Origin of the sequence: uncultured Phascolarctobacterium sp., from assembly GCF_934190775.1 — a bacterium.
Taxonomy (GTDB): Bacteria; Bacillota; Negativicutes; order Acidaminococcales; family Acidaminococcaceae; genus Phascolarctobacterium_A.
Genome location: NZ_CAKPTG010000008.1, coordinates 56,316 through 111,616, shown reverse-complemented (window position 1 = coordinate 111,616; position 55,301 = coordinate 56,316). Strand labels below are relative to the sequence as shown.

At 46.5% G+C, this 55,301-nt stretch carries 39 protein-coding genes and 1 CRISPR repeat array; of the genes, 38 read left to right on the top strand and 1 reads right to left on the bottom strand.

Translation table 11 applies throughout. The features are described 5' to 3' along the window. Positions 1-702: 702 nt before the first annotated feature. The 11 genes from trkA to trpA all read left to right on the top strand — a co-directional run bounded on the left by trkA (position 703) and on the right by trpA (position 16,174). Complete coding sequence (gene trkA / locus Q0G26_RS06200) at positions 703-2,049, top strand: Trk system potassium transporter TrkA (protein WP_293829199.1); 1,347 nt, start codon at positions 703-705, stop codon at positions 2,047-2,049. A gap of 2 nt (positions 2,050-2,051) precedes the next feature. Further along, entirely contained in the window at positions 2,052-3,509 is a 1,458-nt protein-coding gene (locus Q0G26_RS06195; RefSeq protein WP_293829198.1) for a TrkH family potassium uptake protein, read from the top strand. Positions 3,510-3,527: 18 nt separating this feature from the next. Next, positions 3,528-4,988 (top strand): TrkH family potassium uptake protein, encoded by a 1,461-nt coding sequence (locus Q0G26_RS06190; RefSeq protein WP_293829197.1) that lies wholly within the window; start codon positions 3,528-3,530, stop codon positions 4,986-4,988. A 219-nt stretch (positions 4,989-5,207) separates the two neighbouring features. Then, positions 5,208-7,268: an elongation factor G gene (fusA, locus tag Q0G26_RS06185; RefSeq protein ID WP_293829196.1), complete on the top strand. Its 2,061-nt coding sequence runs from the start codon at positions 5,208-5,210 to the stop codon at positions 7,266-7,268. Between the two features lie 346 nt (positions 7,269-7,614). After that, the gene (locus Q0G26_RS06180; RefSeq protein WP_293829195.1) at positions 7,615-8,946 is read left to right on the top strand and encodes an RNA-binding domain-containing protein; all 1,332 of its coding nucleotides are present in this window, start codon (positions 7,615-7,617) and stop codon (positions 8,944-8,946) included. Positions 8,947-9,211: 265 nt separating this feature from the next. After that, positions 9,212-11,227, top strand: coding sequence for a DUF4357 domain-containing protein (locus tag Q0G26_RS06175; protein WP_293829194.1), 2,016 nt, complete (start codon positions 9,212-9,214; stop codon positions 11,225-11,227). A 543-nt stretch (positions 11,228-11,770) separates the two neighbouring features. Next, the gene (trpD, locus tag Q0G26_RS06170; RefSeq protein ID WP_293829193.1) at positions 11,771-12,787 is read left to right on the top strand and encodes an anthranilate phosphoribosyltransferase; all 1,017 of its coding nucleotides are present in this window, start codon (positions 11,771-11,773) and stop codon (positions 12,785-12,787) included. A gap of 21 nt (positions 12,788-12,808) precedes the next feature. Continuing rightward, on the top strand, positions 12,809-13,588 hold the full coding sequence (trpC, locus tag Q0G26_RS06165; RefSeq protein ID WP_293829192.1) for an indole-3-glycerol phosphate synthase TrpC: 780 nt from the start codon (positions 12,809-12,811) through the stop codon (positions 13,586-13,588). Further along, positions 13,581-14,219, top strand: a complete 639-nt coding sequence (locus Q0G26_RS06160; RefSeq protein ID WP_293829191.1) for a phosphoribosylanthranilate isomerase — start codon at positions 13,581-13,583, stop codon at positions 14,217-14,219. The genes trpC and Q0G26_RS06160 overlap by 8 nt, the downstream gene beginning before the upstream one ends. Beyond that, positions 14,206-15,390: a tryptophan synthase subunit beta gene (gene trpB, locus Q0G26_RS06155; RefSeq protein ID WP_293829190.1), complete on the top strand. Its 1,185-nt coding sequence runs from the start codon at positions 14,206-14,208 to the stop codon at positions 15,388-15,390. Before Q0G26_RS06160 ends, trpB begins: the two co-directional genes overlap by 14 nt. Then, a complete protein-coding gene (gene trpA, locus Q0G26_RS06150; RefSeq protein ID WP_293829189.1) occupies positions 15,383-16,174 on the top strand; it encodes a tryptophan synthase subunit alpha in 792 nt (263 codons plus the stop codon). The genes trpB and trpA overlap by 8 nt, the downstream gene beginning before the upstream one ends. Before the next feature lie 75 nt (positions 16,175-16,249). Here trpA and Q0G26_RS06145 read toward each other — a convergent pair whose 3' ends face one another. Then, positions 16,250-16,624: a hypothetical protein gene (locus Q0G26_RS06145; protein WP_277259348.1), complete on the bottom strand. Its 375-nt coding sequence runs from the start codon at positions 16,622-16,624 to the stop codon at positions 16,250-16,252. 347 nt (positions 16,625-16,971) lie between these two features. Here Q0G26_RS06145 and Q0G26_RS06140 point away from each other — a divergent pair, with 347 nt between their 5' ends. The 27 genes from Q0G26_RS06140 to Q0G26_RS06010 all read left to right on the top strand — a co-directional run bounded on the left by Q0G26_RS06140 (position 16,972) and on the right by Q0G26_RS06010 (position 55,228). Next, positions 16,972-17,943, top strand: coding sequence for a TAXI family TRAP transporter solute-binding subunit (locus Q0G26_RS06140; RefSeq protein WP_293829188.1), 972 nt, complete (start codon positions 16,972-16,974; stop codon positions 17,941-17,943). Positions 17,944-17,952: 9 nt separating this feature from the next. Then, on the top strand, positions 17,953-18,492 hold the full coding sequence (locus Q0G26_RS06135) for a DUF1850 domain-containing protein (RefSeq protein ID WP_293829187.1): 540 nt from the start codon (positions 17,953-17,955) through the stop codon (positions 18,490-18,492). Positions 18,493-18,526: 34 nt separating this feature from the next. Further along, positions 18,527-20,482: a TRAP transporter permease gene (locus Q0G26_RS06130; protein WP_293392552.1), complete on the top strand. Its 1,956-nt coding sequence runs from the start codon at positions 18,527-18,529 to the stop codon at positions 20,480-20,482. Positions 20,483-21,237: 755 nt separating this feature from the next. Beyond that, positions 21,238-25,377 carry a type II CRISPR RNA-guided endonuclease Cas9 gene (cas9, locus tag Q0G26_RS06125; RefSeq protein WP_293829186.1) on the top strand — a complete coding sequence of 1,380 codons (4,140 nt, stop codon included), beginning with the start codon at positions 21,238-21,240 and terminating at the stop codon, positions 25,375-25,377. Next, on the top strand, positions 25,374-26,255 hold the full coding sequence (cas1, locus tag Q0G26_RS06120) for a type II CRISPR-associated endonuclease Cas1 (RefSeq protein ID WP_293829185.1): 882 nt from the start codon (positions 25,374-25,376) through the stop codon (positions 26,253-26,255). Before cas9 ends, cas1 begins: the two co-directional genes overlap by 4 nt. Before the next feature lie 21 nt (positions 26,256-26,276). After that, the gene (gene cas2 / locus Q0G26_RS06115; RefSeq protein ID WP_293829184.1) at positions 26,277-26,582 is read left to right on the top strand and encodes a CRISPR-associated endonuclease Cas2; all 306 of its coding nucleotides are present in this window, start codon (positions 26,277-26,279) and stop codon (positions 26,580-26,582) included. Continuing rightward, positions 26,579-27,250, top strand: a complete 672-nt coding sequence (gene csn2 / locus Q0G26_RS06110) for a type II-A CRISPR-associated protein Csn2 (RefSeq protein ID WP_293829183.1) — start codon at positions 26,579-26,581, stop codon at positions 27,248-27,250. Before cas2 ends, csn2 begins: the two co-directional genes overlap by 4 nt. Before the next feature lie 104 nt (positions 27,251-27,354). Continuing rightward, positions 27,355-28,906: a CRISPR direct-repeat array (repeat unit 36 nt; unit sequence GTTTGAGAGTGATGTAATTTCTGATGGTACTCAAAC). Positions 28,907-29,246: 340 nt separating this feature from the next. After that, entirely contained in the window at positions 29,247-29,612 is a 366-nt protein-coding gene (locus Q0G26_RS06105) for a helix-turn-helix transcriptional regulator (RefSeq protein ID WP_293829182.1), read from the top strand. Positions 29,613-29,639: 27 nt separating this feature from the next. Beyond that, positions 29,640-30,629 (top strand): virulence RhuM family protein, encoded by a 990-nt coding sequence (locus tag Q0G26_RS06100; protein ID WP_293829181.1) that lies wholly within the window; start codon positions 29,640-29,642, stop codon positions 30,627-30,629. A 60-nt stretch (positions 30,630-30,689) separates the two neighbouring features. Continuing rightward, positions 30,690-30,920 (top strand): hypothetical protein, encoded by a 231-nt coding sequence (locus tag Q0G26_RS06095; protein WP_293829180.1) that lies wholly within the window; start codon positions 30,690-30,692, stop codon positions 30,918-30,920. Positions 30,921-31,590: 670 nt separating this feature from the next. Continuing rightward, positions 31,591-33,255: a ribonuclease J gene (locus tag Q0G26_RS06090; RefSeq protein WP_293829179.1), complete on the top strand. Its 1,665-nt coding sequence runs from the start codon at positions 31,591-31,593 to the stop codon at positions 33,253-33,255. A gap of 114 nt (positions 33,256-33,369) precedes the next feature. Next, entirely contained in the window at positions 33,370-35,994 is a 2,625-nt protein-coding gene (locus Q0G26_RS06085; RefSeq protein WP_293829178.1) for a DNA translocase FtsK, read from the top strand. Positions 35,995-36,011: 17 nt separating this feature from the next. Then, positions 36,012-36,998 (top strand): helix-turn-helix domain-containing protein, encoded by a 987-nt coding sequence (locus tag Q0G26_RS06080; RefSeq protein WP_293829177.1) that lies wholly within the window; start codon positions 36,012-36,014, stop codon positions 36,996-36,998. Between the two features lie 21 nt (positions 36,999-37,019). Continuing rightward, positions 37,020-38,969 carry a YgiQ family radical SAM protein gene (locus Q0G26_RS06075; RefSeq protein ID WP_293829176.1) on the top strand — a complete coding sequence of 650 codons (1,950 nt, stop codon included), beginning with the start codon at positions 37,020-37,022 and terminating at the stop codon, positions 38,967-38,969. 15 nt (positions 38,970-38,984) lie between these two features. After that, complete coding sequence (locus tag Q0G26_RS06070; protein WP_293829175.1) at positions 38,985-39,971, top strand: extracellular solute-binding protein; 987 nt, start codon at positions 38,985-38,987, stop codon at positions 39,969-39,971. A gap of 100 nt (positions 39,972-40,071) precedes the next feature. Next, the gene (gene rimO, locus Q0G26_RS06065) at positions 40,072-41,397 is read left to right on the top strand and encodes a 30S ribosomal protein S12 methylthiotransferase RimO (protein ID WP_293829174.1); all 1,326 of its coding nucleotides are present in this window, start codon (positions 40,072-40,074) and stop codon (positions 41,395-41,397) included. A 47-nt stretch (positions 41,398-41,444) separates the two neighbouring features. Continuing rightward, positions 41,445-42,707, top strand: coding sequence for a competence/damage-inducible protein A (locus Q0G26_RS06060; RefSeq protein WP_293829173.1), 1,263 nt, complete (start codon positions 41,445-41,447; stop codon positions 42,705-42,707). Next, positions 42,707-44,296 carry a DEAD/DEAH box helicase gene (locus Q0G26_RS06055; protein WP_009144874.1) on the top strand — a complete coding sequence of 530 codons (1,590 nt, stop codon included), beginning with the start codon at positions 42,707-42,709 and terminating at the stop codon, positions 44,294-44,296. The genes Q0G26_RS06060 and Q0G26_RS06055 overlap by 1 nt, the downstream gene beginning before the upstream one ends. Before the next feature lie 263 nt (positions 44,297-44,559). After that, positions 44,560-46,392: a GTPase HflX gene (hflX, locus tag Q0G26_RS06050; protein ID WP_293829172.1), complete on the top strand. Its 1,833-nt coding sequence runs from the start codon at positions 44,560-44,562 to the stop codon at positions 46,390-46,392. Between the two features lie 48 nt (positions 46,393-46,440). Continuing rightward, positions 46,441-47,682: a methionine gamma-lyase family protein gene (locus Q0G26_RS06045; protein ID WP_366517748.1), complete on the top strand. Its 1,242-nt coding sequence runs from the start codon at positions 46,441-46,443 to the stop codon at positions 47,680-47,682. 364 nt (positions 47,683-48,046) lie between these two features. Then, positions 48,047-48,517: a tripartite tricarboxylate transporter TctB family protein gene (locus tag Q0G26_RS06040; protein ID WP_293829170.1), complete on the top strand. Its 471-nt coding sequence runs from the start codon at positions 48,047-48,049 to the stop codon at positions 48,515-48,517. A gap of 12 nt (positions 48,518-48,529) precedes the next feature. Then, on the top strand, positions 48,530-50,011 hold the full coding sequence (locus Q0G26_RS06035; RefSeq protein WP_293829169.1) for a tripartite tricarboxylate transporter permease: 1,482 nt from the start codon (positions 48,530-48,532) through the stop codon (positions 50,009-50,011). Positions 50,012-50,217: 206 nt separating this feature from the next. Further along, the gene (locus Q0G26_RS06030; protein ID WP_246869361.1) at positions 50,218-51,144 is read left to right on the top strand and encodes a calcium/sodium antiporter; all 927 of its coding nucleotides are present in this window, start codon (positions 50,218-50,220) and stop codon (positions 51,142-51,144) included. Positions 51,145-51,343: 199 nt separating this feature from the next. Then, the gene (gene rpsB / locus Q0G26_RS06025) at positions 51,344-52,081 is read left to right on the top strand and encodes a 30S ribosomal protein S2 (RefSeq protein WP_021721143.1); all 738 of its coding nucleotides are present in this window, start codon (positions 51,344-51,346) and stop codon (positions 52,079-52,081) included. Between the two features lie 40 nt (positions 52,082-52,121). Then, positions 52,122-53,000, top strand: a complete 879-nt coding sequence (tsf, locus tag Q0G26_RS06020) for a translation elongation factor Ts (protein WP_009145084.1) — start codon at positions 52,122-52,124, stop codon at positions 52,998-53,000. Positions 53,001-53,192: 192 nt separating this feature from the next. Further along, the gene (locus tag Q0G26_RS06015) at positions 53,193-54,026 is read left to right on the top strand and encodes a MetQ/NlpA family ABC transporter substrate-binding protein (protein ID WP_293690232.1); all 834 of its coding nucleotides are present in this window, start codon (positions 53,193-53,195) and stop codon (positions 54,024-54,026) included. 80 nt (positions 54,027-54,106) lie between these two features. Next, a complete protein-coding gene (locus Q0G26_RS06010; protein ID WP_293829168.1) occupies positions 54,107-55,228 on the top strand; it encodes an amidohydrolase in 1,122 nt (373 codons plus the stop codon). The last annotated feature ends 73 nt before the right edge of the window (positions 55,229-55,301 follow it).

Sequence of the window (55,301 nt, the reverse complement as noted above, 5' to 3'; positions counted from 1 at the left end):
ATACCAAAAGGTATGGTTCTTTTTTTCTGCCTGCAGCCATCTTATGAGCAGCAGCGGGCCTGGCTGCCCAGCCACCGCAGTTGAAGGAGCAAAGCGACGCGCAAATGCGTTTGTGGCGAGGCGTGTCGAAATGCAGGTTTACCTGCATTTTGACAGAGGATAGATAGTTGCAGACTATATGTAGGCTTACTCCCATACTTTCTCTGTTCGCGAGAGGTATATCGTTCCAGTCAGTAGCAATTTCTTAACGCAAATTTCGCATGGAACCAGGACGAAGTGCCGCAAAACTCGCGCTATGCTGAGAGATTTTTCTAGAGTAGCTTGCTTAGCGCTCAGACAGTTGCGACACTTAGCGGTTCGTGTCAAACCAATCAGCTTCGCTCTTCGAGCTTGCCTCTTGGGACACTATCGCATGGCGCGCATGAGCCAATCAGCATCGTCCTGTGGACTCGCTTCTTGGATGCGCCCGCATATGGTACCAGATGCTCACTTGCTAAAATTGCTATTCCTTGCACGATATATCCCTCGCTCAATTTACCATGATAAAAGCTATCTACCCCTCCCTTTTTTACATATTATTAACACTTCGCCAACATCGTCAAAAATGCATCTGTCGACGTTTAAGGCTATTTGTGTTATAATATAGAGCAGTATTTAAGCAATAGAAATTAACGGATTTTCCATATTAAAGGAGTAATTAGAATGCGTATAGTGATAGCTGGTGCAGGTAAGCTTGGCTTTAGTATTGCACAGCTTTTAGCAGAAGATCAGTTTGATGTAGTAGTTGTAGAGCTTGACCCCAAGCGCAAGGACGTTATCCAAAACACATTGGACGTATTGGCAATTGAAGGCAACTCCTGCAGCCCTACAACCTTTGCTGATCCTGATATCAGTGCTTCCGATGTGTTAATCGCCTGCACAGATAGTGATGAAGTAAATATGGTAACCTGCCTGATGGCTAAGAATCACGGCATTAAGCATACTGTTGCCCGTATCCGCAACGTAGATTATGCTATCCATTCGCCGGAAATGCTCAAAAATGATATGAAAATTGACCTCGTAATCAATCCTGAGCGCATTACAGCAGGTGAAATTGATCATATCCTGATGACACCATCTGCCTTGAACGTAGATGACTTTGCTGATGGCAAGGTGCGCATGTTCGAAGCCAAAGTGAAGGAGGATTCTCCAATCGTTAATATTCCGCTGAAGGATCTGAACATCCCTAAGGATATCCTGATGGCCATGGTTTTCCGTCGTCATCAGATGATAATTCCTCATGGTAATGATTATGTAATTCCGGGCGATAATGTTTACTTCGTAGGCAAGCACGAAGCAATCCGTGAGTTTGAAAATTCCTTCTCCAATACATATGAAAAGCTGGAGAAGGTTCTCATCATCGGTGCAGGCCGCACAGGCCGTTTTCTGGCGCCCATGCTGGAAAAGCAGGGGATACAAGTTAAAGTTATCGAAAAGGATAAGGACCGCTGCCAGCTTTTGGCTGCTAAGCTGAAGCGAGGCCTTGTTTTGTGCGGCGACGGCACTGATATCGACCTTCTGATTGAAGAGGGCGTTTCGGAAGCAGACGTTGTCATCTGCCTGACCGAAGATGATAAGTTGAACCTGTTGCTAGCACAGCTTGCCAAGCATCTTGGTGCGCGCAAGACGATTGTGCGTGTTGCACGTAACGAATATATCGAGCTGATGGAAAAGGTTGGCGTAGACATCGTACTGTCTTCGCGTCTTTTGAGTGCAGGCGAGGTGTTGCGTTTCGTCCGCAAGGGCGGTATTGTATCCGTATCCCTGCTGGAGGGTGCACAGGCCGAAGCTCTGGAGATTATTGTCGGTGAAAACAGCGATGTAGATGGTGTGGCAGTGCGCGATATGAACCTGCCGCCGGAATGCTTGCTGTGCGCCATTGTGCGTGGCAATGAAGCCTATATTCCTAATGGTAATACCGTTTTGCATGCCAACGACCGCGTTATTCTCTTCATCAAAAGTGAATTCTCCAAAACTACAGTACCGTTATTTGAAGGTCGGGGCGCTTAATTATGGATTCAAGGCTTGTTAACCGTTTATTAGCCAAGCTGACAATAGCATTTTCCTTTGTTTTGCTGGTGCCGCTGATTGCTGCATTACTTGCAGATAGGGATCATGTATGGATTTTTATATTTACGTTGATTACAACGAGTACTATTGCTTCGCTTTTTAACCTCTTTGGCAGCAGAAGGCCGCGTCAACGTCTGCGCGTGCGTGAAGCCATTGCTGTCGTAGGCTGCGGCTGGTTGCTTGTCTGCCTGATGGGAGCGTTGCCGTATTTGTTTCTAAATCCCTCGGACCCGATTGCAGCGGTTTTTGAAAGTGTTTCCGGCTTTTCTACTACCGGTGTTACTACCGCACTTTCTTTCAACGATTTTCCGCCCAGCATTCGTGTCTGGCGCTGTCTGACGCACTGGACCGGTGGCATTGGCGTAATTATGCTGTTTATTATCATCATGCCGCAGATGAACAGTGGTACAAGCTACCTGTTCAATGCAGAGCTTCCGGGTGGTACGGCTGAACGTACTCTGCCGAAAATCAAAGAATCTGCCATGATGATTCTCTTAATATATGTTATTTTAACGGCTGTAGAGGTTATTTTGCTTCTGCTTGCAGGCTTGCCAATTTTCCAGGCGTTGAACCTAGCCTTGGCGACTATGGCGACAGGCGGCTTTTCGTATTATCACGATAGCCTGATTTCCTTCAGGTCTGTTTATGTTGAGATTATTGCTATTGTCTTCATGCTGATTGCCAGCATGAACTTTTCACTTTACTATAAAATCTGGCGTGGCGACTGGGATTCCGTGCGTCAGGACAGCGAGCACAGATATTATCTGCTGATACTTATAACGGCTGCTGCGCTTATGTGTGCTAATCTGTATTTTTCCGGTTATATGGATTTTACAAGTTGCTTGCGTCACAGTGTCTTCCAGGCTGTATCCATCGGCAGTACGACAGGCTATGCGTCAGACGACTATAACAACTGGCCCAGCTTCAGTCGCAGCGTTCTGCTGATGCTGATGTTCATCGGCGGCTGCAGCGGTTCAACCGCAGGTGGCATTAAGATTACGCGTCTGGTCATTCTGCTGAAGGCAGGCTGGGCAGAGCTGCTACGTACCCTGCACCCACGCATCGTTTATTCCATCAGAATGGGGGAACGTGAGATTAACCCGATTATCGTCGGCAATATCACGCGTTTCTTTTTCCTATATATCCTCGTATTTATTGTGCTGACTATCCTGATTTCCTTGTCGGGAGTGCCGATAATGGAATCAATGGGTATGATTGCTGCCTGCATGAGCAGTGTTGGCCCGGCCTTCGGCATCGTAGGACCGACATCGACCTATAACTGCCTGTCAGATTGGGCACGCTTCGTCAGCATTTGGGCGATGATTTTGGGACGTCTGGAAATTTTTACGCTGCTGGTTATCATGCGCCCTGATTTTTGGCGCGACAAGCAGAACTGGTAACGGCAGGAGGTATAAAAGATGAATGCAAAGGTTATAATATATCTCCTTGGAAGAATTTCCACCGGTTTGGCAATTGCTCAGCTGTTACCGCTGCTGATGTCAGTTGTCTATGGCGAATATGCTACGTCCAGAACCTTTATCTTTTCCATTGCTGTGGCTATTATTTTGGCCGGTATTTTTGATTACTATGGCGACGGAAAGGGAGCACGTAATCTATCTGTGCGCGAGGGCATCGGCACAGTATTCTTTTCGTGGCTTCTGGCTGCAGCCTTAGGCGCACTGCCTTACTGTTTTGATGGCATTTTGAATCCCGCTGCTGCCTACTTTGAAAGCATGTCCGGTTTGACAACTACCGGCGCAACGGCGATTGCCAATCTTGATATAGTATCGCGCAGCCTGCTTTTGTGGCGCACACTGACGCATTGGATAGGCGGTATCGGCATCATCGTGCTGTTCGTAGCGCTCTTGCCGCAGATTGCCGGTGGTGCAGTATATCTTTTCAATGCGGAGGTCAGCGGCTTTTCCAACAGCCGTATTCTGCCGCGTATCCGCACAACTGCCGTAGCTTTGTTTTATATCTATCTGTTGTTTACGATTATTCTCACCGGTATGCTAGCGATTTTGGGCATGAGCACCTATGATGCTGTTAACCATGCCTGCTCTGCAATTGCTACCGGCGGTTTTTCACCCTATAACGACAGTATCGCGCATTTCCACAGTGCTGGTATTGAAATCGTCACCGGTCTGTTTATGATTTTGGCGGCAGGTAACTTTGCCTTGTACTATCAGGTTACGCAAATCGGCCTGAAGGTTTTGTGGCATGACCTGGAGTTTAAAAGCTATATCGTAATGCTGAGTATTTTCACTGCTTTAATCAGCATCAACATCATTACGGTCAATGGCTACAGCGTTGCTGATGGCGTGCGCGAGGCCTTCTTCCAGGTGGCTTCCTTCGGCAGTACCACGGGTTATGTTTCGGCGGATTATGACCAATGGCCGTCTTTTTCTAAGCTGATTTTGGCTGTAACCTTTCTGACAGGTGGCTGCGCAGGCTCTACCGCAGGTGGTATCAAGGTCTGTCGTTTTATCGTGCTGCTCAAAACCGTTATGGCGGAGCTGCGACGCACTATGCATCCGCAGATGCTGCTTAATGTTTATTACGCTAAAAGACGTCTGCCGACAGAAACAATTATCAACGTCAGCCGTTTCTTCTTTGTTTATGTTCTGGTTATCGCAGTTTTGACGATGCTGCTCTGCTTGAGCGGTGTGGATGTAGATGAAGCTGTTTTCGGTGTGGCGTCCTGTATCTCCAGTGTCGGTCCTGCATTTGGCAGCATCGGCGCAACTGGCAACTATGCTGGTATTACCGGTATGGGACAGCTGACGCTGGCCTTGGCAATGCTCCTGGGACGTTTGGAGCTGTTTACTGTGCTGGCCTTGCTGCGCAGTGAATATTGGCGCAGCAGCAGAAGATGGTAAAGTTAATATTGTGGGATAAATAAAATAATCCGACGTGCTGTGGGAATGGTGCGTCGGATTTTTTCGCCTAACCCCGCCTTCCTCCTGAAAACTGTAATATGCTTTACAATTTTAAGTGAATTTAAAAAATTATGAGAAATTTTTCACAAAAAGCAGGAAAAATTGGTAATATCAGCGAAATACTAGTCATAACAAATGCCTGATAAAGGGGGATTTATCATGAAAGAGTACACAGGAGATAAGATTAGAAATGTGGCCATTGTGGGTCACGGTGGAGCAGGAACCACGTCTGTTACCGAAGCCCTGCTGTATCGCAGCGGAGCAATCAGCAGAATGTGCAAGGTTGAAGACGGTGCTACCACCACTGACTATGAACCCGAGGAAATCAAACGTAAGGTCTCCGTTAACGCCACTTTGGCACCTGTTGAATGGCGTGATACCAAGATTAATTTCATTGACACTCCCGGCTTCGCTGACTTCGTTGCTGAGGTTAAAGGAGCCTTTAGAGCAGTAGACAGTGCGTTAATCGTGGTTTGCGCAACCAGCGGTGTACAGGTTGGTACCGAACAATGCTGGAAGCTGGCTGAAGAAGCTGGTTTGCCACGTATCATTTTTGTCAACAAGATGGATCGTGAGAACGCTGATTTTGATAGCATTTTGGATAACCTGCGTGGTAAGTTCGGTAAGCATGTACTGCCGTTACAGTTGCCATTGGGCAAGGAGGACAACTTCCAGGGTATTATAGACCTTTACAAAATGAAGGCCTATCGTGCCAACGGTAATGGCTCCGATGAAATAGAGATTCCGGATGAGTATAAAGAGGCTGCTGCTGCTGCCCACGAAAAGATGGTAGAGGCTGCAGTTGAAGCAGATGACGATTGCATGATGCGTTATTTGGAAGGAGAAGAGATTAGCGACGAGGAAATTATGAAATGTCTGATTAAAGGCATTCGTCAGGCTATCATCTATCCTATGCTTTGCGGCAGCGCCTACAAGAACATTGGTCTTGGTCGATTGATGAACGCTATCATCGACTTTACCTATCCGGCAATTTTGAATGACTATATCGTTATGGATAAAGAAACCGGCGAAGAAGAAGTGCGTGACGCCAATGCTCCGATGGCAGCATTGGTATTTAAGACAACTTCCGACCCCTTTGTTGGCCGTCTAAGTTATTTCCGTGTATTCTCAGGCTCAATTAAAGCAGATAGCGTAGTTTATAACTCCCGTCGTGAAGAAGAAGAGCGTATTGCTAACATCTTCACAATGCGTGGCAAGACTCAGATTCCTATGAAGCAGGTTCCTGCCGGTGATATTGGTGTAGTTGCCAAGCTGCAATATACCTCTACCGGTGACACCCTCTGCGATAAGAATTCTGAGGTTGAATTCCCGCCCATTAACTTCCCGCTGCCGATGTACACCAGAGCAATTTACCCGAAGAAAAAGGGTGATGAGGACAAGATTATGTCTGCTCTGAATCGTCTGATGGATGAAGACCCGACGATTATCGTTACCAAGAACCCTGTTACCAAGGAAACCTTAATCAGCGGTATGGGCGACCAGCACATTGATATAATCATGGAGCGTATGCAGCGTAAATTTGGTGTTGAGGCTATTCTTAAAGCACCGATTATCGAATATCGCGAAACTATTCGTGGCTCTGCCGAGGTAGAAGGCAAGCACAAGAAACAGTCCGGCGGTCATGGCCAGTATGGTCACGTAGTCATTAAGATGGAACCCCTGCCGCCAGGAGGTGGATTTGAGTTTGTAGATAAGATTTTCGGTGGCGCAGTACCTCGCCAATATATCCCTGCTGTTGAAAAGGGCATGCGTGAAGCTATGGAAAAGGGTATCCTTGCAGGCTATCCGGTTGTAGATATGCGTATCACCCTGCTTGATGGTTCGTATCATACTGTCGATTCCTCTGAAATGGCATTTAAAACTGCTTCCAATATCGCCTTCAAGAAGGCCATGGAACAATGCAAGCCAGTGTTGCTTGAGCCTATTTACAGCTTAAATGTAACCTGTGCCGATTCTATGATGGGCGATGTTATCGGCGATTTGAACTCCAAACGCGGTCGCATTCTCGGTATGCAGAGCGTAGAAGATGGCTTGAGCGTAGTTACGGCTCAGGTACCCTATGCAGAGATTTCGGAATATGCCGTAGACCTCCGCGCAATTACCCAAGGCCAGGGAACCTTCGAGATGAAGTTTGACCATTACGAAGATGTTCCGCCTAAGATGGCAGAAAAAATTATCGCTGAACATAAGGAAGCATAATTAAAACTGCGACAACTGAATAAAGCGCTAACGGGCCTGCCGCCTGACGTGAGTCAGCCGGCAGGTTTGTTGTTTGTTAGAGTTAGTATTTGGAGTGGGAAGTGAAGTTTTTTCTTGATGTGCTGATATAAACAAAGTATATAAGAAGGCAGGTTTAAATCTCTGCATCTTAATGATTTTAGTAGGCATGGTAACTGCTTAAGGATGAGGTTAATGTAAGTATCGGACAAGAGGATTGTAGGTTATTTATCTGTATATCAGCTAGTGCTTTTATGATAGACATTTTTGGTTGCTTTCTTTCTTTAAGTAATGTATAATTAAAAGAGAACGAAAGGAACGAAAGATAATGACAAAAGAAACACTTGCGTATGAGAATATCGACAGAGAGTTTAAAGAGCTGTACGTCAGTGACATCAAAAAAACAGTAGTTGCTTTTGCCAATACAGAGGGCGGAATTTTATATATCGGCATAAATGATGCAGGAGAGGTTGTCGGTCTGCCGAACGTAGACGATGTAATGCAGCAGACAGCCAACACACTTAAGGACAGCATTGCACCGGATGTTATGCCGTTTGTCAAAATACGTGCAGTTACAAGGGAAGGTAAACAGATTATTGAGGTTGCGGTGCAAAACGGCACGAGCAGACCGTATTATATTCGTGAAAAAGGCTTAAAGCCCAGCGGTGTTTATATCAGGCAGGGCAGCAGCAACCAGCAGCTGAGCGATGAAGGCATTCGCCGTATGCTGATAGAGGTTAACGGTAAAAGCTATGAAAGCATGCGCAGTATGCAGCAGGAGCTGACCTTTACTGCTCTGCGCAAGCATTTTCGGCAGCGTGAGCTGAAATTGGATGAGGCGCAGCTGCGCACGCTTAAGCTCATCGGTGACGATTGCCTGTACACTAATCTGGCGCTGTTGCTTTCCGAGCAGTGCGAGCATTCGCTGAAAGTTGCGGTTTTTCAGGGCAGCACGAGAGCGGTTTTTCGCGACAGACGTGAGTTTACCGGCTCCTTGCTGCAGCAGCTTTACGATGCCTACGCATTTATAGATAATTATAATAAAACCAAGGCAACCTTTCACGGCTTGGAGCGTGTAGATACGAAGGATTATCCGCCTGAGGCTGTGCGCGAGGTGCTGCTGAATTGCCTGGTACACCGTGATTACAGCTTTAGCGGCAGCACGTTGGTTAATATTTATGATGACCGCATTGAGTTTATTTCTTTGGGAGGACTCGTTACGGGCTTAAAAATGGAAACAATTTTTATTGGTGTATCGCAGACGCGCAATCCTGCGCTGGCTGCCGTGTTCTACCGCTTGCGTTTAATAGAGAGCTTTGGTACTGGGATTGAAAAAATTCAGCAAAGCTATCTGTATACTGCGGCAAGGCCGGAATTTATTGCGGTTTACGGTGGCTTTAAGGTTGTTTTGCCCAATGTTAATGAGGTGCAGGCCAAGGAGCTGGGCATCAGCGAAACGCAGGAATGCTACGGCTTTATGGATGAAAAGGACAAAGTAATGCAGCTGGCTGCTATGCAGGGCTATGTTACCCGCAAGGAGGTTGAGGATGCCTTGCAGGTGAAAACAACTAAGGCCTATATGCTTTTGCAGGAGCTGTGTGATGCAGGCAGGCTTGCGCCTATCGGCGTAGGGCGAAGCAGAAAATATATTAGCAGGTAAGTTTAACGCTCTGCGTATTACTGACGGTAGTACGCAGAGCGTTTTTGTTACGAATAATTTGATGTGAATTTCTAATTTATTTTTTGAGGAACAGATTGTGATATGAAGTATAGAGGATAAATATAACTATACAAGCATTTATAAAAATAAATTCTGTTAATGTGCTTTTTTACTGTTATTTCATGGTATAATAAAATTAATAATCCTGCAAAGAATCATTGTGATAGCTTATTCTTTGTGCAAGTGAGAAGAGGCGAAACGTAATATGAGCAATAAAATCAAAGGTAACGAATACACTTTATCAAAAATATTTAGCTCAGATTTTGAATACCATATTCCTGGATACCAGCGACCATATGCTTGGACAGCTGTTGAAACAGGAATCCTTTTTGATGATTTATATGATTTCTTTCAAAAAGAGTCTGTTGATGATTATTTTCTTGGAAGTATAGTGCTGATAAAGGACGAAGATAAACCTTATGCTGAGGTTATTGATGGACAACAGCGCTTGACTACTTTATCAATTTTATTTTCTGCTATGGGCAATGCTTTTGTTACAGAAAAATATAAAAATCTCTGTAAAAAGTATTTGCAAGAGGAAGGTAATGAATTAGAAGAAATACCTGCTCAGCCACGTATTTTCTTGAGAGAATGGGATCAGGATTTTTTCAATAAGTATATTCAAAATGTCCAGCTAAAAGACTTGATGAGCAAAGATCCCATGACATTGAAAACAGAATCTCAACGTCATATACTTATTAATTGTAAGGTGTTAAGTGATAAAATTGCTGATGCTTTTTCAGAGGATGAAGAACTCTTAAAGTTTTGCAAATTCTTATTAAATCGTTGTTTTTTAGTGGCTGTTTCAACATCAAATCAAGAATCCGCATTTAGAGTTTTTTCTGTAATGAATAGTAGAGGCCTAGATCTTTTGCCGACTGATATTATTAAATCTAAAACTATTGGTAGGCTTCCTATAGATAAGCAAGAGGCGTACACTGATAAATGGGAAAAAATGGAAAACAGTATCGGTAGGGATGGATTTAATGAAGTATTTACCCATACTCGTACAATATTTTCTAAAGAGAGACCTAGAACTAATTTACTTAAAGAGTTTGAAGAATATGTAATGAGTACAACAGAACCAAGAGTTTTAATTGACTCATATTTAATTCCATATACAACAGCCTATGAGCAATTAAAGAATTGTACATTTTCGTCTACAAAGAATGCTGATGAAATTAATGATTTCTTGTATTGGTTAAACAAAACTAATAACTATGATTGGATGCCGCCTGCAATAAAGTTTTTAGCAGACCATATTGATGATTCTGATTACATCCTCTGGTTTATTCGTAAATTGGAACGTCTTGCGTCGTACTTACTGGTAACATCGCAAGATGTTAATCATCGTATGGATAGGTATAAATGGATTTTAGTTGAAATGGACAGTAATCCTCATAGCTCGCTTGCTAATCCGTTAAAAAGTATTGAACTTACCAAATGGGAAAAGCAGAAATTTGCTGATGCTTTAGCTGGAGAAATTTATCCAATGACTGCTCAGCGTCGCAATTATATAATTCAGCGTCTTGATTCTTTTGTTAGTGATGGTGCAGCATCTTACAATTCTAAAGTATTTACTATAGAACATGTACTTCCGCAACATCCTGCTAAAGATAGTGAATGGATGAAATTATGGCCTGATGAGCAAGAGCAGAAATACTGGCTTAATCGTATAGCAAATTTGGTGCCACTAACTAGAAGACATAATTCGGAAGCTCAAAATTTTGATTTTCCTACGAAGAAGATTAAATATTTTAAGTCAAAGAGTGGTACTAGTTCTTATACACTTACAACACAGGTTATTGGGATAGATTCTTGGACACCTGAAATTGTTAAGGAACGACAGAAAAACATAGAAAAGGTATTTGCAGATAAATGGGAACTTCATTTGGATGATTATTCGGCTGCAGAAAATGATACATATGAGTTAGCAGGAAGAGGAGCAAGTGCTACAGGGTATTTCAGTGAATCCGATGCATTTATTGTTTTAAAAGGGAGTAAAATATCCAAAAATGAAACAGAAGGTATTCCATTGAATATATCCGAAAAAAGAAAAGAGCTAATTACTAGTGGAGTTATTAGTGATTTTGGCTTTGTAAAAGATTATGAGTTTACCAGCGTGTCAACAGCAGCTGCAGTTATTCTAGGTCGATCTTCTAATGGAAGAAAAGAATGGACCAAGATTGATGGTCGTACCGTGGCACAAACTGGGCATTAATAGTATAAAATATTTGTAGAAATAATAGTAAACCAGTTCACTGACGGTAGTACGCAGAGCGTTTTTTGTTACAAATCTGTAAACACCTTTACATAAATGCAGTAAAATAAAAAAATCTGCAAGTTTTTGTACAAAGGTGTTGACGAAAGATATCCGTGGTGGTAAACTAGGCATAACTTCAAAAAAACCACAAACCGTTGAGACGGAGATCAAGTCAGCAGATGCGCTTACAGAGAGTTCGGGCAGGTGGAAGCCGGATAGAGATGCAGGCTGATAAATGGACCGTTGAGGGTGCTGTCAAATCGCTTCGGCGAGAGTATTCGGCAACGCAACACCGGCGTTAAAGGTGAGGAGTGTGATGGCACTCTGCGAGAGCGCGTCGCAGCAGCGACGAAACAAGGTGGTACCGCAGGTATAAGTATTTACAGCCTGTCCTTGAAATTGCTTAGAAAAGCTAAGCAGCTTCAGGACAGGCTTTTTTGTATAACAATCTGTGATAGGCCTTCTCGTAGAATGTTAGCGTAAACTATGGGAGGAATTAAAATGATTAAAGAAGCAATTGTAAAAATCGTCGGCAAAGAGGACTTAACCTATAACGAAGCATATGACGTAATCAACGAGATTATGAGCGGTGAAACAAGTGCAACGCAGAATGCGGCCTTTCTGGCAGCGCTTTCTACCAAGAGTACTACGGCGGAAACTACCGATGAAATCGCCGGCTGCGCCGCTGCAATGCGTGACCACGCACTGAAATGCGAAACGGGCATGGACATCTTTGAAATCGTTGGTACCGGCGGCGACGGCTCCAACAGCTTCAACATTTCCACAACCTCCGCTCTGGTTGCTGCGGCAGGCGGCATGAAGGTTGCTAAGCACGGCAACCGCGCTGCTTCCTCCAAATGCGGCACTGCGGATTGCCTGGAGGCGCTGGGCGTGAACATTCAGCAGGACCCGGAAAAATGCGTGGAGTTGTTAAAGGAAGTAGGCATGTGCTTCTTCTTCGCACAGAAATACCACACCTCGATGAAATATGTAGGACCTATACGCAAGGAGCTGGGCATCCGCACTGTATTCAACATCCTCGGACCTCTGACGAACCCCGGCAGCCCGAAGATGCAGCTCTTGGGTGTGTATGACGAGTATCTGGTTCAGCCGTTGGCGCAGGTACTGATGAATCTGGGAGTTAAGCGTGGCATGGTGGTTTACGGTCAGGACAGACTTGATGAGATTTCGCTGAGCGCACCGACTACCGTTTGCGAGTTTAAGGACGGCTGGATGAAAAATTACGTGATTAAGCCTGAGGACTTCGGCATGGAGCGCTGCACTAAGGCTGATCTGGTGGGCGGTCTGCCGGAGGAAAACGCTCAGATTACGCGCGACATTCTGGCGGGAGCGCAGGGACCGAAACGCAATGCGGTTTTGCTGAATGCCGGTGCCAGCCTGTACATCGGCGGCAAGGCTGAGAGCTTTGCGGATGGCGTCAAGCTGGCGGCAGAGCTGATTGACAGCGGCAAGGCACTGCAGACATTGGAAAAGCTGATTGAGCTGAGCAATAAATAAGCTGATTAAAGAGGTTAGATTATGATTTTAGATGAGATTGCGGAATATACCAAAGAGCGTGTGCGGGCGCTCAAAGCGCACAAAAGCCTTTACGCGGTGCGTGATGAGGCAGAGGGCAGACCGCAGGGCAAGGATTTCAGGGCAGCGCTTGCTGCCCCCGGCCTGAGTGTCATTGCCGAGCTGAAGAAGGCATCCCCCTCGAAGGGCATCATTGCTTCCGATTTTACGGACATCTACCTGCGCAAGGCTGCAGAGTACGAGGCAGGCGGCGCAGCAGCCATCTCCTGCCTGACGGAGCCGCAGTTCTTTCAGGGCAGTGATGTTTACCTGCAGGCAGTACGCCAAAGAGTGGAGCTGCCTATTCTGCGGAAGGATTTCACGCTGGATGAGTACCAGATTTACGAAGCTAAATGCATCGGAGCCGACGCGGTTCTGCTTATCTGCAGCCTGCTGAGTGCAGCGCAGCTGGGTGAATACCTGGCGCAGGCGCAGGAGCTGGGGCTGAGCGCATTGGTGGAGGCGCACACTGCCGGCGAGGTGCAGCAGGCACTGGCGGCGGGAGCGGAAATCATCGGCGTGAACAACCGCAATCTCAAGGATTTCAGTGTAAACCCGGTAAACAGCCTGCGCCTGAGGGATGCGATTCCCGCAAGCAAAATTTTTGTAGCGGAAAGCGGCATTCAATGCGCGGCCGATACGCAGGCGCTGAAGCAGGCAGGCGTACAGGCGGTTCTGGTGGGCGAATCCCTGATGCGCAGCGCGGATGCGGCGGCGATGCTGAAGGAGATGCGTGATGCGTAAGGTAAAGGTTAAAATCTGCGGCTTGAAGCGTGCGCAGGATATAGAGTGCGTCAACAAGCTGCTGCCCGATTATATAGGCTTCGTTTTTGCCAAGACCAAACGCGAGGTGACGGAGCAGCAGGCGGCACAGCTGAAGGCAATGCTTAACCAGCAGATTAAGGCAGTCGGCGTTTTCGTCAACGCCGAGATAGATTTGATAGCACGCCTGGCCAAAAGCAGGACGATAGACATTATCCAGCTGCATGGTGATGAGGATGCAGCCTACTGCGAAAGGCTGCGGCTGCAGACGGAACTGCCGATTATCAAAGCAGTCCGCGTGAAGGACGCAGGCTCCTTTGAAAATCTGCAAGCCTATCCCTGCGATTACCTGCTCTTTGATACCTATACCAAGGGGCAGTACGGCGGCACCGGTAAGCGTTTTGATTTATCGCTGGTGGCAGATGAAAAAATCAATAAGCCGTATTTTATCGCAGGCGGTCTTGAGGCAGCGAATGTTGCAGATGTATTGAAAAATAGTAACGCCTTTGCCGTAGATGTAAGCGGTGGCGTAGAAACAGAAGGGTTGAAGGACCCGGAAAAAATTGCCGCATTTATAGCGGAGGTAAGGGGAGATAACGATGACAAAAGGTAGATATGGTATTCACGGCGGTCAATACATGCCGGAAACTTTGATGAACGCAGTGCTGGAATTAGAGGCTGCATATGAAAAATTTAAAAACGATCCCGAATTCAAGGCTGAGCTGGCGCGTTTGTATCGCGAATATGCCAATAGACCGTCCCTCCTGTATTACGCAGAGAAGATGACCAAGGATTTGGGAGGCTGCAAGATTTACCTGAAGCGTGAGGATCTGAACCACACTGGCGCCCACAAAATCAACAACGTTCTGGGACAGATTCTGCTGGCGCAGAAGATGGGCAAAAAGCGTGTTATTGCTGAAACCGGCGCAGGCCAGCACGGTGTTGCGACTGCTACCGCAGCGGCGCTGATGAACATGGAATGCGTTGTTTACATGGGCAAGGAGGATTGCGAGCGTCAGGCGCTCAACGTGTTCCGCATGGAGCTTTTAGGTGCGAAGGTTGTGCCTGTAAGCAGCGGCACCGGTACCCTGAAGGATGCAGTAAACGAAGCGCTGCGCGTATGGACCGAACGCGTTGAGGATACTTACTATGTTTTGGGCAGCGTTATGGGCCCGCATCCGTATCCGGAAATTGTGCGTGACTTCCAGAAGATTATCGGCGAGGAAATCAAAGCGCAGATGCTGGAAAAGGAAGGACGCCTGCCTGACGTGCTGGTGGCTTGCGTCGGCGGCGGCTCCAATGCTATGGGTATGTTCTATGACTTTATCGAGGACAAGGACGTGCGCTTAATCGGCGTAGAGGCTGCAGGCCTGGGCGTAGACAATCCCAAGAACGCCGCAACTATGGCAAACGGCAAGCTGGGCATCTTCCACGGCATGAAGAGCTACTTCCTGCAGGATGAATACGGACAGATTGCTCCGGTTTATTCCATCTCCGCCGGTCTTGATTACCCCGGCATCGGCCCCGAGCATGCTTATCTGCACGACATCGGCCGTGCGGAATACGTTCCTGCTACCGATAAGGAGGCAGTTGACGCCTTCAACTATCTTTCCAAAACAGAAGGCATTATCCCCGCAATCGAAAGTGCCCATGCCGTAGCCTACGCTATAAAGCTGGCACCCACTCTGCCGAAGGATAAGATTATGGTTATAAATATTTCCGGCCGCGGTGATAAGGACGTTGCCGCAATCGCACGTTATATGGGAGTTGATTTACATGAATAGAATACAAAAGGCATTTGACGAAAAGAAAAAGGTATTTATCGGCTTTGTGACCGCAGGCGATCCCAATCTTGATACAACCAAGGAGCTGGTGAGAGCCATGATTAAGGGCGGTGCAGGCTTAATTGAGTTCGGCATTCCCTTCTCTGACCCCGTGGCTGAGGGCGAGGTTATCCAAAAAGCGGATATGCGTGCGTTGGCTGCAGGCACTACTACCGATAAAATCTTTGACCTCGTAGCGGAGCTTCGCGAGGAAACACAGGTACCGCTGGTATTTTTGACCTACGCTAATCCGATTTATGCCTACGGTGCGGAAAAATTCTTCACCCGCTGCGAAGAAACAGGTGTAGACGGCGTTATTATACCGGATATACCGTACGAGGAGCGCGAGGAGATGCGTCCGTTCAGCGAACCGCATCACGTTGCCCTGGTGCCGCTGATTGCGCCTACCTCCAAGGACCGCATCCAGAAAATCGCCGCTATTGCCCAAGGCTATGTATATGTAGTTTCTTCCTTAGGTGTTACCGGCGTGCGCAGCAATATCACTACCGATATCGACGGCATTGTGGCAGAGGTGCGCAAGGCTACCGATATTCCGGTGGCTGTCGGCTTCGGCATCGCTGTTCCCGAGCAGGCGTATAAGATGGCTAAGGCCAGCGACGGCGCTATCGTTGGCAGTGCGATTGAAAAAATCGTGGCACAATATGGCGCAAATTCTCCCGAGCATGTTTATGAATACGTCAAGAGTATGTCCGAAGCAGTTGCGCAAGCAGCTGCGGAGGCTTAATTACAAAAGTTTGGGCACAAAAAAACTCCGTTCCTTACTGCACAGGCAGCAGGGAGCGGAGTTTTTCGGTTTAAATTATTGCAGCGGCATGGGCTCAGCGCCACCGTTTACTGCGTCCGGCTGTTCAAAAATGAAGGCAGGGGACGGATAGTAGAATTTGCAGTGCTGGAAGTTGATAACTTCGGTGGAGAAGCGTTTCAGCAGAGCATAGGAAGCGCGCTCTTCGAAATCAATCAGGTTGTCTTTGTTGATATCAGCGTCTTTAACGATTACCAGCAGATAAGCCGGTACTTCCGGTGCATCTTCAGGAACCTGGCTGCGGTCGAGAGGAATGTTCGGAATGATTTCCAAATCGCCGATAGGCTGTTGGTTTTCATTGTACAGCATAGCATGATAAACATTTTCGTACAGGGTACGTGCAAGTCTTAAAGAATAAGCTCCAGAACTCATATTATTCACTCCTTAAAAAAGTTGTTTTTGATGACTCTCGCTTTATCAGAAAAAGCAATAAACATAACATTAATATTGTAACATAGATTACGAAAATAAGCAAAATGATTCTATAATGAAATGATTCTACAGGATTTTATGCAGAAAGATTGTATTAAAAATCACAAAAAAGCAGGAATTTTTCTCTAAATCTGTATTTTTATTCTTAAGTATTCTGTATACATGACGTTTTTATGAATTTTTTAGCAGGAATTTACATAATGTTGACGAATAACAAGAATAACAATATGTTGCTGCGTGAAATTTGTTATCTTAGCACATATGTATATTAAAGGAGGGGAACTCTTATGAAAAAACTCTTGGCTTTTTTACTTGGTATCATGGTGATGGCTACTATGATTGCCGGCTGCGGTGGTGGAGACAAAAAAGATGATAAAAAACCTGCTGCACAAAAATTCATTAACATTGCTACCGGTGGTACCTCCGGTACTTACTTCCCGTTAGGCGGTGCTCTTGCTGATATCCTGAATAAAAATATTCCGGGTACCAATGCTTCCGCACAATCTACCGGCGCTTCCGTAGCTAACGTAAACCTGCTCAGCCAAGGCAAGGTTGAAATCGCATTCATTCAAAATGATATTGCTTACTATGCTGCCAATGGCACTGAAATGTTCAAAGGCAAACAGGTTGCCGGCCTGCAAGGTCTTGCAACTCTGTATCCGGAAACTGTACAGATTGTAACTTTGAAAAAATCCGGTATCAAATCTGTTGCTGATTTCAAAGGCAAACGCATCGCTGTAGGTGCTGCAGGCTCCGGTACTGAAGCAAATGCTCGCCAAATCATGGAAGCATATGGCATTAAATATGATGATATTAAAGTTCAATACCTGTCCTTCGGTGAAGCTGCAAGTGCTTTGAAAGACGGTAACGTTGATGCTGCTTTCGTAACCGCAGGCCATCCGACCGCTGCTATTCAGGATATCGCAACTCAGAACGACGTTGTACTGGTTCCGGTTGAGGCTGATAAGGCTGACGCTCTGATTAAACAATATCCGTTCTACACCAAGCTTGTTATCAAAGCTGGCACCTATCCGAAACAAGATGCTGACGTTACCGCAGTAGCAGTAAAATGCATGCTGGCAGTAACCGATAAAATGGATGCAGATACCGCTTATGCAATTGCTAAAGCTCTGTACGGCAACCTTGACCGTATGAAAGCTGCTCACTCCGCAGCAAATGCTATCAGCAAAGAAACTGCTAAAGACGGCATGTCCATTAAGCTGAACCCGGGTGCTGAAAAATTCTTTAACGAAAAATAAGGATTTTAAATGATGCCGAACTTCAAAGACCGGAAACCGGCGTTTGCCGGTGACCGGTCTTTTTTCCCAGTAAAGAATTTAGTAATTATTGTAAGCGTTGTTTTAATGCTTTTGGGGTGGTATAGTACGCGCCTGGTGGTGGCTATTATACCTGAGGGAGCTTCGGGAGCTGTTACTTTTGCCACAGCGGCGGGTGATGAATGGTATATCAGCCTGACGCACTCGGTGGAAAAAACTGCCTGGAATGATTATTTCAGGGTTAACGGCGCAAATAACATGACCATGACGCACACCCGCTTTTCCTCGCTGGGCTGGGGCTATCCGTATTCCGCTGCCGACGGCAAGCTGACGCAGACTGCCGACGGCAAGTTTGATATGGAGATGAACCGTCCTTATAAGGAGGTTGACCTGCGTATATCCGAGCAGGCAATGCCGCATATTGTCCACGGCGGCGACAGCTACGATCTGATTGCTCTGTACGGGCAGGGGACTGCGGTAACGGTGAAGGCCATGTATCGATATCAGTACTGGCTGGAACGGTACTTTTAGGTTTTATTATATTAAATGAGAGGAGCTGATACCCATGTCTGAAAAAGAAAAGAAAGTAAGAGAGCTTTCAGCAGAAGAGGTATTGCAAAAATTTGACAAGGAATCAGACAAGCGTGAGCTTACAGGTGTGTGGGGTAAAATTATTTCCGCAATCTGTATTCTGTTTGCACTTTTCCAATTATATACAGCCACCTTCGGTGTGCTGGACGCGCATCTGCAGCGCGCTATTCACTTAGCCTTCGGCTTTTTATTGATTTTCCTGCTGTATCCCAGCAGACATTCCTGGTCCCGCAGCAAGATGCATCCCTTTGATGCCTTCCTGGCACTGCTCAGCGCAGGTACTGCCATGTATCTGGTTGTCAACTATCAGGAGCTGGTACTGCGTGCCGGTATGAACACGGAAACCGACTTCATCGTCGGCCTTATCGGTACGATTATGGTATTTGAAGCAGCGCGCCGTGTAGTAGGCTGGCCGATGATTATCGTTGCCTTCTGCTTCATGCTGTATGCCTTCTTAGGCCCTTACGTTCCCGGTATTCTGGCGCATCGCGGCGTTGGCGTGCAGGAAATGTTTGACCATCTGTTCTTCACTACCGAGGGTATTTTCGGTACGCCTATGGGCGTATCTTCTACCTTCATTTATCTGTTCATCCTCTTTGGTGCATATCTGGAAACCACCGGCCTGGGCAAATTTTTCATTGATATTGCCAACGCAATCGCAGGTTGGGCAGCAGGCGGACCGGCGAAGGTTGCCGTACTGTCCTCCGGCCTCATGGGTACTGTTTCCGGCAGCTCTGTTGGTAACGTTGCCGGTACCGGTGCTTTCACTATCCCGATGATGAAAAAGCTCGGTTATCGTCCGGCATTTGCGGGCGCTGTTGAGGCCGCTGCTTCTACCGGCGGTCAGCTGATGCCTCCTGTTATGGGAGCTGCTGCCTTCCTGATGGCAGAGTTCGTAGGCGTTCCGTACTTTGATGTTGTTAAGGCTGCCGTAATCCCGGCAATGCTGTACTATATCGGCGTATGGCTGGGCGTTCACTACGAAGCTAAAAAGTTCGGCCTGAAGGGCACTCCGCGTGACCAGTTGCCGAAGTTCAAGGAACTGTTCATGGAAAAAGGCCATCTGGCTATTCCGTTGATCGTTATCGTTTACCTGCTCGTAAGCGGTTATACTCCTATGCGTGCTGCTTTGGCAGCCATCGTGCTGACCATCGTTTGCGCCTGCCTGCGTAAATCTACCCGCATCGGCTTCAAGCAAATCGTCCAAGGCCTCATTGACGGCTCCAAGGGCGTGCTTGGCGTACTGATTGCCTGTGCAACCGCAGGTATCATCATCGGCGTTGTTACCAAAACCGGCGTTGGCCTGAAGATTGCAACTGCTCTGCTGGACTTGGCAGGCGGTAATCTGCTGCCGGCAATGTTCTTCACCATGATCACTTCTCTGATTCTTGGCATGGGCGTGCCGACAACGGCTAACTACGTAATTACTTCTACCATTGCAGCGCCTGCTCTGGTGCAGATGAATGTACCGGTGCTGGCAGCGCACATGTTCGCGTTCTACTTCGGTATCGTTGCCGACGTTACTCCGCCTGTTGCCCTGGCTGCTTATGCCGGCGCAGGTATTGCCGGTGCTAATCCGATGCGTACCGGTGTTATCGCTGCTAAGCTGGCGATTGCTGCGTTTATCGTTCCGTACATCTTCGTACTGGCACCTGAGCTGCTGATGATCAACGCAACTCCGTTCACCATCTGCTACAGCGCCTTCACTGCGATTGTAGGTATGTGGGGTGCTTCCATGGCGATGATCGGCTTCTGCAACAATCTGCTGAACATTCCGCAGCGTATTTTATTCCTCGTTGGCGGTATCTGCATGATTATCCCCGGCGTATTTACTGACGGTATCGGTGTTGCGCTCGTTGCTGTTGCCTATGTATGGCAGCGCATGAACAAGGTTAAGGGTGCGATTCAACAAGATGGGGAAGACCTGTAAACCGAAAATTTTATAGCAAGCTTCAAGTCCTGCGCGCATTTTAGATGCTGCGCAGGACTTTTTGTATGTAAAAAACACCTCGCCGACTTGTGTGGCGTAGGTGCAGTGTTGCATTGAAGTAAGAAAAAGAAGTGGCGCTATAAAGTGGACATAAAGCTGAGATGACGTATAATAAGTTGCGTAAATTCAATTTAAAAAGATAGACATAGAGACTACCTTTGCTTACCATTAAGTTATCACATAAAACATGAAAGATTGTTGTTCAATTTTATTGTCAGTAGCCTAATCTGTTCCTGCGCTTCTGCTTCCGTTTCACACATGGAAAGGATGACTGGCATTCTGGACCAGCTTACAAAGGCTAGGACGAAGTAATGTACAATTTTTTATTGAATTTTAGACCTGAAAATTTTACTGAACTTGCAAATAAAGTTAGTAAGATAGACAAAAACTGTCATTTTCATATGCTATAATATGTTATAGCAAAGCCTTAAAAGAAAAAGCGATACTGAATTATAAGCATTTTTTTTATAAATAAAGGATTTTTAAATTTGCTGTAGAATTGAGTTAATGTACTGTACATGAAATTTTTTGAAATAAACAAAAAAGCCTGCCGAAGCAAGCTTTAGTTCCACACACTGTGGGGTCTTCCGAAGAAGACGATTTGAATAAATCATGTTTTTTGAACTCGTGATGTAACTTCTGATGGTACTCAAGAAGTTACTCATAGTATATTTCATCTGTGGAGGTTTGTCAATATGCAAAAATTAAAGAATTGTGATTATTATATCGGCTTAGATATGGGTGATGCATCTGTTGGCTGGGCTGTTACGGATACAAATTATAATATTTTAAAATTTAATGGCAAAGCGTTATGGGGAATCAGACTTTTTGATTCAGCAAATACTGCAGCCTCTACAAGAGTTTTTCGCTCTGGCAGACGCAGAATTGACAGAACTACCTGGCGCCTTAAAATGTTGCAGGAATTATTTGCGGATGAGATTGCTAAGGTTGATCCCGGTTTCTTTATGCGTTTAGAGGATAGCCGTTTGCAATTAGATGATAAGCGCGAGAAGGCAGTATATAATTTATTTGTTGATAAAAATTATACAGATAAGGAGTTTTATCAACAATATCCTACTATGTACCATTTGCGTTATGCTCTGGCAACCCAGAAAGGACCTTTTGATGTACGCTTGCTTTATCTCGCTGTACAGCACATTGCTAAGCATCGTGGACATTTTTTGTTTGATAATCTTGATGCCTCCAAAGTTAACGATTTTAATGCGGTTTTCAGTGAGGTTGAGAATTATGTCCGTGACGAGATGGGAATTGAAGATTGGTCATGTCAAAATATAGATGAATTGGCTAAAGTTTTGTGCGATGTAAACTTAGGACGTACCACTAAGCAGAAAGCAATGCAGAGTTTATTACCGGCACAGACAAAACAGCAGAAAGCTATTATACAGCTTTTTAGCGGCGGTAAAGCTAAGTTAGCTGAGTTATTTGCTGATAAAGAATTAGATGAATGTGAAAAGAAATCAGTAAGCTTTCAGGATGATGATTTGGATGAACTTGAACCTGTGTTTACAGCAGCATTAGGAGAGCGTTACGAAGGGTTACTCCGTTTCAAAGCTATTTATGATTGGAGTTTGCTGGCAAAAATATTGCATCTTGATGTAGGCAAAAAAGATGAAGGTGAACAACATCTGCTTTCTGAGTGCAAGGTGCAGGTTTATGAAGATCATAAACGTGATTTGGCTGTTTTGAAATCCATGCTTAAAGGTAAGCCTTTATATAATAAGATTTTCAGGCAGGATGGAGATATTTCTTATGAGAAATATGCTAAAGGAATCAAAGGACGTAATCAGCTTGATTTTTGTAAGGATCTAAAGAAGCAGCTTGACGGTATTGCAGAATACAAAAAGATAATGCAGGACATTACGAGTATTGATGATGCCAAAACAGAGGAGGAGCGTTTGCTGTTTCGTGTTGCCAATGGATTTGCTTTTCCTAAACAAACAACTAAGGATAATGGCATCATTCCTATCCAGGTGCATTTAGCGGAATTAAAATGCATTCTTGATAATGCTGAGAGATATTTACCATTTTTAGGTGAGACTGATAATAACGGTCTTTCTGTGCGTGAAAAAATTGAACAGATTGTTAAGTTCAGAATACCGTATTATGTAGGTCCGCTTGCGGGTACACGTATGTCCAGAGAACAGGGCAGATGTTGGGTTGTACGTAAGAATGAAAAAATTTATCCTTGGAATTTCACTGAAATTGTTAATCTGGAAGAAAGTGCAGAAAAGTTTATAACCAATATGACAGCAAAATGCACGTATCTTTTCGGTGAAGACGTACTTCCTAAGGAATCATTACTGTATTCGGAGTTTATGGTGCGTAATGCTATTAACAATATTACTGTTGACGGCGAACGCTTACCAGTCGATGTGCTGGAAAAAATCTTTAAACAGCTTTTTCTTACTAAGACATCAAAGGTTACCAAGAAAACATTAGAAAGATTTTTTAGGCAGGAAAATATTTCTTTCCAAAATATCGGAGGCATTGATGACAAGATAAATGCTTCGATGAAGTCCTATAATGACTTTAAAAGAATTTTCGGCGAAGATTACATTCAATTATATAGAGAAGAAATCGAAAATATTATCAGATGGATAACCTTATTCTGCGACGAGAAAAAGATGCTGGTCACTAAAATAAAAAACACTTATCCGCATATTTCTGATGATAAAATCAAAGCTATCAAAAAACTGAAATATAAAGATTGGGGGAGTCTGTCTGCAACTTTATTGAATAGCAGTGCTATTGCTTATGAGGATAAGGCTTTTGGTGAACTTGTCACTATTATCAGCGCTTTGCGTCATACAAATAAGAATTTCATGGAGCTTTTGAGCAACTATTGTTCTTATGACTTTATTGGCAAGATTAAAGATTTTAATGGTAGCAGACAAAGCAGTAATGGTAAGCTTACTTACAAAGACGTGGAAGAACTTTATGTTTCTCCTTCGGTTAAACGTTCTATTTGGCAGACGCTGACGATATTGGAAGAAATCAAGAAAATTATGGGCCACGAGCCTAAGCGTATTTTTATTGAGATGGCTAGGAGTAAAGAAGAAAGCAAGCGTACTGACAGTCGTCTGAAGAAGTTGCAGGACTTATATAAACAATGCAGGGAAGAAAATATTGATTTTATGCCTCATACAGATGAGCTCAACGCATTTAAAATTCAACTGAGTTCCAAAAAAGAAGATGATTTGCGCAGTGATAAGCTCTATCTTTACTATACACAGATGGGACGCTGCATGTATACGGGCGAAAGAATAGAACTGGCTTCTTTGTATGATGATAATCTGTATGACATTGATCATATCTATCCGCGTTCCAAAACAAAGGATGACAGCCTTAGCAACAGGGTACTTGTTAAAAAGGAGGTTAATGCCGCCAAAACAGATATTTATCCGCTTGATGCAGCAATTCGCACCAAAATGCATAGCTTCTGGAAGCTGCTATATGATAAGGGATTCATTGATGAAAGAAAATATGAACGTCTGACACGCAGTACACAGCTGAGAGATGAAGAGCTTGCCGGCTTTATCAGCAGACAGCTTGTGGAGACAAGACAGTCGACAAAAGCTGTTGCTACGATTTTAAAGACAGCGTATAAGCATAGTGAGATTGTATATGTTAAGGCCGGTAATGTATCCGATTTCCGTCAAAAGTTTGAATTTGTAAAATGTAGAGATGTTAACGATTTACATCATGCGAAGGATGCTTATCTGAATATTGTGGTCGGTAATTGCTATCATGTGAAATTTACCGCTAACCCTTTAAGTTTTATTACCAAAAATCAAGATAACAGACGTTATAGCCTGAAGCCGGAGATTTTTTATAAATTTAGCATTAAACGTGATAATGAGATTGCCTGGATTGGCGGCAAAGACGGTACGATTACAACTGTTACCAAGACCATGCATAAGAATAATATTCTCTTTACCAGACAGCCGGTTGAAGGCAAGGGAGAATTATTTAAACAGAATCCTTTGAAAGCAAATAGTGGTCAACTGCCTTTGAAAGCAGGTTTATCCGTAGAGAAGTATGGCGGCTATGATTCCTTGACCACAGCATATTTCGCTTTAGTCAAATCAGAAGGAAAAAAGGGAGCAGTGCAGCTGTCTATAGAAGCTATTCCTTTAGTTTATGCTAAACAAGGAGAAAATGCGGTACAAAAGTATCTTACTGACGTTGTACAGCTTTGCAAGCCTGAAATAAAGATTCCAAAAATCAAAAAATACAGCCTGTTTAAGATTAATGGCTTTCCTATGCATATCTCCGGCAGAACTGGAAAACAACTTGTGTTTTATGCTGCCGGACAGTTGTGTGTAGCTGATGATGTTGCTGATTATCTGAAAAAGGCGTTAAAGTATGAATCCGATATAGCATCAAATGAGGGAATTATATCTGATAAAAATGCGGATGATACGCAAAAACAAAAAGCACAGCAACGCTTGGATTATTTTAAGCAAAAGTGGGGAATCAGCAACGAAGCCAATATGCAGATTTATGACATGTTGCTTGCTAAATCAGCTAATAATTTGTATAAAAACAGGCCTGCATCACAAACAGAAAATTTGCAAGAGCAAAGGGGAGCATTTGAAAAGTTATCTTTATCAAAACAGATACATGTGATAGGGGAGTTTTTGAACCTCTTTAAATGTGCCAGTGCTTCAGCAGATTTCAAATTGCTTGGTAAAGGCAATTCTTGTGGAGTAATCAAAACAACAAATAATATTACAAAGTGTAAGCAATGCATTTTGATTAATCAATCTCCGACAGGAATTTTTGAACAGGAAGTGGATCTGATGAAGCTATGAGCTGGCGTGTAATTGTTATAAGTACACGGGCAAAGCTAGATTTACAATTGGGCTATATGGTGGTTCGCGGAGAGCGGACCACCAAGGTCCATCTTGATGAAATTTCAGTACTGCTTATTGAAACAACGCAGGTTTCATTGACAGCAGCTTTGCTTGCGGAAATGATGGACAGAAAAATAAAGGTTATTTTTTGTGACAGCAAAAGAAATCCTTCAGCTGAGCTTATTCCGTATTATGGAGCGCATGATGTCAGTGCAAAAATAAAGCAGCAGATATCCTGGAACGAAAGCACAAAAGGCGATGTTGGTACGGCGATTATATATACCAAAATAAAGATGCAATCTGCATTGTTGAAAAAGCTGGGGTTTGATACAGCTTCTATGTTGGACGAATATGCCACACAGTTGCAGTATCTGGATGCTAGTAATCGGGAAGGTCATGCGGCCAAAGTTTATTTTAACTCCATTTTTGGACTAGGATTTACTAGAGCGGATGATATTGCTGTTAATGCAGCATTGAATTATGGTTATATGGTTTTATTGGCTGCATGCAACAGGGAGATAACTGCCAATGGTTACATTACACAGCTTGGACTGATTCATGATAATATTTTCAATGCTTTCAATTTAGGCTCGGATATTATGGAGCCGTTGCGGCCTTTTGTTGATTATAAGGTATATGATATGCTGGTAAAAGAAAAGCTGCATTGCTTTGATAAAGAACAGAAGCATGAGATTTTAGAAGTACTAAATAAAAATGTTATAAACAATGAAAAGCAGGTTACTCTTAATTATGCTATTAAGCTGTATTGTAAGAGTGTTTTTGATGCACTTAACAATAATGATGTAAGCATAATCAAGTGGAGCAGTTTTGTGTAAGTGATTATGAGTTATAGATTTATGAGAATATTAGTTCTGTTCGATTTGCCAATCACCACGCTTGAGAATAAGCGTTCTTATAGGATTTTTCGTAAGTATCTGTTAAAGAATGGGTTTATGATGATGCAGGAATCTGTGTATTGCAAAATTGCGCTTAATGCAATAGCGGCAGATGCTATCATCAAGAAGGTCAAGCTGAATTTGCCGCAAGAAGGATTGGTGCAGTTGCTTACAGTTACGGAACGACAGTTTTCGCGTATGGAGGTTTTGGTCGGAGAAGCGCATAAGGATGTTTTGAACAGTGATGAAAGACTGGTAATATTATGAAGTTGGTTTATACAGAGCTGGAGCAGCAGCTTATTTTTCAAGAAAACAGAGTTAATGTTTTAGTGATGGAGCATAAGGAGCTTTTTCGAAGAATGATTCAAGAGCTTGCCAAGCAGATTGACGGTGGAGAAGGTAGATTTGTTTTATCTGACAATGATAAAATTTTAAAGATAGATAAGGATGTCTGCCTTGTTGTAAATCCGTTTGCTTTAGAGATAAATTCACGCAAAGCATTAACCGGCTTATATAATGAGCTTGGTAAGCTGGGAATGAATGAAGAAAATTATTTGAATACCTGTAGAGTGAAAGGTCAGATAGCAAAGTATACTTATGGCTTGCTTAATCAGGTTGATTATGCCTTGAAGTTTCAAGACGATTTTAATCTGCAGAGCTTATTTAAAGCATTAGAGGTGGAATTTGAAGCCGGGGAGGAGAATTTTTTAGAAGGATTAGTATATTTTATGGATGTCTGCAGCAAGTTTCAAAAAGTAAAGATTTTGGCTTTCGTAAATTTGAAGACTTACTTGACGAATGATGAGCTACAGAATTTTTATAAAGAAGCGTTTTATAGGAAAATGCATCTGCTTCTTTTGGAAAACAGTGTTGAGCAGGAGCTTGCAGAAGAAGTTGTTTGTATAGTTGATGATGATTTATGTGTTGTGAAATGATTTTGACAAAGAATTTTGAGTGATTTATAATGTCTTTATAGGGACCTGAGGAAATTACGCTATGGTGATGATAGTTTCATTCGTGGATAATCTCTTAATTTGAGGTTTGAGAGTGATGTAATTTCTGATGGTACTCAAACAATAGTTTTTATCAATGTTAAACGTTCTGCGTTTGAGAGTGATGTAATTTCTGATGGTACTCAAACATACTTCTTCTTTTTGTCTGCGCCATTTGCGTTTGAGAGTGATGTAATTTCTGATGGTACTCAAACCTCTTCGTTGCGGTAGTCATTATCTTTTAGTTTGAGAGTGATGTAATTTCTGATGGTACTCAAACCAAGACCGACGTATATCGCATCAAACGGAAGTTTGAGAGTGATGTAATTTCTGATGGTACTCAAACAGAAGTAATTGCGCAGCGTTCAAAATATAGGTTTGAGAGTGATGTAATTTCTGATGGTACTCAAACTTGAAGGAAGCAGGATATAGCGGCCTTATTGTTTGAGAGTGATGTAATTTCTGATGGTACTCAAACATGCTTTATAATATCCTGCCACGCAAGCGGGTTTGAGAGTGATGTAATTTCTGATGGTACTCAAACTTTTCTTGGGAATTTTTCCTTTTGTTTCCTGTTTGAGAGTGATGTAATTTCTGATGGTACTCAAACTACTTCGTTTTTACCGTGTGCAGTACGTTCGTTTGAGAGTGATGTAATTTCTGATGGTACTCAAACCCGTAACGGCAGAAGCCATAGAACTAGATAGTTTGAGAGTGATGTAATTTCTGATGGTACTCAAACCGGCCTGCGCATAATCTCCCAGCAGCTTAAGTTTGAGAGTGATGTAATTTCTGATGGTACTCAAACTTGAATTTATCTGTATATATCTGGGGCAAAGTTTGAGAGTGATGTAATTTCTGATGGTACTCAAACTGAATAACCTGACTTAAATCATTGATTGCAGTTTGAGAGTGATGTAATTTCTGATGGTACTCAAACTACTTCGTTTTTACCGTGTGCAGTACGTTCGTTTGAGAGTGATGTAATTTCTGATGGTACTCAAACCCGTAACGGCAGAAGCCATAGAACTAGATAGTTTGAGAGTGATGTAATTTCTGATGGTACTCAAACCGGCCTGCGCATAATCTCCCAGCAGCTTAAGTTTGAGAGTGATGTAATTTCTGATGGTACTCAAACTTGAATTTATCTGTATATATCTGGGGCAAAGTTTGAGAGTGATGTAATTTCTGATGGTACTCAAACTGAATAACCTGACTTAAATCATTGATTGCAGTTTGAGAGTGATGTAATTTCTGATGGTACTCAAACTCTTTATCCTGTGTAAGAGGTACAATTACAGTTTGAGAGTGATGTAATTTCTGATGGTACTCAAACTTACGTTGGATTCATCGATGCTTTCTTCGAGTTTGAGAGTGATGTAATTTCTGATGGTACTCAAACAAAACAACTGCTATTTTGACTTTTCTCGTTGTTTGAGATGATGTAATTTCTGATGGTACTCAAACCCCACACAGTTGTAGAGAGGAGGAACGATGGTTTGAGAGTGATGTAATTTCTGATGGTACCCAAACAGTTGCCCTCTTGATGTAACTGTTCCCACTGTTTGAGAGTGACGTAATTTCTGATGGTACTCAAACCGCGCTCTTTGTCATCAAGATGCAAAATAGTTTTAAGCAGCGAAATTTCGCTGGCTTTAAATTCAGTAACATTGTTGATTTTTCGCGTTAAACTCATGCGAGATATCCCAAGAGCATTCGCTATAGCTCCTTTCGATATTCTCGCTTTAGTGACGGCTAATTCACATGTAATACTGTCCGTCATTATTTGTCACCTCTTTTGTTGATTTTTAATCACAGATTCGTTATGCTCTCTTCGTTCCTTTTTATCAACATTTTTGCTTACTAGGCAATTTTTTGTTGATCATATGGAACAATTATGCTGCTATAACCTTATATTAAAGACAGGAGAGTGTTGCTCATGACATTGTACGATAGAATCAAAGCAAGGCGAGAAGATTTAAATATGTCTCAAGAAGAGCTCGCAAAAAGATTAGGTTATAAATCACGTTCTACAATAGCAAAGATAGAATCTGGTGAAAACGATATAACCCAATCAAAAATAGTTGCTTTTGCTAAAGCTTTAGGAGTAAAACCTGCTTACCTTATGGGCTTGGAAGACGCTCCCACGCCACCATCTCTCTCCCTCACCCAGCAAGAAGAAACACACATAAAAAAATACCGCCAGCTGGATGCTGACGGCAAGAAAAAAATTGACGATTTGATTGATGTTAAGCTGGCCAAGCTCCAACGCAAGGCGGAAGAAGACGTGGAGAGTTTAGGATAATAGATTTTGAAAGTGAGGAATGAATACATGGCAGACATTATTATTTACAACACTGCAGATGGCAAAGCTGAAATTAAACTTTACGCCGATAACGGCACTGTATGGTTAACGCAGGCGCAGATGGTTGATTTATTTAACAGCAGTAAATCTAGTATTAGCGAGCATATAAAAAATATCTTTTCTGAAGACGAATTAGATGCAAAGTCAGTTGTTCGGAAAATCCGAACAACTGCAGCAGATGGGAAAAATTATCTTGTTTCATACTATAGTCTTGATGTCATTCTTGCCGTTGGTTTCCGCGTTCGCTCCCCACGTGGCACACAGTTCCGCCAGTGGGCAAACAATACATTGAAAGAATACCTGCAGAAAGGCTTTATCCTTGACAAAGACCGCTTGAAAAACCCGGATGGCCGTCCGGATTATTTCGACGAATTGCTGGAACAGATTCGCGATATTCGCGCCAGCGAAAAACGTTTTTATCAAAAGTTGCGTGACTTGTTTGCGCTCTCCAGCGACTACAAGGTTACCGAAAAAGCAACGAACTTATTCTTTGCAGACACGCAAAACAAACTGCTTTTTGGCGTCACAAGAAAAACTGCTGCTGAAATTATAGCTACACGTGCAAATGCAGATACTCCGAATATGGCCTTGACCTCATGGAGTGGTTCAATCGTACGCAAAGCTGATGTTATAGTTGCCAAAAATTACTTAACATCTGACGAAATAGATGTTCTTAATCGTTTAGTAACTATCTTCCTTGAAAGTGCTGAATTGCATGTAAAAATGCGTAAAGACTTAACGCTTGACTTCTGGCGCGCCAGTGTAGATAAACTGCTTTTAGATCATGGCGTCCCCGTGCTGCAATCCCACGGGAAAATTACCATGGAACAAGCTCAGATACACGCCCGTAAAATTTACGAAGAATTTGACGCACGTCGCAAAGCATTCGATGCAGCGCAAGCCGATGAGTTTGACCTGTTAGATTTGGAGCAGGAAACCAAAAACATCAAGAAATAAAATACCGCCAGCTGGATCCTGAAAGTAAGGAAGAAATTGACGATTTGAAGGAGTAGTTTTATGACGCGTAAAAAATATGCTAAATTTTTAGGATGTATCTACCTCTTTATGTTTGTTGTCATGTTTTTTGATCCATACTGGCAAAAAAGCAGCTACATTATAGGTCCGTTCTTTTGTATAATTACGTGGAAGCGAGAGAAAGACACTAATTGGCCTCTATCTAATAGCTTTCTTAATTTAATCACCGGCGGATTATATGGGCTTTTTAATTTTGACCGCAAGAAGAAGTGAAGCTCACGGCGAACATAAAAGAATAAAGGCGTTCTACACTAAGTACGGTAGAACGCCTTTTTCATAACAGCGAAAAGATTATTTGCAGGACTGCTCAGCTTGATCTTCCTTCAGTTTCTCTACATAAGCGAGAGATAAATTTATAAGCTCAGCGATAACATTTTAACACGGATAAAGTAAAAAATACATCAGCAGTTATCAAAGTGCCTAAAAACAAAAAAGAGCAGTACCTTTGCGATTAGAAAATCGTAAGTTCGTACTACTCTTAGAATGTACCAGATAAATATAAATGGCCTTGCTTAAGCTTCTGCAGAAAAGATGTATCTGCAGGATATACTGCTTATTTAATTGTCCGCAGGTAAATGAGCCAGATGCGTAAGCTTACTTGCGGTTTTCAAGAACTTAATTTAAGTTTACTTGAAATATGGGGAAAGTCAAGCAGGAGATGGGGGAGCATGTCATCTGCAGGACTTTTTGTATGCAATCCTTGCGTCTGCCAAAAATCATCCGTTTGGCAACAAACTTTTCACAAAAAATATGTATCACTATTTGTCAATAGCCCATATTTAGTGTATAATAAAGTAGAGAGTATGTGTGCGGACACAGTATCAAATTCAATTTCTACATTTGTACGGAAGAATGTAAAATAAAAAATGGAGGTGTATTTTTTTTGGGTAAATTTCAACATAAGGTCCAGATTATCCCGCTTGGTGGTTTGGGCGAAATTGGTAAAAATATGACGGTATTCCGTTACGGGGACGACATGATCCTGATTGATGCAGGCCTGATGTTCCCTGAAGACGATATGCTCGGCATTGACTTGGTTATTCCCGATATTACATATTTGGTTGAGAATAAAGATAAAATTAAGGGTATCTTTCTGACACATGGTCACGAGGACCATATCGGTGCGCTGCCCTATGTTATGAAACAAATTGATTGTCCCGTTTATGGTACCGCACTTACTCTGGGTATTTTACAAGGCCGCTTGAAGGAAAACGGTGTAGGCAACGAAAACCTGCACGTAGTAAAACCCGGTGACAAGATTAACGCCGGTGCCTTTAAGCTCGATTTCATCCGCGTAAACCACAGCATTCCCGACGCTGTTGCAATCGCGATTACTACTCCTATCGGTGTTATTATCCACACCGGTGACTTCAAAATCGACCACACTCCTGTTGACGGACAGGTTATGGAATTCAATAAATTTGCCGAATACGGCGACCGCGGTGTACTGTGCCTGCTGGCAGACAGCACCAACGCTGAGCGCCCCGGCTTTACTCCCAGCGAACGCATGGTAGGCCAGACCTTTGATGAAGAATTCCGCTATGCTAAGCATCGCATTATCGTAGCAACCTTCTCCTCTAACGTACATCGTATCCAACAGGTTGTTGATACTGCTGTGAAGTACGAGCGTAAGGTAGCAGTTATTGGCCGCAGCATGGTAAACGTAGTTAATATTGCCAAGGAATTGGGTTATCTGAAGATTCCTGAAGGCGTTTTGATTGATATCGACGAAACTCATAACTATACACCGGAAAAGGTTGTCATCATTACTACCGGCAGCCAGGGCGAACCGATGAGTGCGCTCACCCGTATGGCTATGAATGACCATAAAAAGGTTGACATTATGCCCGGCGATACAGTAATTATTTCTGCTACACCGATTCCTGGCAACGAAAAGCTCGTTTCCCGTACTATCGACCATCTGTACAAGCTGGGTGCGGACGTTATTTATGAAAAGAGCAACGGCGTCCACGTTTCCGGCCACGCCAGCCAGGAGGAAATCAAGATGATGCACAATCTGGTGCGTCCGCGTTTCTTCATGCCTGTGCATGGTGAATACCGTCACCTGGTTAAGCATGCTAATCTGGCGAAATCCCTCGGCATGCCGGCAGACCACATTGTTATCGGTGAAAACGGCAGCGTTATCGAGCTGACCAAGAGTAGCATTACCATTAACGGCAAGGTGCCTGCAGGCAAGGTGCTGGTTGACGGCCTGGGTGTCGGCGACGTAGGCAACATCGTACTGCGCGACCGCCGTCAGCTTTCTCAGGATGGTATTATGATTGTAGTTGTAACCATTGATAAGGAATCCTGTCATGTAGTTTCCGGTCCGGATATCGTTTCCCGCGGCTTTGTTTATGTACGTGAGGCCGAGGACCTGATGGATGAAGCTCGCGATAAGGTGCAGGCTGCACTGGATCGCTGTGAGGAAAACAATGTTTCCGAATGGTCCGCAATCAAGTCTACGGTACGTGATTCCCTGGGACGCTTCCTGTTTGAAAGAACCCGTCGTCGTCCGATGATTTTGCCGATTATCATGGAAATCTGATAGATTTCAGTGATTAGTGACTAGTGAATATTTTTTAGTGATTAATGAGCGGCTGTCAGTGGCCTATTGATAACAGATGACTGCTGGCAGCTGCCAATTAGGAGTTGTCTTAACTTGCGCAAGGAAAGAAGAAGAAGGAAGCAACAGAAGAATATAAGCTATTCGCGTCTGGTTGGCATCATATGCCTTCTTTTAGGCCTGCTGTTTACAGTTGCGCTTCTTTTGACGCCTGAGGATGGCGTATTGCATTATACTTACCTGGTGGAATTGAATCTGTTGGGTAAGGGTATCTTTTTGTTGCCTTTTGCTTTCTTTGCTATGTCCTGGCAGCTGCTTAGAGGACAATTTGGTGTTTTTAACAAGAGAACATTAATTTTTACTTTGGTGACGCTGTGCCTTACTGGCACAGCTCATCATGTTTTTGTACCTGTTGGCTCGGAGCTGGAGCCTTCGCTGATAGCAAAGGGCGGCGGTCTTGTCGGTGGTTTGCTGATGAAGCTGTTGCATGGGTTGGTCGGCGATATTACGGTTTATATTATCCTGGCTCTTGGCTGGCTGTGGCTATTGGGCCTGGTGCTGCCGCTGCGTAAGTGGTGGGAGCTGTGGCAGGATTATCTGACCTCCGATGATCTGACGCTGGTGCGCCCGGATGACAAGGTGCAGGAAGAGCGCAAGCGTCCGGTGGAGGAGGCAGCGCAGCCTGTCTTCAAACGTAAATCACACAAAGCTGTAAATGAGCCTGCGGATAATGTCATCAACACCTATACCAGTCCCGAGTTTGATGCCTTCAATGAGGGTGTACAAAAGAAAAGTGGCTTTAGGAGTATCCTGAGCTTTAAGAAAAATAAGAGTGTTTATGAGCAATCGCCTTTGAAAGAGGAGCTTGAGCGTGATCCGGTGCAGTTGCCTGATTGGGAAAAAAGCAGTCATGAGGTGGTGTTTACACCGGTTATCAATTATGATGATGACGCTGGTTACGAACCGGACAGCCGTTTTCTGGATGATGCAGAGCCGCCGTTGGTTGAGCCAAAGCAAGAGCCTGTTGCTGAACCACCTGAGGTTGAGCCTGAGTTCGAAATGCAGCCGGAACCGGAGCATCCTGCGTCTATAATTCAAGATTTGCATCTGGAGAAAAGTCCAGATTCTCCTGCTGAGTCTGTATATTATGAGGCGACTGTTGAGCCGGAACCGATGCCTGAGCAGGCACCGGCGATGACGATTTATGATAGTGCGGATAAAATTACTGTTGCAGACATTGCTGAGCAGCCTGCAGGTGCTGAGCCTACTGATGCCAGCAGCTACAAGCTGCCGCCGCTGGAGCTGCTTGATAAGCCAAAGGCGAGCGACCGTTCTACCTTCCAGAAGGATATTATGGACCAGCGTGCTATATTGGAGCAGACGTTGGCAGACTTTAAGGTGCGTGCTAATGTTATTGCCGCAACACGTGGACCGTCAGTTACCCGCTTCGAGCTGCAGCCTGCGGCTGGTGTAAAGGTAAGCTCGGTTGTGAACCTGGCGGACGACATTGCTCTGCGTCTGGCTGCTCCAGGCGTGCGTATTGAAGCGCCCATTCCCGGCAAGTCTGCGATTGGTATTGAGGCGCCGAACACGAAGAATGATCCGGTGTGCTTTCGTGAGGTAGTCGAAGCAAGCAATGTACGTAATGCGAAGGAGCATCTGTGCATTGGCTTGGGCAAGGATATCAGTGGTGATATTATTTCGGCAGACCTTGCCAAAATGCCGCACCTTCTGGTAGCAGGCTCTACCGGCTCCGGTAAATCTGTATGCATTAATACGATTATCGCCGGTATTTTGTACCGCGCTACTCCGGATGAGGTTAAGCTGATTCTGGTAGATCCTAAGGTTGTGGAACTGTCTAATTACAACGGTATTCCGCATCTTTTAACACCTGTTGTTACCGAGCCGAAAAAGGCAGCCAGCGCGCTGCATTGGGCGGTAGCAGAAATGGAACGCCGTTATAAGGCGTTTGCTGAAAGCCGCGTGCGTGATATCAAAACCTTTAACGCGCAGGCGGAAGAAAAGATGCCTTATATCGTAATCATCATCGACGAGTTGTCTGACCTGATGATGGTGGCCAAGGTGGATGTGGAGGATGCCATCCTGCGTCTGGCACAGAAGGCCCGCGCTGCCGGTATTCACCTGATTATTGCAACGCAGCGCCCGTCTGTAGATGTTATTACAGGCATCGTTAAGGCCAATATTCCTTCACGTATTGCTTTCGCCGTATCGTCGCAGACTGACTCCCGCACGATTCTTGATATGGGCGGTGCTGAAAAGCTTTTGGGTAAGGGCGACATGCTCTTCTATCCCATAGGCTATAATAAGCCTGTACGTGTGCAGGGTGCCTTCGTTAGTGATGATGAGCTGAATAAAATAGTTGATTTCATTATTAAGCAATCCATTCCTGTAAATTACAGCGAGGAAGTAACGGAGCAGGAGCTGGAATGTGATAATAAAGGCCATAATGCCGAGGATGCAGGCTCTAATGCGCCTGCGGAGGATGAGCTTTTTGAGGATGCTCTGAGCCTGGTTCTGGATATGGGGCAGGCTTCAAGCTCTATGCTGCAGCGACGTTTCCGCATTGGTTATACGCGTGCAGCACGCTTGGTAGATACCATGGAGGAGCTGGGCATAGTTGGTCAATCTGTGGGCAGCAAGCCCCGAGAGGTTATAATGTCGCGTAAGGAAGCAGAGGAACGCTTTCTGCGCCGTGAATAAGCGGAGGTGCAGGCAAAATGGACAATGAAAAGACTGTCGGCGCAATTTTGAAGGAAGCAAGACTGGCTAAGGGTATTTCCCTGGCCGATGCTGAAAAAGGTACTAGTATCCGCAGCCGTTATCTGCAGGCTGTAGAAAATGATGAATATGACAAGACTCCGGGTGAGGTTTTTCTCAAGGGAATCATCCGCAACTACGGTAATTTCCTGGGCTTGAATGGTCCGGAGCTTGTTAATGAATACAAGGCCAGCGCTGCCGGTATGGCAGCAGAGGCTGTACGCAGTCAGGGGATTCGCGAGGTGGATAAGGTTCGCCTCAATATCCAGCTGAAGGAGAAGCGTGATATTGGCAGTGGCACAGGTCGTTTGGAAATGCCTAAGCTGCCGATGAAGCAATGTCTTGCTGGTCTGGCTGCAGTAGCGGTGCTTGCAACAGGTTATTTTGCTATTCCCGCTACGATTAATTATTTTAAAAATATGCCGAAGGAAGAAGCTAAGCAGACCGAGCAGGTTAAACCTGAAGCTAAAGCACCCGCAGTGCTGGACAAGGTTACTGTTGACCTGGAGGCTGAAGGCGATTGCTGGCTGGAGGCCAGTGCCGACAGCAAGGAGCTTTTCGCGGGCATTCTGCATGCTAAGGAAAGCAAGCATTTCGAGGCTAAGGACAAGCTGATTGTTAAATATGGCAATATCGGCGTTGTCCGCATTAAAGTGAATGGACAACCGGTTGACCTGAAGGGCGAGCATGGCGTCGCAGTGAAGACGTACTTGCGTAATGCGCCCACGCAGCCTGTAGCTGCGTCTAAGGCAGAGGAGGCTGTACAGCAGTCTGTTGCCGAAGAAAAGGCTGCACCCGCACCGCAGGTGCAGGAAGCGGCACCGCAGCCGGCTGTAGCCGCACCTGCGCCGAAGGCAGAAGAACCGAAGCCGCAGGCTGAGGTTAAGCAGGCTGAGCCGGAGCAGCCGCAGGCTGCCGGCGAAGTGAAGGCCGATAAGAAGAAATAATAATTTGTTCAGGAGTTTTTAATGAAACAGTTTTTACCGATTTCCGCTCAAGAAATTGCCGAGCGTGGCTGGGAGCAGATTGACTTTCTGTTTATCAGCGGCGATGCTTATGTAGACCATCCCTCCTTTGGTCCGGCAGTAATCTGCCGTGTGCTGGAGGCGCAGGGCTACAAGGTAGCTATGCTGTGCCAGCCGCGTTGGGATAAAGCAGAATATATGGCAGAGCTGGGCAAGCCGCGTCTGGGCGTGCTTATTTCCGGCGGCAACCTTGACTCCATGCTGTGCCGTTATACGGCAGCCAAGAACGAGCGTTCTGTCGACAAATATACCGCAGGCGGTGCGGTGGGACAGCGTCCCGACCATGCTACGGCCGTTTATGCGCAACTCGTCAAAAAGCTGTGGCCGGATATGCCTGTAATTATCGGCGGTATTGAAGCCAGCCTGCGCCGTTTTGTGCATTTTGACTACTGGGAAAACAAGCTGATGCCTTCTATTCTGGAGGCCAGCGGTGCGGACCTTTTGGTTTACGGCATGGGCGAAAAACAGATTATGGAAATTGCCGACTATCTGGCAGGCGGTGCCAGTGCCGAGGATTTGCATTATATCCGCGGTACGGCGTATCTGTCTGACAGTTTGCCCGATGATGAATATGTGGAGCTTCCGGGCTGGAAGCAAATCAAGGATGACCGCAAGGAATTTGCCAGAGCCTTTAAGCTGCAGAGCAAGGAGCAGGATCCGTTCTATGGCAAGCTGGTAGTCCAAAAGGGACAGAAGAAATATATCGTGCAGAACCAGAACATCTTCCCCTTAACGATGGAAGAGATGGACGCTATCTATGATTTGCCGTATATGCGCCAGTGGCACCCGAGCTACGACGCCAAGGGCGGCGTAGCAGCTCTGGAGGAGGTTCAGTTCAGCCTGGTAAGCAGCAGAGGCTGCTTCGGCAGCTGTTCCTTCTGCGCTATTCATGCGCATCAGGGACGTATTATCCAGGCGCGCAGTCATGAATCAATTTTGCGTGAAGCAAAAATTCTGACGCAGCTTGACGGCTTTAAGGGTTATATCCATGACGTTGGCGGTCCTACAGCTAACTTCCGTCATCCGTCCTGCGCCAAGCAGCTTAAATACGGTGTCTGCAAGGACAGGCAGTGCCTGTTCCCCAAGCCGTGCCCCAATATCGATGCTGACCACAGCGATTATATAGCGCTTTTGCGTAAGCTGCGTGCTTTACCGGGCGTTAAGAAGGTCTTTATCCGCAGCGGTATCCGTTACGATTATCTGCTGGCAGATAAAAAGCAGGAATTCCTGGACGAGCTGTGCCGTTACCATATCAGCGGTCTGCTGAAGATTGCACCGGAGCATATCGCACCGCAGGTTCTGGCGCGTATGGGTAAGCCCGGTAAGGATGTTTATCTGAAGTTTATGCGCATGTTTGCGCAAAAAAATAAAGAGATTAACCTGCCGCAATATCTTGTGCCGTATTTTATTTCCAGCCACCCTGGCTGTACGCTGAACAATGCTATTGAATTAGCGGAGTTTTTGCGTGATATCAAGCACAATCCGGAGCAGGTGCAGGACTTTATTCCTACTCCCGGCAGTGCGGCGACGGCGATGTATTATTCAGGCGTTGATCCGGAAAGCGGACAGGATGTGTTTGTTGCCCGCAATCCGCATGATAAGGCGATGCAGCGTGCACTGATGCAGTACCGCGCTCCCCGCAACCGTAAGCTGGTGCTGGAGGCGCTGCAAAAGGCTGACCGCATGGATCTTGTCGGCAGCGGACCTAAATGCCTGCTGTATACAGAGCAGGAGCAGCGCGGCGGAGCGCGAGGCGCGAAGCGTGATGCATCCCGCGGAGCGAAGCGTAATGCAGCGCGTAGTGCTGCAGGCAGTGGAGCGCGTGATGCAATGCGTAGTACCGGTTCAAACAGTACCGGTGGAAAAAGGCGCGAGGATAAGCGCCGCAGATAGTAACGGAGGGATAAAATGATCCGTTGTATCTTTTTAGTGTTAATTTTGGCTGGAATGCTGACGGGAGGCTGTGGTGAGCAGCCTGCTCCTGCACAGAACGCAGGAGCGCAGACCGTTGTCCTGTACTCCGAGCTGGATAATAAATTTACGCAAAATCTGGTAGATGAGTTTAATAAGGAGAATAAGGCCAAGCTGCAGATGAAGGCGATTTATGAGCTGAAGCCAGGCGGCGAACAGCCTGATGTGGTGCTGGCCGAGCAGCGTACGCTTGCCGGCCTGAAGCGCCAGGAGCAGCTGAAGCCGGTGGCCTTTGCTGAAGGCGATCGCCTGCCGCAGAAGCTTCGTGATGCTGATTTAAGCTGGTACGGTATCTTTTATGATCCGACAGTTTTTCTGGTCAACCAGCAGTATGCACGTACTGTCGGCCAGGCCAATATCTGCAGCTGGCAGGATTTGGCAAAGAAGCAGCAGCTGCGCATTGCTATCGAAAATTTGTCTGACAGCAACAGCACGCAAAACTTTCTGGCGTCCATGGCGGACAATTTTGGCGAAGAAGCTTCGCTGGATTATTTAAGTGATATCAACCGCTTTATCGGGCAATATTCCAAGTTTCCCTTTACGCCGATTCGTATGACGGCAGTAGGGGATGCAGATGTTGCTATTACCAGACAAAGCTATGTCTTTAAATATCTGGAAAATAAATTTCCTGCCTATGTTGTCTATCCCAAGGAAGGAACACCGGTAAATCTTTTCTGTATAGGCATGTTTAAAAAAGCTGATGATGTGCAGGCACTGACTGTGATGGAATGGCTGCTGACGAGTCCGCAGGTACAGACGATAGCGCAGGAAAACGCCACCGGTTATTTGTTTATCTTCCCGCGAGGCTTTGAGGCAGCAGCTGTAGACAGCGACAAAATCTGGCTCAACAGCAGCTATCTGGAGCCTGCCAAGCAGGATGCTTTGACGAATAAGTGGCTGAGTAAGGTTAGATTTAGTAAATAGTGGCTAGTCATTAGTAAATAGTGATTAGATTATAGTGAATTATGCTCTTGCTTGCTGTCCCGACAGCTTGAGTGAGGGCAGCAAGTTTTGGAGGTAAAGAATGAAAATAGGTATGGTCAGCCTTGGCTGTCCCAAAAATTTGATAGATTCCGAGATTATGCTGGGTATTATCAAGGATAAGCAACTGGAGGTTACCAATAATCCTGCAGATGCTGATCTGATTATTGTTAATACCTGCGGTTTTATTGAAAGTGCGAAGGAAGAATCCATCAGCACAATTTTACAAATGGCGCAATATAAGGAGCAGGGAAGCTGCAAGTATCTGATTATGACAGGCTGTCTTGGTCAGCGTTATGCAGACGAGCTTTTTGAAAGCATGCCTGAGGTAGACGCTATCGTCGGTACTGACAGCTTTACTGATATTGGCTGGGTTATTGACCAGGTGATGGCAGGCAAGCGCGTTAAGCATTTGCAAAAGCTGGAAAGCAAGAATGTACAGGCACCGCCGCGTATGCTGACTACGCCGAATTATATGGCGTACCTGAAAATTGCCGAGGGCTGTGACAATTGTTGTTCCTACTGCATTATTCCGCAGCTGCGTGGTCCCTACACCAGTCGTCCCTATGATGAAGTTATGGCAGAGGCAAGAAGCCTGGCTACTCATGGTGTCAAGGAGCTGATTGTAGTAGCGCAGGATACCACACGTTATGGTGAGGATCTCACCGGTAAGCTGCTTTTACCGCAGCTGCTGCGTGACCTGAACGAGCTTGATGGTATTGAGTGGATTCGCGTTATGTATCTATATCCCAACAACTTTACGGATGAATTGATTGCAGCCTTTGCTGAATGTGACAAAGTATGCAAGTATATTGATATTCCTCTGCAGCATGCCAGCGACAGACTGCTGGACAGCATGAACCGTTATGACACACGCGCACAGGTGGAGGAGCTTCTGGCAAAGCTGCGTGAGCGCATTCCTGGAATTACTATCCGCACTACTTTCATTGTTGGTTTCCCTGGTGAAACCGATGAGGATTTTGCGGAGCTGATGGACTTTGTTGAAAAGCAGCGTTTTGAAAACGCAGGCGTGTTCCAGTATTCTCAGGAGGAGGGCACTGTGGCCGGCGCTATGGAAAACCAGATTGAGCCTGAGGTTAAGGAAAACCGCTATCATGAGCTGATGGCGCTGCAGGCAGGTATTTCCGAAGAAATCCATCAGGAGCGCGAGGATGAGGAGCTGGACGTTATCGTCGAAGGCTTTGATGAAGAAAATCCCGCTCTTGCGGTAGGACGTTCCTACCACGAGGCACCTGATATTGACGGCAACATCTTTATTGAAAATGCCGCTGAGCTTGAGGTTGGCCAGATGGTAAGAGTGCGTATTCTGCAAGGCTTTACCTATGAAATGGTAGCAGAGCTGGTTTAAGAGCGTTGCTGTAAGAGTCAAAATAACCGGTGAGAGGGTGACAGCAGATGAAGGTTGAAATCATTACTACCGGGACGGAGCTGCTGCTGGGTGAAATTTTGAACACCAATGTGCAGTATTTATCCCGCAAGCTGAATAATATAGGCTTTGATGTTTTATATCACACTACGGTCGGAGATAATCCGGAGCGTATGCGCGCAGTGTTGGAGCAGGCCATGCAGCGCGCCGATATCATCATTACCAGCGGCGGTCTGGGACCGACGCGCGGTGATATTACCAAGGAGATGGTAATGGAGGTATGTCATACCGAAGGCTATCTCGATTTGGATACGTGGGGACGCATAGATGCTTATTTTGCCAAGAAGGGACTTTGCCCATCGCAAAATAACGAAAAGCAGGCATATGTTCCCATCGGGGCCGAGGTACTGCAGAACGATGTGGGTACCGCTCCCGGACTGTGGCTGGAATATAAGGACAAAATCTTCATTATGCTGCCCGGACCTCCGAGCGAGCTTACGGATGTGTGCGAAAAGCAGCTGCTGCCGCGTATGCTGCAGCGCTTCAGCGAGCACGGCATTATCATGTCGCGCACCTTGCATCTGCGCGGTATCGGCGAATCCATGGTAGCGTCCAAGCTCGACGAGCTGATTATGGCGCAGACCAATCCGACGATTGCACTTTATGCCCGCTACGGTGAAATTCTCATCAGGCTTACGGCGAAGGCTGCCAATGACAAGGAGGCAGTCAAGCTGCTCGACGCTATGGAAGTCAAGGTACGCAAGAGCGTTGATAATTATATATACGGTGTGGATGATGCCACTCTGGCGGCCTGCTTAGGGCAGGAGCTGCTGAAGCAGGGCAAAACTATTGCCTTTGCGGAATCCTGCAGCGGCGGTCTTGCCAGCAGCCTAGTTACGGATGTGCCGGGCAGCAGCGAATATCTGCTGGGAAGCATCGTCAGCTACACTAACATGGCTAAGCAGAAGCTGCTTAATGTGCAGGCAGATACGCTGGCCAAATACGGCGCTGTCAGCCGCGAAACCGCCTGCGAAATGGCACTGGGCGTGCGCAAGCAGCTGGGCAGCGATTATGGTGTGAGCATTACCGGCAACGCCGGACCGGGAGCCAGTGAGGGCAAACCGGTAGGCCTGGTATATATTGCCGTTGCCACTGACGACGTGGTATATTGCCAGGAGCACCATTTTATGTCGACAAGAACAGAAAATAAGCTGAGAATAGCTCAGACAGCTATTTCCATGGCTATTGATAAATTATTAGAAGAAAAAAACAATATGGAGGATAAACATTAATGACCATTCAAAAAGAGATGTTCGGCAGCTTAGAGCTGGACAAAAAAATTGTAACTGCCCTGACTGACATGGGCTTCGAAGAGCCTTCTCCGATTCAGGCCGCTACTATTCCCCTGGTGCTCGAGGGTAACGACGTTATCGGCCAGGCACAGACCGGTACCGGCAAGACCGCTGCCTTCGGTATTCCTCTGGTGCAGGCAATTACCGACTTCAAGCATATTCAGGCGCTGATTATGACTCCGACCCGTGAGCTGGCTATCCAGGTTGCGGAAGAGGTTGGCAAAATCGGCCGTACTCGCCGCGTGCGTGCGCTGCCTGTTTACGGCGGCCAGCCGATTGAACGCCAGATCCGTGCGCTGCGCAACAATGTGCAGATTGTTATCGGTACTCCGGGCCGTTTGATTGACCATATCAACCGCGGTACTATCCGTCTGGACCATATCAAATTCCTGGTACTGGACGAGGCCGACGAAATGCTGGATATGGGCTTTGTTGATGATATCGAAGAAATTATGCGTAGCCTGCCGGTTGAACGCCAGACTTTGCTTTTCTCCGCAACTATGCCTCGTCCGATTCTGAGCCTGACCAAGAAGTACATGAAGGCGCCGAAGAATGTAACCATTTCCAAGGAAGAGCTGACTGTACCTCTGATTGAGCAATATTATTTCGAAACCAAGGATAAGATTGAAGGCCTGTGCCGTCTGCTGGACGCAGAAATCGATGGCAAGCTGATTATCTTCTGCCGTACCAAAAAGGGTGTTGACGACCTGTCTATCGCACTTTCCAGCCGTGGCTACATGGCTGAGGGCCTGCATGGCGACCTGAGCCAGAACCAGCGTGACCGCGTAATGAAGAAATTCCGCGAGGGCGCTGTTGATGTGCTGATTGCTACCGACGTTGCTGCCCGCGGCATCGACGTTGACAACATTACCCACGTTATCAACTTTGATATTCCGCAGGATCCGGAAAGCTACGTTCACCGCATCGGCCGTACCGGTCGTGCAGGCAACACCGGCGTAGCTATGACCTTCATCACTCCGCGTGAGTTCCGTCAGCTGAAGCTGATTGAGCGTACCGTCAAGACTAAAATCCAACGCCGTCAGCTGCCGACCGCTGCTAACGTTATCGAGCGTCAACGCGACCAGATTATCAGCAAGATGCAGACTGTGCTGGAGCTGAACGCATACCATGATTATATGCCTATTGCCGAAAGCCTGCTGGATGATTACAGCGCCGAAGAGGTTGCTGCCGCAGCTCTGAAGCTGATGCAGGAGGGTATTAAGGCTCTGGAGGCTCCGCAGGAGGATATCCTGTCCAAGGACCTGCGCAACACCGGCGGCCGTCCGGGCATGGTGCGCCTGTTCATCAACATCGGCCGCAGCCAGAAGATTATGGTTAAAGATATTGTCAGCACCATTGCTATCGAAGCAGACATTCCGGCACGTGATATCGGCCTGATCAATATCTATGATAAGTTCACCTTTGTTGAGGTACCGGAGGATGTAGCCGAAAAGGTTATCGGTGCGATGAACAAGAACTTTATCAAGGGGTATAAGGTTAATATTGAGCCTGCTAAGGCAAGAAGATAATAAAAATAGCCTCTCCTTGGGGAGACAAGGTGAATTGCCCGTAGGGCAAGAGAAGGCACCCTGGGGCGGGTGCCGAGCTTGTCGAGGCGGAGAGGGGTTCTGCCTAAAGCAACGTTTCTGTCAAGCCCCTCTCAGTCGCCCTGGCGGGCGCCAGCTCCCCCCGAGGGGAGCCTTTCAATAAGCAAATTGCTAAGCTATCCCCCCAAGGGGAGCCTTTCGATAAGCAAATTGCTAAGTTAACCCCCAATTGGAGGTGAATACCCATGGCTAATGAAATTTACGGCAACCTGAAGGGTATCCGTAATTCCGTTATTGAAGAATTAAAAACTTTTTATGATATCCGTCTGGAGGGCGGTCAGCTGCTGACAAGCGAGCTGGCTTTGCGTATGGCGGATGTTACTGATTTTATTAACCGCGAGGTGAGCGTTTATGTTGCGCGCAATGGTCAGGTGCTTGCCGTATCGGTGGGCAATAATCAGAGTGTGGAGCTGCCTCCGGTTGAGGGCAGACGCGGTGCCAGCCGTTTGAGCGGCGTGCGCTGTGTGCATACTCATCCCAACGGCAATCCGCTGCTCAGCGGTGTGGATATTTCCGCGCTGAAGAATAACCGTTTTGATGCGATGATTGCTGTCGACGTTACTTCGCCGGATATCAGCCAGTCGCAGATGAGCTTCGGCATGATTACCGGGATTGACGATAACGAGCAATATCAGGTGGAATGCTACGGACCGCTGACGCTGCAGGAGGCGGAGGGAGTGTTCTTCCCGAATCTGGCGGCGATGGTGGAGCGAATCCTTGATAAGCAGACAGGCAGTGCTAGTCTGGCGCAGGGAACCGAGCGTGCGATTATTGTGGGCATGGAATACGGTGCTCCCAACAGCAGCGGCTGGACGGCCGAGGATTCGTTGGAGGAGCTGAAGCAGCTGGCAGATACTGCCGGTGCGGAGGTTGTGGCAAGATTCCTGCAGAAGCGCCCCAAGCCGGACCCGGCGTTCTTTATCGGCCGCGGCAAGGTGCAGGAGCTGGCGCTTTATGTGCAGCAGGAGAACGTAGACCTGTGCATTTTTGACGATGAGCTTTCACCGGCACAGCAGCGTAATATTGAGCAGTCAATGGGTGTGCGTGTGCTTGACCGCACGGCGCTTATCCTCGATATTTTTGCCCAACGTGCGCATACTAATGAAGGTAAGCTGCAGGTTGAGCTGGCGCAGCTGCAATATACGCTGCCGCGTATTATGGGCAAGGGCCTGGCGCTGTCGCGTCTTGGCGGTGGCATCGGTACCCGCGGTCCCGGCGAAACTAAGCTGGAGGTTGACCGCCGTCGCATCCGTGACCGCATTGCCTATATTAAGGAATGCATCGGCAAGGTTAAGAGTGTGCGCACTCTGCACCGTGCAGGACGCACGAAGGCGAGTGTACCTATGGTAAGCCTTGTGGGCTACACCAACGCCGGCAAATCCACGCTTTTGAATACGCTGACTAATTCGGATATCTACGCGCAGGACCAGCTTTTCGCAACGCTGGACCCGACTACGCGCCAGTTAGATCTGCCGAATAAGCAGCAGGCTATTTTGACCGATACTGTCGGCTTTATCCAACGCTTGCCGCATCAGCTGGTTGCGGCCTTCCAGTCTACACTGGAGGAGGTTGTGCAGTCCGACGTGCTGCTGCACGTTATTGATGTCAGCCACGAGCTGTATAAGGAGCAGGCTGCTGCTGTTTATCAGGTTCTGGATGAGCTTGGTGCCAAGGATAAGACGATTATCACGGTTTATAATAAAATCGATAAGCTGCCGCCGGATTCCGGTCTGGCAGAGCGTTTGAGCAAGGAAGAAAACAGCATCTGCATTTCCGCTAAGGCACGTTATAATCTTGACGGCCTGTTGGCGCTGATTGCAGAAAACCTGAAGCTGAAGGCGGTAGAGGAGAGCTTCCTCGTGCCTTACAGCGATTCTGCTGCGGTAGGACGCTTGCATGATGCAGGCACTGTACTGGAGCAGGAATATCTGGCGCAGGGCACACTGCTGAAGGTGCGCCTGGACGCAGAGCAGGTGCAGCAGTTTGCCAAGTATCTTGCTGCAGATGCCAAGGCTTAGGATGAATTGGCGTTATGCCGAAAAATATAAAAATATCAGGTGAGAATTTTGGTTGATTACAATGCATTAGAGCAGGCAGCCTTAGCTGAGGTTGCTAAACATACCGCAGAGCTAGAAGCAGCAGCTTTGTACAATACTGAAAAGGTTATTGCGGCTTTCCGTAATAACATGGTTTCCGACTACTACTTGAAGCCTACTACTGGCTACGGCTACAGTGATGTGGGCCGCGATACTCTGGATCTGATTTACGCGGAGCTGTTCAAAACCGAGGCAGCGTTGGTGCGTTCTCAGTTCGTCAGCGGTACCCATGCGCTGGCAGTTGCTCTGCTGGGCAACCTGCGCGCAGGCGATGAGCTGATTGCCGTAACAGGTGCTCCTTATGACACTATGCAGACTATTATCGGCTCTCCGGTTAAAACTCCCGGCTCCTTGGTTGACTTGGGCGTAACCTACAAGGAGCTGCCGATGAAGGGCGACCATGTTGATTTGGAGGCTGTAAAAAACGCTGTTACCTCCAAGACTACGATGATTCATATTCAGCGCTCCTGCGGCTACAGCAGCGAACGTAAGACTATTGACGTTGCTGAAATCGGCCGTATCTGCAGTGCAGCGAAGGAAGCTAACCCGAATGTTATCTGCTTTGTTGATAACTGCTACGGCGAGTTTATCGAGAAGCAGGAGCCTACCGAGGTTGGCGCTGATCTGATGGCAGGCTCTCTGATTAAGAATCTGGGCGGCGGTCTGGCTCCTACAGGCGGTTATATTGTCGGCCGTGCGGATTTGGTTGAGAATGCTTCCTACCGTCTTACCGCTCCCGGTCTGGGCGGCGAGATGGGCGCAACTCTGGGCGATACCGCGCGTGAGTTCTATCAGGGACTTTTCCTGGCTCCGCATATTGTGGTGCAGGCTGTTAAGACTGCTGTTTTTGCGGCTGCTGTTTTCAAAGGCCTGGGCTATGCTGTTAAGCCGCTGCCGGAGGAACGCCGCAGCGATATTATTCAGGCTATTACCTTGGAGAGCAAGCAGCGTCTGTGCGATTTCTGCGTTGCTATTCAGGGCAATTCTCCTGTTGATGCGCACGTTGAGCCAGTTCCGAGTCCGCTGCCGGGTTATCAGGATGAGATTATTATGGCTGCGGGTACCTTTGTACAGGGCGCTTCTATTGAGCTGAGTGCCGATGGTCCGTGCCGTGAGCCGTTTAATGTTTTCTTCCAGGGCGGTTTGACTTTTGAGCATGGTCGTCTGGCGATTATGGCGGCGGCTAAGCGCGTGGGGCCTAAAGAGGGGTAAGAAAGTTAAAAATTCGTAATTAAATCTCATTCCGTTCAAAAGAATTGCGGGCACTCGTTTCGTGTGGAACCAAGACGAAGTGCCGAAAAACTCGCGCTGAGCTAAAAAATTATGCAATATTAGCTTGCATAGCGCTCAGACAGTTTCGGCCCTTCGGTGGTTCCAGACACTTACTCGCTGCAATTGTTATTTCTCTGCATGAGAATTTAATTACTCAATTTAGTTTACTCTTAACTTTATAATAAGAGTAAAGTTACTCAATTTATGTTGCTTTTAATGATGCAATAAAGTTTCGGTTACTCAATTTAGTCTGGCATCGAATTGACGTCAATTTTGATGGCGGAGTTGTTTAAGGATGATTTATATGAATAACATGGCAGTATGTAATTATATAGTGGGCGTGCTGGGCGCGGTTATCGGTGGTCTGATTATGCAGGCGGCGGCAGCCTTTCCGCTGGAGTTTACGGAGAACGGCCCCGGTCCCGGCTTTTGGCCTTTTGCGCTGGGTGCGGTGCTGGGCGCTGTTTCGGTTTTGCTGCTGCTTTATACCTTTATCAATAAAACTGATTTACATGGCGTGAAGGTGCAGCTTTCTTCGACAGGCAACAAGCGCGTTTATTTAATGATGGGAATTGTTGTTGTGTTCTGCGTGCTCATCAGCATTCTCGGCTTTTATCCGGCAGCGGCACTTTTGATTCCGGCTGTTATGCGTCTTATGGATTATCGCAATTATAAGGTGATAGGCCTGACAACGGTACTGTGTCTGCTGTTTATTTATCTTGTTTTCGGCATGTTGCTGCATACGCAGATGCCGCAATCTGTATTCATGGAGTAGGGGGTCATACTGATGGTTGATATAATGAGCGCATTAAATATGATTTTCGTCCCCATGAATCTGCTGGGACTTTTCTTTGGCGTGCTGGTTGGCATTGCCTTCGGCTGTATGCCGGGCCTGAGTGTTAACATGGGCTTGGCGCTGCTGTTTCCGCTGGCCTTTACCTTTCACGGTATCGGCGGCATTCTGATGCTGCTGGGCATTTACTGCGGTGCGATTTACGGCGGCAGTATTTCGGCAATCCTGTTGAAAACTCCGGGTACGCCTGCTTCCGTAGCGACTACTCTGGACGGTTACCCGATGGCGACGAAGATGGGGCAGCCTGGACGTGCTCTCGGACTTTCCACCTTGGCCAGCACCTTCGGCGGTATTTTCAGTACCGTCTGCCTGATTTTGCTGGCACCGCAGCTGGCAAAGGTTGCACTGCAGTTTTCCAAACCGGAATATTTTGCTCTGGCTATTTTCGGCCTCAGCATTATTACGAGCGTTTCCTCCGGCAGTGTTATCAAGGGTATTATGGGCGGTCTTATCGGCCTGTTCCTGGCAACAGTCGGCATTGACGGTATGAGCGGTGCAATCCGCTTTACTTTGGACACCAACTATTTTATGGGAGGTGTATCCTTTATCCCTGTGCTGATCGGCGTATTCGCTTTTGCGCAGGTGTTGAGCAGTATTGAGGATTATTATCATAATGAACGTCAGGAGCAGCACATGATGCTGGACCGTCTGCTGCCTTCGTTTGAGGATATCAAGAGAGTGTTTACCACGCTTTTGCGTTCCTCCTTCATCGGCACCTTCATCGGCTGTGTGCCCGGTACCGGCGGCGATATCGCATCCTTTGTTTCCTATGACCAGGCTAAACGCTGGTCTAAGCACAGCAAGAACTTCGGCAACGGCGAGCCTGAGGGCATTGTAGCCTCCGAGGCAGGCAACAACGCTGTATCCGGCGGTGCTTTTATTCCGGTGCTTACGTTGGGTATCCCCGGTGATGGCGCAACGGCAATTATGATGGGTGCGCTGATGGTTCAGGGCCTGCAGCCCGGTCCCTTGCTGTTTGTGGAAAAGGCGCCTGATGTTTATGCTATCTTCATCGGTCTGCTGTTGGCCAACGTGATTATGGGTATCATGGGCTTTTCGTTAATCAGACTTTTTATGAAGGTTGTTAACGTGCCTGTGCATATTCTGCTGCCGATTATCGTGATGATGACCTTCGTGGGCACTTATTCCTACAATAATTCCCTGAACGATGTTTATCTGATGGTGGCAAGCGGTTTCTTAGGTTACTTTATGAACAAGCTGGGCTTTTCTATGTCGGCGATTATCATCGGCATTATCCTCGGCGGTATGGCGGAGCAGAACTTTGTCGGCTCGCTGATTATGAGTGACGGCAGCTTTGCTATTTTCTTCCAGCGTCCGCTGTGCCTGTTCTTCCTGGTGGCAGCTCTTTTATCACTGCTTTCACCGCTTTTCGGCAAGCTGTTCAAAAGAAGTTAAATTTTACTTGACAAACTCCCTGCGTTTGGCTAAACTAAGCATATAAAGGGAGTAGCTTGCACGCATGGCGTGTTCACTCTGTCGTCAGTACGATTGCTTTGGCAATCCGGCTTTGTGACTAAGTAGCGAGACTTTGTTGTAATTTTATTGCAGCAATGTCTCGCTTTTTTGTTTTTAGGGACGGCTGCAAATCAAGGAGGAAGAAAATGGAAATAGCTTTACAGTTTGTTTTATTGGCTTTAGGCTTTGTGATGCTCGGTAAGGGGGCGGATTGGTTTGTTGAAGGTGCAGCAGGCATTGCCATGCGCTTCGGCATTCCGCAGCTGGTAATCGGCCTTACTATCGTGGCGATGGGTACGAGCGCACCGGAGGCGGCGGTAAGTATCGCTGCTGCAGTTAAGGGTAATGCAGATATTACCATCGGTAATATCGTCGGCAGTAATATTCTTAATATCCTGGTGATTCTCGGCCTTGCGGCTTCTATTGTGCCGATTGCGGTAGCGCGTTCTACCGTACGCATCGAAATCCCCTTCATGATTGGTGTTACCGCACTGCTGTTTTATCAGGGACGCGACGGTAGCATCAGTCTGGCGGACGGCGGTGTGCTTATGGTAGCCTTTGCCGCATATATGATGTATCTGTACACCATGGCGATGAAAAGCAATGTCGACAGTGACCTTGAAGAACCCGGCCTGCCGCTGGGACGCTGCCTTTTGGGTGCAGTGGGCGGTTTGGCGCTGATTATTGCGGGCAGTAATGTAACCGTAGGCGCAGCAACTTCTATTGCTACCTATGCGGGACTCAGCGAGCGTTTTATCGGCCTGACGATTGTGGCTTTGGGCACCTCGCTGCCGGAGCTGTTTACCTCTGTGGCGGCAGCACGCCGCGGCAATGCGGATATTGCCATCGGCAATATCGTCGGCAGCAACATTTTCAATATCCTTTTCGTAGTAGGCTTGTCCTCGCTGATTATCGACATTCCCTTTGCATCTGCCTTCAACTTTGATACCTATGTAGCGCTTGGTGCGGCAGTGCTTCTGTGGTTGTGCGTGTTGCGTACTCAACGCCTGCAGCGCTGGGCAGGTGCGCTGATGCTGGTGTGCTATGCGGCATATCTGGGGTATATTCTGTAAGCACAGCATTATAATGTAAAAAATTTAACATTTACCCTCCGCAAGCAGTAAAAATCTCTTGCCTGCTTGCGGAATTTATGGTAAAATATTTTGGTGTAAAAATAACACACGCAGGAAAATTCATCTGTTGCTACGTTTTGCCGCGTAGAGAAGAATTATAACCCATTCCTGCGGAGGAAAAAACAGGAGGAAACAAAAAATGGCTATTATCTCTATGAAACAATTACTTGAAGCTGGTGTACACTTTGGTCACCAAACCCGTCGTTGGAACCCTAAAATGGCTCCGTACATCTTCACCGAGCGTAATGGTATCTACATCATCGACCTGCAAAAAACCGTAAAAAAGGTTGACGAAGCTTACAACTTCATCCGTGAGGTTGCTGCTGCTGGCGAAAACATTCTGTTCGTTGGTACCAAAAAACAAGCTCAAGAAGCTATGAAAGAAGAAGCTACCCGCTGCAACATGTTCTTCGTTAACGAGCGTTGGCTGGGCGGCATGCTGACCAACTTCAAAACCATCCAAACCCGTATTGCACGTCTGCGCAAACTGGAAGCTATGGAAGCTGACGGCACCTTCGACCTGCTGCCGAAGAAAGAAGTTATCGGCCTGAAACATGAAATGGAAAAACTGACCAAATACTTGGGCGGTATCAAAGACATGAAAAAACTGCCGGGCGCTATGTTCATCGTTGACCCCCGCAAAGAGCACATCGCTGTTCTGGAAGCTCACAAACTGAACATTCCTATCGTTGCAACCGTTGACACCAACTGCGATCCGGACGAAATCGATCATGTAATCCCTGCAAACGACGACGCTATCCGCGCTGTAAAACTGCTGACCGCTAAAATGGCTGACGCTGTTCTGGAAGGCCGTCAAGGTATGCAAACTGAAGAAGCTGCTGCTGAAGAAGCTCCGGCAACCGAAGAAGCTGAATAATCCTAACGTTAATATATTACATTTTGAGGAGGAATAACTGATGGCTCAAATTACTGCTGCATTAGTTAAAGAACTGCGCGAGCGTACTGGCGCAGGCATGATGGACTGCAAAAAAGCACTGACCGCTGTAGAAGGCGATATGGACAAAGCAATCGACTTCCTGCGTGAAAAAGGTCTGGCTGCTGCTGCTAAAAAAGCTGGCCGCATTGCTGCCGAAGGCGTTGTTGGCTCTTTCGTAAGCGCTGACGGCAAGATCGGTGCAATCGTAGAAGTTAACTGCGAAACCGACTTTGTTGCTAAAACCGACGGCTTCAAAGAACTCGTTGAAAAAATTGCTGCTCATATCGTAGCTACCAAACCGGCTGACGTAGAAGCTCTGCTGGCTTCCGAGCTGGACGGCCAAACCGTTGAAGCTCTGGTAACCGCTAGCGTTGCTAAGATCGGCGAAAAGATTTCCGTTCGTCGTTTCGCTCTGTACGAAGCTCCGGAAGGCGTTGTTGCTGCTTACATCCATGGCGGCGGCAAAATCGGCGTTGTTGTTGAATTAAAAGGCGGCAATGCTGAACTGGGTAAAGACGTTGCAATGCATGTTGCTGCTGCTAACCCGAGCTACCTGGAACGCTCTCAAGTACCGGCTGCTGAGCTGGAGCACGAGAAAGAAGTTCTGTCCGAGCAAGCTAAAAACGAAGGCAAACCGGAAAAAATCATCGAGAAGATGGTTATGGGCCGTATCAACAAATACTACAAAGAAGTATGCCTGGTTGACCAAGAGTTCGTTAAAGATCCGGACCAAACCGTTGGCAAGCTGGTAAAAGCTGCAGGCGCTGAAGTTCTGGCATTCTCCCGTTTCCAACTGGGTGAAGGCATCGAAAAGAAACAAGAGGACTTCGCTGCAGAGGTTATGTCTCAAATTAAATAATCCAGTTTGGACTGCAACTGAACATTTAAGGCTATCACAAGTAATTGTGGTAGCCTTTTTTGCACTGCAAAACTTTTAAAAAGTGTAAAATAGTATACATTTTTCTTTCTTGACTATGCTATGGCAAAAGCATATAATAGCAATGTATTTTGTTTTAGCAGTCTAGGAACTGCTTGGGGAGGTTAATGTATAATGAATAAGTTTTTAAAATACGCTCTTGTGGGCGTACTGACAATGTTTGCTATCGTAGCTGCAGGCTGCGGCGGTTCTAAGGATGACGGCAAGGTAGATATGAATAAGCCTGTTATCGTAGGCGTAAACCCCGGTCCTCATGCTATCATTATGGATAACGTAAAGAAGATTGCCGAGAAAAAAGGTCTGAAGATTGAAGTTAAAGAGTTCAGCGATTTCGTAACTCCTAACTCCGCACTGGCTTCCGGTGAAATCTGGGCTAACTGCTTCCAGCACGAGCCCTTCCTGAAGGCAACCATGAAGAAGGAGCCTTCCTTCAAGCTGGCTAAAGCCTTCAACACTGCACTGTTCCCGATTAACATCTATTCTAAAAAATTGAAACCTGGTGACACCATTCCCGACGGTGCAAAAATCGGTATTCCTAACGATCCGACCAACGGCGGCCGTGCTATCCTGCTGCTCGCTGCCAACAACCTGATTAAGGTTAAAGACCCGAAGGATGTTACTACCAGCGTTAAGGATATTACCGAAAATCCGCATCATTTCGAAATTATCGAGCTGGAAGCTGCAGCAATTCCCCGCAGCCTGGATGACCTGACCTGCGCAGCAATCAACACTACCTACGCTATCAGCGCCGGCCTGGACCCCGCCAAGGATCCTATCCTGCGTGAAACCAAAGATTCTCTGTATGTAAACATTGTTGCCGTACAGGAAAAGGACCTAAACGATCCGCGTCTGAAGATTTTCCAGGAAGCATATCAATCTAAGGAAAATGCAGAATTCATCGAGAAGAAATTCCCCGGTTCTGTATACTTAGGCTGGGATAATAAATAATGAGCTTATGGTCAACGTGCAAAACTCCTGCGGGAGCTTTGCCGTTGGCCTTTTCTCTATGCAAAGGTGGTAATTAAATCATGGATATTCAAGCACATATTAATGAGGTATGGCCCAAGCTGCACGCTCTGGCGGAGCCTGCCTTCAAGGAAGTTAAGACGGCAGCCTTTCTGGCAGATTTTTTGCGTAAGCTTGGTTACGATGTGACAGAAAACGTTGGCAATACTACCGCACTTACCGCTGTGCTCGACAGCGGCAAGCCGGGACCTACGGTAGCAGTGCGCACCGATATGGACTGCCTGCTGTTTAAGAACGAGGATGGCTCGCTGGAGCCTATTCACGCCTGCGGCCATGATGCGCATATGACTATCGCTTTGGGCGTAGCAAAGCTGCTGCAAGAGCAGGGCCTTGCCTGCGGCCGCGTGAAGCTTCTTTGCCAGCCTGCGGAGGAAATCGGCAGAGGCGCGCTGGCAATGCTGGAGGCAGGAGCGCTGGATGATGTGCAGTACGCCTTAGGATACCATGTAATGCCGAAGGATATGGCACGCACCGGTCAGATTATCGCGCAGATCAATTGGACGGCCTGCACCCTGATGGAGGGCGAAATCCGTGGGTTGGCAGCGCATGGCTCCCAGCCGCATCTGGGCGTGAACGCTATTGATGCCGGTGCCGCTATCGTCAATGCCATCAACGCACTGCACAGCAACCCGCTTTTGGGCGGCAGTATCAAAACTACCCGCTTCATGGGTGGTGCAGGCTCGCTCAACGCTATCTGCGACAAGGTAAGCATCGGCTTTGACCTGCGCAGTACGTCGAACGCCGAGATGCTGGAGCTGCGCCGCAAGGTAGAGGATATCGTCGTGAATACGGCGAAGGTGTACGGCGCGGAGGCGGACTGTCATATCGTCGGTACCTGCCCGGCGGCAGAGGCTGACCCGTCACTGTTGGCGCTGACGCAGGAGGTAATTTCCGCAGAGCTGGGAGCGGGGGGACTGATTCCCGCTGCCAATATTACGGTAGGCGAGGACTTCAACTTCTTCAAGCAGGAGCGTCCGCAGCTGAAAACTGCCAGTCTGGGCATAGGCTGCGATCTGGAGCCGCGTCTGCATGACCGCGATATGCACTTTGACCACAGCGCGCTGGCTAATGCTATCAACGTGCTGACCAATCTGACGCAGCGTATTTTACGCGAAAAACCGTAAGCATATCCTGAAAAATAATAAAGCAAAAGGCTTCTGCAGTAAGGTGTTGCCAAACTGCGGAAGCCTTAATTTT

Excerpts from the sequence above, each read along its gene's own strand:
- cas1 (WP_293829185.1), top strand. The coding sequence starts at position 25,374 with ATGAGCTGGCGTGTAATTGTTATAAGTACACGGGCAAAGCTAGATTTA.
- Q0G26_RS06035 (WP_293829169.1), top strand. The coding sequence starts at position 48,530 with ATGGTTGATATAATGAGCGCATTAAATATGATTTTCGTCCCCATGAAT.
- cas9 (WP_293829186.1), top strand. The coding sequence starts at position 21,238 with ATGCAAAAATTAAAGAATTGTGATTATTATATCGGCTTAGATATGGGT.
- Q0G26_RS06070 (WP_293829175.1), top strand. The coding sequence starts at position 38,985 with ATGATCCGTTGTATCTTTTTAGTGTTAATTTTGGCTGGAATGCTGACG.
- Q0G26_RS06180 (WP_293829195.1), top strand. The coding sequence starts at position 7,615 with ATGACAAAAGAAACACTTGCGTATGAGAATATCGACAGAGAGTTTAAA.
- rpsB (WP_021721143.1), top strand. The coding sequence starts at position 51,344 with ATGGCTATTATCTCTATGAAACAATTACTTGAAGCTGGTGTACACTTT.
- Q0G26_RS06095 (WP_293829180.1), top strand. The coding sequence starts at position 30,690 with ATGACGCGTAAAAAATATGCTAAATTTTTAGGATGTATCTACCTCTTT.
- Q0G26_RS06055 (WP_009144874.1), top strand. The coding sequence starts at position 42,707 with ATGACCATTCAAAAAGAGATGTTCGGCAGCTTAGAGCTGGACAAAAAA.
- Q0G26_RS06080 (WP_293829177.1), top strand. The coding sequence starts at position 36,012 with ATGGACAATGAAAAGACTGTCGGCGCAATTTTGAAGGAAGCAAGACTG.
- cas2 (WP_293829184.1), top strand. The coding sequence starts at position 26,277 with ATGAGAATATTAGTTCTGTTCGATTTGCCAATCACCACGCTTGAGAAT.
- Q0G26_RS06195 (WP_293829198.1), top strand. The coding sequence starts at position 2,052 with ATGGATTCAAGGCTTGTTAACCGTTTATTAGCCAAGCTGACAATAGCA.
- Q0G26_RS06010 (WP_293829168.1), top strand. The coding sequence starts at position 54,107 with ATGGATATTCAAGCACATATTAATGAGGTATGGCCCAAGCTGCACGCT.
- fusA (WP_293829196.1), top strand. The coding sequence starts at position 5,208 with ATGAAAGAGTACACAGGAGATAAGATTAGAAATGTGGCCATTGTGGGT.
- Q0G26_RS06135 (WP_293829187.1), top strand. The coding sequence starts at position 17,953 with ATGATGCCGAACTTCAAAGACCGGAAACCGGCGTTTGCCGGTGACCGG.
- trpA (WP_293829189.1), top strand. The coding sequence starts at position 15,383 with ATGAATAGAATACAAAAGGCATTTGACGAAAAGAAAAAGGTATTTATC.
- Q0G26_RS06140 (WP_293829188.1), top strand. The coding sequence starts at position 16,972 with ATGAAAAAACTCTTGGCTTTTTTACTTGGTATCATGGTGATGGCTACT.
- Q0G26_RS06030 (WP_246869361.1), top strand. The coding sequence starts at position 50,218 with ATGGAAATAGCTTTACAGTTTGTTTTATTGGCTTTAGGCTTTGTGATG.
- rimO (WP_293829174.1), top strand. The coding sequence starts at position 40,072 with ATGAAAATAGGTATGGTCAGCCTTGGCTGTCCCAAAAATTTGATAGAT.
- trpD (WP_293829193.1), top strand. The coding sequence starts at position 11,771 with ATGATTAAAGAAGCAATTGTAAAAATCGTCGGCAAAGAGGACTTAACC.
- Q0G26_RS06130 (WP_293392552.1), top strand. The coding sequence starts at position 18,527 with ATGTCTGAAAAAGAAAAGAAAGTAAGAGAGCTTTCAGCAGAAGAGGTA.
- Q0G26_RS06160 (WP_293829191.1), top strand. The coding sequence starts at position 13,581 with ATGCGTAAGGTAAAGGTTAAAATCTGCGGCTTGAAGCGTGCGCAGGAT.
- Q0G26_RS06100 (WP_293829181.1), top strand. The coding sequence starts at position 29,640 with ATGGCAGACATTATTATTTACAACACTGCAGATGGCAAAGCTGAAATT.
- csn2 (WP_293829183.1), top strand. The coding sequence starts at position 26,579 with ATGAAGTTGGTTTATACAGAGCTGGAGCAGCAGCTTATTTTTCAAGAA.
- Q0G26_RS06015 (WP_293690232.1), top strand. The coding sequence starts at position 53,193 with ATGAATAAGTTTTTAAAATACGCTCTTGTGGGCGTACTGACAATGTTT.
- Q0G26_RS06040 (WP_293829170.1), top strand. The coding sequence starts at position 48,047 with ATGAATAACATGGCAGTATGTAATTATATAGTGGGCGTGCTGGGCGCG.
- trpB (WP_293829190.1), top strand. The coding sequence starts at position 14,206 with ATGACAAAAGGTAGATATGGTATTCACGGCGGTCAATACATGCCGGAA.
- hflX (WP_293829172.1), top strand. The coding sequence starts at position 44,560 with ATGGCTAATGAAATTTACGGCAACCTGAAGGGTATCCGTAATTCCGTT.
- Q0G26_RS06175 (WP_293829194.1), top strand. The coding sequence starts at position 9,212 with ATGAGCAATAAAATCAAAGGTAACGAATACACTTTATCAAAAATATTT.
- Q0G26_RS06075 (WP_293829176.1), top strand. The coding sequence starts at position 37,020 with ATGAAACAGTTTTTACCGATTTCCGCTCAAGAAATTGCCGAGCGTGGC.
- trkA (WP_293829199.1), top strand. The coding sequence starts at position 703 with ATGCGTATAGTGATAGCTGGTGCAGGTAAGCTTGGCTTTAGTATTGCA.
- Q0G26_RS06060 (WP_293829173.1), top strand. The coding sequence starts at position 41,445 with ATGAAGGTTGAAATCATTACTACCGGGACGGAGCTGCTGCTGGGTGAA.
- Q0G26_RS06190 (WP_293829197.1), top strand. The coding sequence starts at position 3,528 with ATGAATGCAAAGGTTATAATATATCTCCTTGGAAGAATTTCCACCGGT.
- Q0G26_RS06105 (WP_293829182.1), top strand. The coding sequence starts at position 29,247 with ATGACATTGTACGATAGAATCAAAGCAAGGCGAGAAGATTTAAATATG.
- tsf (WP_009145084.1), top strand. The coding sequence starts at position 52,122 with ATGGCTCAAATTACTGCTGCATTAGTTAAAGAACTGCGCGAGCGTACT.
- Q0G26_RS06145 (WP_277259348.1), bottom strand. The coding sequence starts at position 16,624 with ATGAGTTCTGGAGCTTATTCTTTAAGACTTGCACGTACCCTGTACGAA.
- trpC (WP_293829192.1), top strand. The coding sequence starts at position 12,809 with ATGATTTTAGATGAGATTGCGGAATATACCAAAGAGCGTGTGCGGGCG.